48 protein-coding genes and 1 pseudogene (1 of these 49 only partly in view) are annotated in these 47655 nt (G+C 42.5%); 18 read left to right on the forward strand and 31 right to left on the reverse strand.

Annotated features, from left to right (window positions below):
* The 3 genes in view from NH399_RS17825 to NH399_RS17835 are tightly spaced (at most 10 nt apart) and all read right to left on the reverse strand, a layout consistent with a single transcriptional unit that may run on beyond the window.
* Positions 1 to 700, reverse strand: partial view of a class I SAM-dependent methyltransferase gene (locus NH399_RS17825; RefSeq protein WP_253042508.1) — the 5' portion only. 464 nt of this gene lie to the left of the window's left edge; 700 of the gene's 1164 nt are visible here — the first part of the coding sequence; it begins with the start codon at positions 698 to 700; its stop codon lies off the left edge, out of view.
* A gap of 10 nt (positions 701 to 710) precedes the next feature.
* Complete coding sequence (locus NH399_RS17830; protein ID WP_253042510.1) at positions 711 to 2591, reverse strand: hypothetical protein; 1881 nt, start codon at positions 2589 to 2591, stop codon at positions 711 to 713.
* On the reverse strand, positions 2584 to 3741 hold the full coding sequence (locus tag NH399_RS17835; RefSeq protein WP_253042512.1) for a DegT/DnrJ/EryC1/StrS aminotransferase family protein: 1158 nt from the start codon (positions 3739 to 3741) through the stop codon (positions 2584 to 2586). Before NH399_RS17835 ends, NH399_RS17830 begins: the two co-directional genes overlap by 8 nt.
* A gap of 752 nt (positions 3742 to 4493) precedes the next feature.
* Here NH399_RS17835 and NH399_RS25765 point away from each other — a divergent pair.
* The 8 genes from NH399_RS25765 (at position 4494) to NH399_RS17880 (ending at position 13835) form a co-directional block, all read left to right on the forward strand.
* Positions 4494 to 5990, forward strand: coding sequence for a flagellin (locus tag NH399_RS25765; RefSeq protein WP_305885100.1), 1497 nt, complete (start codon positions 4494 to 4496; stop codon positions 5988 to 5990).
* 811 nt (positions 5991 to 6801) lie between these two features.
* Complete coding sequence (locus tag NH399_RS17850) at positions 6802 to 8298, forward strand: flagellin (protein ID WP_253042514.1); 1497 nt, start codon at positions 6802 to 6804, stop codon at positions 8296 to 8298.
* 812 nt (positions 8299 to 9110) lie between these two features.
* A complete protein-coding gene (locus NH399_RS17855; RefSeq protein ID WP_253042516.1) occupies positions 9111 to 10607 on the forward strand; it encodes a flagellin in 1497 nt (498 codons plus the stop codon).
* Positions 10608 to 10681: 74 nt separating this feature from the next.
* The gene (locus NH399_RS17860) at positions 10682 to 11104 is read left to right on the forward strand and encodes a flagellar protein FlaG (protein WP_253042517.1); all 423 of its coding nucleotides are present in this window, start codon (positions 10682 to 10684) and stop codon (positions 11102 to 11104) included.
* A 124-nt stretch (positions 11105 to 11228) separates the two neighbouring features.
* Entirely contained in the window at positions 11229 to 12620 is a 1392-nt protein-coding gene (gene fliD / locus NH399_RS17865; RefSeq protein ID WP_253042519.1) for a flagellar filament capping protein FliD, read from the forward strand.
* A 20-nt stretch (positions 12621 to 12640) separates the two neighbouring features.
* The gene (gene fliS, locus NH399_RS17870; RefSeq protein ID WP_253042521.1) at positions 12641 to 13048 is read left to right on the forward strand and encodes a flagellar export chaperone FliS; all 408 of its coding nucleotides are present in this window, start codon (positions 12641 to 12643) and stop codon (positions 13046 to 13048) included.
* Complete coding sequence (locus tag NH399_RS17875; protein WP_253042523.1) at positions 13030 to 13368, forward strand: hypothetical protein; 339 nt, start codon at positions 13030 to 13032, stop codon at positions 13366 to 13368. Before fliS ends, NH399_RS17875 begins: the two co-directional genes overlap by 19 nt.
* Complete coding sequence (locus NH399_RS17880) at positions 13368 to 13835, forward strand: GNAT family N-acetyltransferase (RefSeq protein ID WP_253042525.1); 468 nt, start codon at positions 13368 to 13370, stop codon at positions 13833 to 13835. Before NH399_RS17875 ends, NH399_RS17880 begins: the two co-directional genes overlap by 1 nt.
* Positions 13836 to 13866: 31 nt before the next feature.
* Here the strand turns inward: NH399_RS17880 and flgL are convergent, their stop codons facing one another.
* The 13 genes from flgL to NH399_RS17945 all read right to left on the reverse strand — a co-directional run bounded on the left by flgL (position 13867) and on the right by NH399_RS17945 (position 26646).
* Positions 13867 to 15069 carry a flagellar hook-associated protein FlgL gene (gene flgL, locus NH399_RS17885; RefSeq protein ID WP_253042527.1) on the reverse strand — a complete coding sequence of 401 codons (1203 nt, stop codon included), beginning with the start codon at positions 15067 to 15069 and terminating at the stop codon, positions 13867 to 13869.
* A 28-nt stretch (positions 15070 to 15097) separates the two neighbouring features.
* Positions 15098 to 17080 carry a flagellar hook-associated protein FlgK gene (gene flgK / locus NH399_RS17890; RefSeq protein WP_253042529.1) on the reverse strand — a complete coding sequence of 661 codons (1983 nt, stop codon included), beginning with the start codon at positions 17078 to 17080 and terminating at the stop codon, positions 15098 to 15100.
* Positions 17081 to 17132: 52 nt separating this feature from the next.
* Positions 17133 to 18254: a flagellar assembly peptidoglycan hydrolase FlgJ gene (gene flgJ / locus NH399_RS17895; protein ID WP_253042531.1), complete on the reverse strand. Its 1122-nt coding sequence runs from the start codon at positions 18252 to 18254 to the stop codon at positions 17133 to 17135.
* A 12-nt stretch (positions 18255 to 18266) separates the two neighbouring features.
* Positions 18267 to 19367 (reverse strand): flagellar basal body P-ring protein FlgI, encoded by a 1101-nt coding sequence (locus tag NH399_RS17900; RefSeq protein WP_253042533.1) that lies wholly within the window; start codon positions 19365 to 19367, stop codon positions 18267 to 18269.
* 31 nt (positions 19368 to 19398) lie between these two features.
* Positions 19399 to 20076, reverse strand: coding sequence for a flagellar basal body L-ring protein FlgH (flgH, locus tag NH399_RS17905; protein WP_253042534.1), 678 nt, complete (start codon positions 20074 to 20076; stop codon positions 19399 to 19401).
* 11 nt (positions 20077 to 20087) lie between these two features.
* A complete protein-coding gene (flgG, locus tag NH399_RS17910; protein WP_253042536.1) occupies positions 20088 to 20876 on the reverse strand; it encodes a flagellar basal-body rod protein FlgG in 789 nt (262 codons plus the stop codon).
* 95 nt (positions 20877 to 20971) lie between these two features.
* Positions 20972 to 21712: a flagellar basal-body rod protein FlgF gene (flgF, locus tag NH399_RS17915; RefSeq protein ID WP_253042538.1), complete on the reverse strand. Its 741-nt coding sequence runs from the start codon at positions 21710 to 21712 to the stop codon at positions 20972 to 20974.
* Between the two features lie 39 nt (positions 21713 to 21751).
* Positions 21752 to 23032 (reverse strand): flagellar hook protein FlgE, encoded by a 1281-nt coding sequence (flgE, locus tag NH399_RS17920; protein ID WP_256489673.1) that lies wholly within the window; start codon positions 23030 to 23032, stop codon positions 21752 to 21754.
* A 66-nt stretch (positions 23033 to 23098) separates the two neighbouring features.
* Positions 23099 to 23776 carry a flagellar hook assembly protein FlgD gene (locus NH399_RS17925; protein ID WP_253042540.1) on the reverse strand — a complete coding sequence of 226 codons (678 nt, stop codon included), beginning with the start codon at positions 23774 to 23776 and terminating at the stop codon, positions 23099 to 23101.
* A 39-nt stretch (positions 23777 to 23815) separates the two neighbouring features.
* Complete coding sequence (gene flgC, locus NH399_RS17930) at positions 23816 to 24232, reverse strand: flagellar basal body rod protein FlgC (protein ID WP_253042542.1); 417 nt, start codon at positions 24230 to 24232, stop codon at positions 23816 to 23818.
* An 18-nt stretch (positions 24233 to 24250) separates the two neighbouring features.
* The gene (gene flgB / locus NH399_RS17935) at positions 24251 to 24652 is read right to left on the reverse strand and encodes a flagellar basal body rod protein FlgB (protein ID WP_253042544.1); all 402 of its coding nucleotides are present in this window, start codon (positions 24650 to 24652) and stop codon (positions 24251 to 24253) included.
* A gap of 216 nt (positions 24653 to 24868) precedes the next feature.
* Positions 24869 to 25696 carry a protein-glutamate O-methyltransferase CheR gene (locus NH399_RS17940; RefSeq protein WP_253042546.1) on the reverse strand — a complete coding sequence of 276 codons (828 nt, stop codon included), beginning with the start codon at positions 25694 to 25696 and terminating at the stop codon, positions 24869 to 24871.
* 32 nt (positions 25697 to 25728) lie between these two features.
* Positions 25729 to 26646, reverse strand: a complete 918-nt coding sequence (locus NH399_RS17945; RefSeq protein ID WP_253042548.1) for a chemotaxis protein CheV — start codon at positions 26644 to 26646, stop codon at positions 25729 to 25731.
* A 179-nt stretch (positions 26647 to 26825) separates the two neighbouring features.
* On the opposite strand from NH399_RS17945, the gene flgA reads away from it, so the two are divergent.
* The 3 genes from flgA to NH399_RS17960 are packed head-to-tail and all read left to right on the forward strand — an operon-like array spanning position 26826 to position 28355.
* Entirely contained in the window at positions 26826 to 27521 is a 696-nt protein-coding gene (flgA, locus tag NH399_RS17950; RefSeq protein WP_253042550.1) for a flagellar basal body P-ring formation chaperone FlgA, read from the forward strand.
* 42 nt (positions 27522 to 27563) lie between these two features.
* The gene (flgM, locus tag NH399_RS17955) at positions 27564 to 27872 is read left to right on the forward strand and encodes a flagellar biosynthesis anti-sigma factor FlgM (protein WP_253042552.1); all 309 of its coding nucleotides are present in this window, start codon (positions 27564 to 27566) and stop codon (positions 27870 to 27872) included.
* 6 nt (positions 27873 to 27878) lie between these two features.
* Entirely contained in the window at positions 27879 to 28355 is a 477-nt protein-coding gene (locus tag NH399_RS17960) for a flagella synthesis protein FlgN (RefSeq protein ID WP_253042554.1), read from the forward strand.
* 50 nt (positions 28356 to 28405) lie between these two features.
* Here the strand turns inward: NH399_RS17960 and NH399_RS17965 are convergent, their stop codons facing one another.
* The 7 genes from NH399_RS17965 to NH399_RS17990 all read right to left on the reverse strand — a co-directional run bounded on the left by NH399_RS17965 (position 28406) and on the right by NH399_RS17990 (position 34942).
* Positions 28406 to 29080: a hypothetical protein gene (locus NH399_RS17965; protein ID WP_253042556.1), complete on the reverse strand. Its 675-nt coding sequence runs from the start codon at positions 29078 to 29080 to the stop codon at positions 28406 to 28408.
* Positions 29081 to 29556: 476 nt separating this feature from the next.
* Positions 29557 to 29799 (reverse strand): hypothetical protein, encoded by a 243-nt coding sequence (locus NH399_RS17970; protein WP_253042558.1) that lies wholly within the window; start codon positions 29797 to 29799, stop codon positions 29557 to 29559.
* A gap of 125 nt (positions 29800 to 29924) precedes the next feature.
* Positions 29925 to 30233, reverse strand: coding sequence for a hypothetical protein (locus NH399_RS17975; RefSeq protein ID WP_253042560.1), 309 nt, complete (start codon positions 30231 to 30233; stop codon positions 29925 to 29927).
* 32 nt (positions 30234 to 30265) lie between these two features.
* The gene (locus NH399_RS25600) at positions 30266 to 30400 is read right to left on the reverse strand and encodes a hypothetical protein (protein ID WP_256489675.1); all 135 of its coding nucleotides are present in this window, start codon (positions 30398 to 30400) and stop codon (positions 30266 to 30268) included.
* A 77-nt stretch (positions 30401 to 30477) separates the two neighbouring features.
* Positions 30478 to 30885 (reverse strand): hypothetical protein, encoded by a 408-nt coding sequence (locus tag NH399_RS17980; protein WP_253042562.1) that lies wholly within the window; start codon positions 30883 to 30885, stop codon positions 30478 to 30480.
* A 114-nt stretch (positions 30886 to 30999) separates the two neighbouring features.
* Positions 31000 to 32187, reverse strand: a complete 1188-nt coding sequence (locus NH399_RS17985) for a LamG-like jellyroll fold domain-containing protein (protein WP_371876093.1) — start codon at positions 32185 to 32187, stop codon at positions 31000 to 31002.
* 358 nt (positions 32188 to 32545) lie between these two features.
* Positions 32546 to 34942, reverse strand: coding sequence for a fibronectin type III domain-containing protein (locus NH399_RS17990; protein WP_253042566.1), 2397 nt, complete (start codon positions 34940 to 34942; stop codon positions 32546 to 32548).
* 352 nt (positions 34943 to 35294) lie between these two features.
* Between NH399_RS17990 and NH399_RS17995 the strand changes: the two genes are divergently transcribed.
* From NH399_RS17995 to NH399_RS18005, 3 genes are all read left to right on the forward strand, one after another.
* On the forward strand, positions 35295 to 36266 hold the full coding sequence (locus tag NH399_RS17995) for a hypothetical protein (RefSeq protein WP_253042568.1): 972 nt from the start codon (positions 35295 to 35297) through the stop codon (positions 36264 to 36266).
* A gap of 11 nt (positions 36267 to 36277) precedes the next feature.
* A complete protein-coding gene (locus NH399_RS18000; RefSeq protein WP_253042570.1) occupies positions 36278 to 36826 on the forward strand; it encodes a DUF4303 domain-containing protein in 549 nt (182 codons plus the stop codon).
* Between the two features lie 432 nt (positions 36827 to 37258).
* Positions 37259 to 39502 (forward strand): Vps62-related protein, encoded by a 2244-nt coding sequence (locus NH399_RS18005; RefSeq protein WP_253042571.1) that lies wholly within the window; start codon positions 37259 to 37261, stop codon positions 39500 to 39502.
* A gap of 104 nt (positions 39503 to 39606) precedes the next feature.
* On the opposite strand, the gene NH399_RS18010 is transcribed toward NH399_RS18005, so the two are convergent.
* Positions 39607 to 39963 carry a helix-turn-helix domain-containing protein gene (locus NH399_RS18010; RefSeq protein WP_253042572.1) on the reverse strand — a complete coding sequence of 119 codons (357 nt, stop codon included), beginning with the start codon at positions 39961 to 39963 and terminating at the stop codon, positions 39607 to 39609.
* A gap of 122 nt (positions 39964 to 40085) precedes the next feature.
* Between NH399_RS18010 and NH399_RS18015 the strand changes: the two genes are divergently transcribed.
* Together NH399_RS18015 and NH399_RS18020 are read left to right on the forward strand one after the other, a co-directional pair.
* A complete protein-coding gene (locus NH399_RS18015) occupies positions 40086 to 40676 on the forward strand; it encodes an NAD(P)H-dependent oxidoreductase (RefSeq protein ID WP_253042573.1) in 591 nt (196 codons plus the stop codon).
* Between the two features lie 2 nt (positions 40677 to 40678).
* Positions 40679 to 41215, forward strand: coding sequence for a peroxiredoxin-like family protein (locus tag NH399_RS18020; protein ID WP_253042574.1), 537 nt, complete (start codon positions 40679 to 40681; stop codon positions 41213 to 41215).
* A 57-nt stretch (positions 41216 to 41272) separates the two neighbouring features.
* Here the strand turns inward: NH399_RS18020 and NH399_RS18025 are convergent, their stop codons facing one another.
* The 7 genes from NH399_RS18025 to NH399_RS18050 form a co-directional block, all read right to left on the reverse strand.
* Positions 41273 to 42781, reverse strand: coding sequence for a leucyl aminopeptidase (locus NH399_RS18025; RefSeq protein ID WP_253042575.1), 1509 nt, complete (start codon positions 42779 to 42781; stop codon positions 41273 to 41275).
* Positions 42782 to 43230: 449 nt separating this feature from the next.
* Positions 43231 to 43542, reverse strand: coding sequence for an ATP-grasp domain-containing protein (locus NH399_RS25995; protein ID WP_371876095.1), 312 nt, complete (start codon positions 43540 to 43542; stop codon positions 43231 to 43233).
* On the reverse strand, positions 43503 to 44012 hold the full coding sequence (locus tag NH399_RS18030) for an ATP-grasp domain-containing protein (protein ID WP_253042576.1): 510 nt from the start codon (positions 44010 to 44012) through the stop codon (positions 43503 to 43505). Before NH399_RS18030 ends, NH399_RS25995 begins: the two co-directional genes overlap by 40 nt.
* Positions 44013 to 44236: 224 nt before the next feature.
* On the reverse strand, positions 44237 to 45013 hold the full coding sequence (locus NH399_RS18035; protein WP_253042577.1) for a DUF2310 family Zn-ribbon-containing protein: 777 nt from the start codon (positions 45011 to 45013) through the stop codon (positions 44237 to 44239).
* 82 nt (positions 45014 to 45095) lie between these two features.
* The gene (locus tag NH399_RS18040) at positions 45096 to 45623 is read right to left on the reverse strand and encodes a hypothetical protein (RefSeq protein ID WP_253042578.1); all 528 of its coding nucleotides are present in this window, start codon (positions 45621 to 45623) and stop codon (positions 45096 to 45098) included.
* A 276-nt stretch (positions 45624 to 45899) separates the two neighbouring features.
* Complete coding sequence (locus NH399_RS18045; protein WP_253042579.1) at positions 45900 to 46364, reverse strand: hypothetical protein; 465 nt, start codon at positions 46362 to 46364, stop codon at positions 45900 to 45902.
* Positions 46365 to 46386: 22 nt separating this feature from the next.
* Positions 46387 to 46815 carry a hypothetical protein gene (locus tag NH399_RS18050; protein WP_253042580.1) on the reverse strand — a complete coding sequence of 143 codons (429 nt, stop codon included), beginning with the start codon at positions 46813 to 46815 and terminating at the stop codon, positions 46387 to 46389.
* Positions 46816 to 47063: 248 nt separating this feature from the next.
* Here NH399_RS18050 and NH399_RS18055 point away from each other — a divergent pair, with 248 nt between their 5' ends.
* Together NH399_RS18055 and NH399_RS18060 are read left to right on the forward strand one after the other, a co-directional pair.
* Entirely contained in the window at positions 47064 to 47261 is a 198-nt protein-coding gene (locus NH399_RS18055) for a hypothetical protein (protein ID WP_253042581.1), read from the forward strand.
* 50 nt (positions 47262 to 47311) lie between these two features.
* Positions 47312 to 47655: pseudogene (locus NH399_RS18060) on the forward strand (transposase); the annotation flags it as partial.

The following is a 47655-nucleotide window of genomic DNA, read 5'->3' on the forward strand; positions in this document are numbered from 1 at the left end:
TCTCCCAAGGATCAACACAAATCACGTTACCTATTTGATAACGTGCAGCCAGCCAGGCCATGGCATACGCAGAACGCCCATAAAAGGCACCGACTTCGACAATATCTCCTTGCGGTAATATGCGAGACATCTGCGTTAATACCGTCAATTTAGAAACATCACACTGGCCAGGTATATCAATAAATTGTTTATGAAGTGCGGCATACTGACCTTTTGATAAAGTAGGTTTTACAGCCGCCTCTTCGATATCGGGCAAAGCTTGGGCAAAAGATTCATTCACACATTGCTCAGCCCATTCATAACCGGGCACAAACAAAGACCATTCTGCATAATGAGGGTTGGGCCGACATAAATGAAAGTGAATAAAATCTGGATCTTGCTCTAGCTTTTTTAGGTGACTCCATATCCCACAATGAGGCGTATAAATATGGGTGATGTCATAGACTTTGATTTTTTCTTCCAACACTTCAATAAAATGATCTTCGGTAATAAATGGCAAGTGAAAGAAATCATCCAATGAATGTTGCCCAGCATTTTCCATTACAGAACTGGAACCCGCGACATAACATTGCATACTGCGAGCACACTTAACTATATTGGCCGCGATATCAATATCCAGAGGAAACACCAGTAATCGAACACCATCACCCACTGAAGCAGCGGTGCCTTGAAACGTGGGCTGGGTGCTTACTAAAGTCATAGCAGGTTCCTTAATCACAGGATTCGGTTACAAGAAGCGGAGCCTCAGCCACTTGCGGACGAATAATGGTTTCTCCACTGTCCATAATGGCATCATGGTGCTGCCACGCCCAATCAACTGCGTTCAAAAATCCATTGATAGATTTGTCTTCGGTCACCATGAGTCGTTCTTGTGGTTTCTGTTGGATCAACGATTGACTGATCTGATAACGCGCTTCATCATCTTCGGCCAGGCGAATCACCGACTGACACCAACTCTCAATATCCGAACAACACAGCCAGTCGGGTAACTCAAAGTGATCATAAATAATCATATCGGCACGGGAATGAATTTCATTGCCGAGAAAATACACTTTAGGAATTCCCAGACGTGTCAGATCGACATTGGTGTTACTACCAGCAAATGGAAAAGTTCCTACAGCCATATCCGTGAGGCTAAGCACATGGAGATACTGGTTGTACATTAAACGAGGCACTACCTGGGCATTGGGCAGCCACTGAGAAATATTCAAAGAGGCTTCGTAATAGCCAACTTCTTTTTCGTAGGTAAAAAACAACCACTCGATTGGACGTTTACACTGTTGATTGATCATTTGGCATGCGGCTAAAAACGGCACCCCTATCTTAAAGCTGATACTGTTAACGGCAATACGAACCACATCGGGACTTTTTCGTGGCTCTGGCAGTGGCAGTTTTTCGCCCGGCGGAGGCATCATGGTTTCGGTGCCGCCTTCTATCAGTAGTATTTTTTCGGTGTAGCACGCTGGGTCACCTACCAAAGATTCTTCTGACAACATATAATCAATGGCATCACTGACGGATGAAGCAGGATGTCCTGGTGCCATAATTTGGATGGGAGCAAAACGCACAGAAACCAAAGCGACGGTCCATGCCGCTAAGCCGATACTGGGATAAAAGACAACATCTGGCTGTTCTTTTGCAATCAACTGCACTACATCATTTAATGAGTTTTCTTCTAATGAAAAAGTTCGGGCGGCATCAAAGAGTTCTTTGCCTTTATCATCTACAGAGCTCTCCATTGCCACTAATACCACTTCGTATTTTTCTTTAATCTGTCGAATATAGTCGGCATAGCATCGATACACCGAGTGGCCAGAGCTAAAGGCTTCAGCTATCACGACCATTTTGGGTCGCTCTTTGTTCACGTCTACACGGTTCACTACGGGTACGACAACTTTCCCATCTTCCAGTCGGTTTTTCATCAACTGATTCATGTGAAATTTAAAGACATGCTTGTCTTCACGCTGCGCATAACTGCATAACATCCAGGCCGTGGCGAACTGAGATAAGAAAGGATCGGGTAACTTAGCGCCAGAACTCATTAGCGGCCCTAAGCTCAAAAGTTGTTCTCGGCCTACATAAGCCGCTTCGTTCATAACCACTCGAGTCGTCAGTAGAGCTAAAATGGCCACTATGGCTACATTTTTATCCATGGCCTCTAATTCATGAATAAAAGCTTCGTCGACATCTTCTAGACGAGTGAACAGCAAGCGTTTATGAAGATTGGAGGCGTCCTTCTTGGACTGATTCTCGAATAACTTTTTAGTGTGTTCTAAACCGACCTGAGTTCCGGCAAAGCCACTGATAGAAAACAACGAGGTAATGGTGCTTTTATGTATCGATAGCGCCACATAATTGTCATAAGACAAATGCATATTTCGACGGCAAATCAATGCCATAAACGCACTGCATATTCGGGTTGCATGCATCACGACTAAACTCTGCTCACCAAATAAAGCACTGGGATCGTTAAGACGCTCGTCATCTTCAATTTGACAAAGCAGAGCAATGAGCGTTTTTAATGCCGTTTTTTCATCTTTTTGATAGACAGCAAATTCTAGCTCATCAACACTAAGTTTTTGCTCAGGCATGTGAAGCTACTCCCTTTAATGGTGTTAACTCACCAATGGCTTGCATCACCCTATCAACCTCCTGCTCTGTTAAATAAAGATGATAAGGAAATCCTAATAAGTATTGTGACATTCGATCAACAACCGCCAATCCATCTTGCCCAGGTTCTGTTGCTAACTCAGATTTTGACAATATCGCAGGATGGCAATGAAGCGCAGGATAATACCAACGCCGAGTTTCGATGGATTGCCGCTGCAACTGTGACTGTACAAAGTCGGCTTCGCACTCAAGCAACAAGACCTCGACACCCGGGGTAAAGTGCTCGGCACCAGGTTGAGAGCTGATCCCAGACCAATGATTGATTCGTTCCATATACCAACGATGACACTCACGGTAGCCTTGATAAAGCTCAGGCCAGCGAGCAAGTTGTGCTAGCCCTACCGCTGCATGATATTCACTTAATTTGGCGTTAAAGCCAGTTTCTTGAGAAGCTCCCTGATGCAAACCAAAGTTGCTGCACTTGTGTATCGCTTCAATAAAGTCAGGTTGACGCGAAAACACCCCTCCTCCTTCACCAATCCCCAAGAGCTTAGTCGCATGAAAACTCACTACAAGGTTACTGCGCTGACCAACCTTTTGTTCCGCGAAAGCTGCCGCGGCATCAATGACCACAGGGATCTGAGTGTCTTCAACAAAATCATCCCAGGGCTTTGTCTCTACCGGAATACCAAAGGTAGCAACGGGCAGTACCGCAGCGATAGGTCGTTGGTTCGCCACCTTTTTTGCCATATCAGGCGTTAACTGCCAGCTGTCGGCATCAATATCACAAATAACGGGCACCAACCCTACTCGCAAAACCGCCAGTGCAGAAGCCACAAAAGTCAGCGCAGGAACCAACACATAAGAACCCGGTGCCAGTTTTAACGCCATCAAGGCCAACTCAAGCGCTGCCGTGCCAGAACTGACCACTTCACCATGTACAGGAGGAAGCTCTGGGTTTCGTGACGATAGCTGAGCAATCACGGCTTGTTTAAACTCGCTATACAAAGGCCCCTGATTACTGTACCAACGAGTCTCCGCCATCCGATTTAAATAAGGCAGTAGCTCATCAGGCGCCGGTAAACTCGGAACCAGACAGGCAATGGCTTGCTCTTGATCCAATGGTTTCATCGATTATCTCTTTATTAACCTTTCTATACCCGTCGCCTTTCAAGGTGCAGCGATGCTGTTCAAGTTGCAGCGCTACGCGCACCTTGAAATACTTTGGGTATGTATTGAGCGTTCATATCTACCGGACTAAAAATACCTCTAGTTATCGTAAAGTAGGCTATCGACCAACAAGTTATCTAGATACATTCGCAAATTTAATGCCAGAAGTAAGTATCGCGGCAATGGCACTCACTGCACTTGTTTATCCACTTAATAGCTAAAGTCTTTCAGAGTGCAGCCGACATCACTGCACTTTGAAAGGCGACGGGTGTAAGTTAATTCATAAATACCTAGCTTTATTATAGTCTGAACTAAAACATCTCTGTTATCGATTAGAGACTGTTGATCCTTGACTGACTTTTTCTCTTGTAAGCCGTTGCAAAGCTCTTACTTACCTTTTGTGAGCGGCATAAATTTACCTCCTCAATACAGAGTTTGCCGCTTTTAGAAAAAATAAGAAAAAAATCTGTGTTTTTTCTAAAGTCAAAAAATCCTGCGCCGATAGTGTGAGTAAGTCAGAAACAACTCAACTATCTGACCTCACTTCGGATGGATTGCTCAGGGTCCGCCGTAACTTGCAAATTGAAATAAAAACAATTCGATATTTGCAACTGTTCGAAAGAAATATTCTCAGTATTGCCTTTCGTATTACCAATATTTAGTGCTTGAACACCGCTGTAATTCAGCGATTGAACAGTATTAAGGAGTAACGAATGGGTAACGTCATAGCGACTAATGTGTCTTCGTTGAATGCACAAAGAAATTTATTTCGCTCCGGCGAAAACTTACAAACAACGTTCCAGAGACTGTCATCAGGTCTACGCATTAACAGTGCAAAAGACGATGCAGCCGGATTACAAATCAGTAATCGCTTAACATCACAGATAGGTGGTCTAAAGCAAGCAGTTCGAAATGCTAACGATGGTATCTCTCTCGCACAAACTGCGGAGGGTGCGCTTCAAGAAGCAACCAACATTTTGCAACGAATTCGAAGCTTATCCATCCAATCTGCAAACGGCTCTAACAGTCCTCAAGAACGCGCTGCACTTCAAGCAGAAGTCGGTCAGCTTCAAGCTGAGATTAATCGAATAGCAGACACCACTGCCTTTGGTGGAAAACGTTTGCTCGATGGAACTTTCGGCAGTCAAACTTTCCAGGTGGGATCACTTGCAAACGAAACGGTAACCGTAAGTATTGGTTCAGCTTCTGGTGATTTAATTGGCAGAAACAGTACAGAATTTGATGGCACCATATTTGGTAGTGTCTCGGCCGCGGCCAACACACCTCCAACTGCGAATGGACTTACTGCAGCAACGGTTTCGTTAACCGGTGGCCTAGGTAACGCCTCTATTGTTATTCCAAATGATGCAACGGCAAGAGAAGCTGCATTATTGGTGAACCAGGATAGTCCAGCCACAGGTGTATCTGCCGATGCACGAACCAATGTGCGCTTATCAGGTTTTGGCGTTGGTAGTATTTCTTTTGAAATTACAGGTTCCAGTGGTGCTCCAGTTAGCATTGCAGGTTCCATTGCCGATGTCACCGACTTGAGTTCTGTTGCCAACGCAATCAACCAAGTCACAGGACAAACCGGTGTGGTTGCGGTTGCTGACAACAAAGGAAACCTCAATCTTATTTCTGAAAACGGTGAAAACATTGGTATTGGAAACTTCACAACCAATAATACGACCAACACAACCGTTGATATGATTGCGCGCAACTTTGATAACACTGCCAATGCATCTGGTGCAGCCACTGTAACTCTAACATCAGGCGGTACAGACTCTGCCCTGGTAACTGGAGTTGTGCGTCTTAATGGTGGTGGCAATGGTTTTACTTTCTCCGGTTCAACCACTCAATTCGCTGCTGGTACACAAGGTGGTTCTAGTTTAACCGCTGTTTCCAGTATCAACGTGAGCACCCCCGAAGGTGCGCAATCATCTATTAGTATTATTGATGGAGCCATCAGCTCTATCGACGCTTTTCGAGCCAGTCTTGGTGCGGTTCAAAATCGATTGTCATCAACCATTGTAAACGTTGATAACATCGCAGAAAACGCAGCAGCAGCTCGTTCAAGAATTCGTGATACCGACTACGCACAAGAAACGTCGGAGCTAGCGAAAAATCAGGTGCTGCAATCTGCAGGTTTATCCGTGTTAACGCAAGCTAACGCATCAAGCCAGCAAGTATTGCAGTTAATCCAAGGTTAATTTCAAACTGAGAGAGGATTTGAATGAATGAACACTGATACAAGCGACGCCCCCCTTCCGTACGACAACTGAAACATGGCGTCTCACTTTACTGGCGAGTGGCAGCTCGCCAGTTTTTACGTAACTACAGTTGCAGTTATGTTATAGCATTGCCTGATGTCATAGGGCAAGTTGTCGTATAAAAAATAATGATAATAATAGTTCGGAGTAACGAATCATGCATTTGTGTGCTGTGAGTATTCTCAGTGCTCTAGTCAGCGAATATTTAAATAATGAACTCAGGCATTATTAATAAATAACACGAATAAGAGATTGCTGGTTCTCACCAGTCTTTAAGTTACTTTGATAAGTTTGCTCACAGCAAACATTCTATTTACTCAAAGTGAGTAAATAACACCTGTGGAAACTTTAAGAACAATAAAATTCAGATTGGTGGTCTGTTTTTTATCCTTTTAAAAAATCCGCATTAAAACTCAAAAAAGTGGTAACGATAAAGTAATTGGCGCCGATTAGTTTATTTTTACCACATTTTTTTAAAGTTGACTTAATGCATGCCGATATAAGGTGTAACACCCCACTCCACCCCTATTCTTTTTCTTGCTCTTCATAATCAAACTTTTTAGCTAAACTACGCTTTAAATCCACACGTAAAACGATCTTTTAAAATTATTTTTTTAATAAAATATTAAAGTCGCATATCCCACAGTCGATACCCATCCATGAGACGTTCTCAGCGGCTCACACAATAAACTTTTCAACACTTTGTAAATTTGCTTCTCAGGCAGATATCGAAGGTTAGGAGATCTACAAAATGGGTAATGTAATCCAGACGAATGTGTCGTCTTTAAATGCGCAGCGCGCGTTAACATCTTCAAATAATGACTTACGTACAAGTTTTCAGCGTTTATCTTCGGGTTTAAGAATCAACAGTGCAGCAGATGATGCTGCGGGTCTACAAATTTCAAATCGTCTAACTTCTCAGATTGGTGGTTTGGGTCAAGCCGTTCGTAACTCGAATGATGGAATTTCGTTAGCACAAACCGCAGAAGGAGCACTTCAAGAAGCAACCAATATTTTGCAGCGAATTCGAGATCTATCCATCCAATCATCCAATGGTTCTAACAGTGCTCAAGACAGAGCAGCACTGCAACAAGAAGTGGGTCAGTTGCAAACAGAGCTCAATCGAATTGCAGAAACCACGGCTTTTGGTGGTCGCAACTTGTTAAACGGAACCTTTGGCAGTCAGTTATTTCAGGTAGGTTCTGAAGCTAATGAAACCGTAGCAGTAAGTATTGGTTCGGCAAAAGCAACCTCTATCGGTCGCAACTCTCATGATCTCGACGGAAGTATTTTTGGAGATGCACTAGCAGCTGCCAACACCATCCCAGCAAGCAATGGATTAGCAGCAGCGGCTTCCTTTGCTGTTATTGGCAACCTGGGAGCCGCAACGCTTGCCGTCGCAGCTAATGATACGGCAGAAAATGTTGCTTTAACGGTTAACCAAAACTCTGCGACGACTGGCGTATCTGCCGATGCTCGAAATGTTATTAGATTGTCGGGATTCGGTACAGGTTCCGTATCCTTTAATTTAACGGGTGACAATACAGCAGCAGAAAGTTTTGCCGCCAGTATCACTGATACCAATGATCTAAGTGCAATGGCTGACGCTATCAACGAAAAAAGTGGTGTTACAGGAATTACGGCTTCTGCCGATGATTCAGGAAATTTGACACTGATTAGCGAAACTGGTGACGATATTGGTATTGGTGACTACACTACCAGCAATACAACCAATACCACAGTCACTGTTCGGTCAAGAAATTTTGCCAATACTGGTAACGCAGCGGGCTCCGCTGATGTCACTTTAACAAGCGGTGGTACAGACTCTACTTTGGCAACAGGAATAGTTCGTATTGATGGAGGCAGAAGTGGCTTTACGTTTAGTGGTGCCAGTACTGAGTTTTCAGCAACGGCTTTAGGTGGCTCAGCGGTATCTTCCGTTGCCAGCATTGATATTGCAACAGCGGAAGGAGCGCAAGATGCATTAGGCGTCATCGATGGCGCGATTGCTTCAATTGACAGCTTTAGATCCAGCTTAGGTGCAGTTCAAAATCGTCTTAGCGCGACCATCGCTAACCTGCAAAATATTTCAGAAAATGTTTCGGCTGCTCGTTCTGCTATTCGAGACGCCGACTTTGCCCATGAAACATCTGAGCTCGCCAAAAACCAGGTATTACAACAGGCAGGCACATCAATCTTGTCTCAGGCGAATGCTTCCAGCCAATCCATATTATCCTTGTTACAATAACGAACATTATCCATATTCACCGGTATACCTTCGGTATGCCGGTGTTTTTTCTTTTCTGTACGCCTATTTTGCTTTACTCACTTCTTCTCCCCTTCTTCCTATACCCAAAGTATTTCAAGGTGCAGGTAGGCGGCCAGCAAGCGAGCCCCCTGAGCTTAGCTTTACTAAGTGATTGGGGTGAGTGCGCGCAGCCAACACCGCTGCACCTTGAAAGGCGACGGGTATATATAGCTACTTTATGTACGTACACCGTTTGCTAAAAATAAATCACATAATATCTCAATTATTTTTAATAAAATCCTTATGTTGGGAATTCCCGTGCCGATAACTATCTTGTAACGGGAAAAACGCTTTCTCAGCAAGGCTAAGTATTGAGAGTACTGTCCACCAAACAGCTCCCTACTTGGCCAACCCGAGGTAAGGCATTTATCCCCAATATTTTCATATCAGCTGAAATAGTCGGCTGATATAGGTTAGATAGGTAACACCAACCTACTCTGATCACTTATACCACGTGTCTTTGCTGCCACAAGGACGTAAAAACCAGATATGGAGGCTTTTAGAGCGCAGCATAGAATTCAACTTAGAATAGAGGTCCATAAGGGCCTTATAACAAACTCATTTAAAAATACCATTTGTTAGATCGTAAACAGCTAAGCCGTAAAAAAAAACAAAGATCTTTGAAAATAATTTAAAGACGGTTTTTTTGAGGCCGATACTGTGATCGAGGCGTTCTCAGCGCTTCACTTTCTTTCAACACTTTGTAATGTCTGTTTCTCAGACGGGCTATCAAAGGTTCAGGAGATCTACAAATGGGTAACGTTATACAAACGAACGTCGCTTCGCTTAACGCGCAGCGATCACTAAATGAGTCCAACAATTCGTTGCGATCGAGCTTCCAGCGTCTGTCATCTGGTTTGCGCATTAACAGTGCGGCAGATGATGCGGCGGGTCTACAGATTTCAAATCGTCTGACTTCTCAGATAGGCGGTTTAGGCCAGGCAGTACGTAACGCGAATGATGGTATCTCACTAGCACAAACCGCTGAGGGTGCATTGCAGGAAGCCACCAACATTCTGCAACGTATTCGTGATCTGTCGGTGCAATCAGCCAATGGTTCAAACAGCGCGCAAGACCGAGCAGCACTACAGCAAGAGGTTGGTCAGTTGCAGACTGAGTTAAATCGTATCTCAGAAACAACTGCATTCGGTGGACGAAATCTATTGAATGGTACTTTTGGTAGCCAGCTATTCCAGGTGGGTTCAGAAGCCAACGAAACCGTTGCAGTAAGTATCGGTTCTTCACGAGCAACTGATATTGGCCGTAACTCTGTTGACTTAGACGGTAGTATTTTTGGTGATGCGCTTGCCGCTGCCAACAGTATCCCTGCAAGTAATGGTTTGGCTGCTGCGGCATCCTTTGCTGTTATTGGTAACTTGGGTACTGCGACTTTGGCTGTTGCAGCGAATGACACTGCAGAAAATGTAGCGTTAACCGTTAACCAAAACTCTGCTAGCACAGGTGTTACTGCGGATGCTCGAAATGTTGTGCGACTTTCTGCTTTTGGTACAGGTTCTGTGTCATTCACTTTAACGGGTGACAACACAACAGCAGAAAGCTTTGCAGCCAGTATTACCGATGCTAACGACTTAAGTGCGGTTGCTGATGCCATCAACGAGAAAAGTGGTGTAACAGGTATCAGTGCTTCTGCGGATGACTCTGGTAACCTAACTTTAATCAGTGAAACCGGTGATGATATTGGTATTGGTGATTACACTACCAGTAACGGTACTAACACTACAGTAACTGTTCGTTCTCGTAACTTTGCTAACACGGCAGCTGCGGCTGGCTCTGCTGATGTCACTCTAACCAGTGGCGGCACAGACTCAACCTTAGCAACCGGTGTTGTACGTATTGACGGTGGCCGTAGTGGTTTCACATTCAGTGGTGCAGCAACCGAGTTTGCAGCAGCGACAAGTGGTGGTTCAACAGTATCATCCGTTGCCAGCATTGACATTGCAACTGCAGAAGGTGCTCAAGATGCTTTGGGTATCGTTGATGGTGCGATTGCTTCAATCGATAGTTTCCGTTCTAGTTTAGGTTCGGTGCAAAATCGCTTGAGTTCCACAATCAGCAACCTGCAAAACGTATCTGAAAATGTATCTTCTGCACGTTCTCGTGTAAGAGATGCAGATTTCGCTCTGGAAACTTCAGAGTTAGCGAAAAATCAGGTACTGCAACAAGCTGGTTTATCGATTCTTTCGCAGGCTAATTCGTCTTCTCAGTCGGTATTGGCGCTTCTACAGTAAGCTCGATAAATTAACGTTACACCCGAATAAGCGCTCTTTGGCGTTTATTCGGTCCAACGAGGTAAGGTGATACTATGGCGATTAGCAACGTTACAAATGATACATCTTTGCCACTCAACAAACCGAGTGGCAACAATGTGCCGTTTACCGCTGCTGAAACGTCGGCATCTCAGAAGCCAGTAGGCGATAACCCGTCTACTGATGCTCAATCTGGACAAAGAGTTAACCAGGCTGAGCAAACGGAAGAGACCATCGTTAACATCGAACAACAGGTGTCTGATCTGAGTGACAATGCTCAACGCATTGAACGCCGCTTGCAGTTTAAAGTGGATGAAGACTCAGGAAGCACCGTGGTTTCGGTCTTTGATCGTCAAACTGACGAGCTTATTCGGCAAATTCCGCCGGATGAGTTACTGACGTTAACTAAGCGATTAAAGCAAATTAACGAAGGCTTAACCGAAGAAACTTCTGGTTTGCTGCTACAAAGACAAGTGTAAATACGGCTGACTTTGTATACAGCATAAAGTGGCGTGTATTTTGCTGAATTAGTTTCTGAGTAGGTAAAACTACTCGGAAGCTATGCCAGCAGGCACACATTCGAGTGAACAAAAGGTAACGACTATGGGACTTCTCAGTTTTGGCGGTATAGGTTCAGGCATTGATACCAATAGCATTATTGATGCTTTGGTCACTGCTGAAGCAACTCCCAAAAAACTTAGCCTGGATCGACGAGAAGCGAACCTTCAGTTAACTCTGTCTGGAGTAGGTTCCCTAAAGTCGGCGTTATCCGATCTGCAAACAGCTGCAAAAGCACTAAACGAAAGTACCCTGTTTGATAAACGAACGGTTAGTACCAGTACAACAACAAACTTAACGGCATCAACTAGCAACACCGCTGTTCCAGGTAGCTACGATATTGAAGTAACCGCTCTTGCTCAAGGTTCCAAGCACCAAACATCTATTTTCGCATCCGGAAGCAGCACAACTTTTGGCGCAGGTACATTAACCTTCACCGTTGGCTCTAAGTCTTTTAATGTGACAGTGGGAGCCACCGATACGCTGGCCGATATACGCACTGCAATCAACGATGCCAGTGACAATATAGGTGTCAACGTAAGCTTACTGAATAATGTCACTGATGGCATGACTACAGGCTCAATCTTAACCATTGATTCTACAACAACGGGAGCAGGTAATGATTTGGCAGTTACCTTTACGGGTGACGCATCGCTTGCAGATTTATCGACCAATCTTACTAGTACTCAAACGGCGGGCGACGCAGCGGTCAAGTTTGGTGCCTTGACATCATCTAGTGCTACTAACACCTTTTCCAGTTTGATTGATGGATTGGACATTACGGTCAAAAAAGTGAATACCAGTGGCGAAACAACCACAATTACTGTCGCAAAAGATAGCTCAGGCGTCGCAACTAAAGTGAGCGAGTTTGTTGATGCTTTCAATAACTACTCTTCGATTATTAATGGACTTAGTTCTGCCGACTCAAACGCACCAGGACTACTGTTAGGAGATGCCGTATTGCGTCAAGCTAACAATCAAATCAGAGGGTTACTAGGTACCGAAGTTACAGGGATCAACAGCGATTTTAACTCACTGGTTTCTTTGGGCGTAACAACCAACAAAGACGGAACGCTAACACTCGACTCAACCAAATTAAACAATGCTATCAGTAGTAATATTGATGATGTTAAAACTTTATTTACCAGTAATGATGGTTTTGCAAAACAACTAGAAACTACCATTGATCGATACGTAGGAACCAATGGTACGCTAGTTCAAAGAGAAACCTCTATCAACGAACAATTAACCGAAGTTTCTGAAGAACGAGTAGTTCTGACTGCCCGATTGGAGCAGCTTGAAGTACGACTAAGAAGCCAGTATGCAGCGATGGATGCACTAGTCGCACAGTCCAATAGTACACAACAGTTTTTAACACAACAGCTGGCTTCCCTACCCGGATTCTCCAGCGGCAATAAATCTTCCAGCAATAGTTAATCAGATAAGGTGAAGTATCTATGGGTTTAACAGGCGCACTCGCTTACAGCAAAATGAGTACCGTGACATCGGTAGAGTCGGCGGATCCCCACCGACTCATTCAACTGCTGATTGAAGGAGCTATAGAAAAAATCAATAAAGCCAAGTACTTTATGATGAAAGATAATATAGCGAAAAAAGGTGAGCACATCAGCTGGTCGATATCGATTATCGATGGCTTACGCTCCAGCCTTGACTTATCGCAAGGTGGAAGTGTTGCCCAGAACCTGGACTCGCTTTATGACTTTTGTACCTATCACTTGTGTCAAGCTAACCTGGAAAACGATATTGATAAGTTAGATGAAGTACTTGCCGTTATGAATAACATTCGGGAAGGTTGGGAAGGTATCAGAGAACAGGCACTTGAAGAATGGAAGAACAATGGTTAAAAAATTTGCCCGATGAGCTGGTTGATATTTGGGAACTCAACAACACAATATCACAGCTAATCGATGCTGAGGAGTGGGATCAGGTCACTCACTTAACAGCGCAACGACAATCGCTTCTTGAAAGCTTCTTTTTAAGTTGGGATAGGCAGGGAGACATTGAAGTAATGATTGATTATATCAAGAGACTCCATGCATGTATTGATAAGCAAACACACCAAATTCAATCCTGCCGCAACCAATCCATGAAGAATGTTCTAGATTTTAAAAAGTCATTTAATGCGACTCGTGCCTACGAAGACATTTCAAGACGAAAAGCATAATGGATACTCAACTACGATTAGCGAACGAAGGTGACATAACGATATTTTGTCACTGGATACAACAGCTCCACTCTCACGAGCAACATGACACTCAACCCCTGCATACCAATATAGAAAGCAACCTAATCGAATGGTTTGAGCAACTTTTAGAAGATCGCAACAGTTTGATTGTCATGGCCGAAGTTAATAACAGCCCAATAGGTGGGTTAATAGGCAGTATTACGTTAAGCGGTTCAGGTTTAGTGCAAAATCCATTGATGGCGAAAGTCGATATTCTATGGGTTGAAAAGGCTTTTCGTGGTCATCAAGTGGCCAACAAACTCGTTGATGTCTTCGAAAACAGTGCGAAAGAAATGGGTGTACCTTATGTAGAATGCTCTCATACTATCACTAACAAAGATGCCGAGGGATTTTGGCTTAATCAAGGTTATCAGTCGACTTCTGTAACCCGTCGTAAAACCTTCTAAAAATTTGCACTAAGAGTTATTACTCAAATCTTTATAAGAAACGGAAAACGGTTAAATTTTGAATTCGAACATAACTGGATTGTGCCGCATCCAATACCGCTGTTTGTTGAGACAAACGGCTGGCCGCTTCAATCACATCAAGATCTTCTAACTCCGATAGAGTCGTCTTATTCGCTAGCACCAGACCAGAATTAAAGTCAAACTCTTGTTGTGTGGCATTTAATCGGCTACCAATTCGACCTCGAGTCACATCAATGCGTTCAGTCGCATTAACAAAAGCACCGTCGAGATTGTTTCTTAAAGTTCTAAATTGAGCCCTTCCTTGTGGTGTGTCTTGATAGTTATTAATGCCATCGATAAGCTGATCAAAAGTCTGAAAAATACTTTGCTTCTGGGCAGGGTCAACTCTAAAGACATCTCCCGTTGCGGGATCACCTTCTAAACGCACCGTCAGGTTCGCAAAAGTAATGTCATCAGGATCAGAGAATGTGCCGCTTTGTATGACGGCGCTGTCCGAAATACGAACAACATCATAGGCCGTTGCGGAGGTAAAGCGGATCTCATAAGAGTCCGTCACAAAATTTCCTCCCGCTCCCGAAAAAGATTGAGGAGAAATCCATCCTTCACCGGTATTCGCCGCGTTAGCACTCACGGTAAACTTGCCATTACCATTAAAAATGTCTTCAAACACTTCAAAACCAGAATCCGAAATCGGTACTTGCACTCCGGTACTGACTCTTAGCAAACGTTGTCCTTGATCACCGTTATAAACCACATTGCCCGCACCGTCTCTGGTAAAAGGAATCGTGCTACTTGAAAATCCAGAAAACAAATAGTCTCCAGCAGAGTCACGAGTATTAGCTAAACCGAGTAACTCATCAAACTGTTGCTCCATTTCAACTTTGATAGAATTGAGATCGGTCGGAGTAAATGCACCATTACCTAACTGAACCATTAACTCATTCATACGAAACATGATTTGGTTAACACCAATCAAAACACTTTCTTCCAGGGTATTATTCGACTCCGCAAAACTGGCATTGCGATTAAACTGCTCCAGCTGAGCAATATCCGAACGCAAATCTAAAACACTGGTCGCAGCAACAGGATCATCCGCAGGTGTCAAAAATCGTTTTTGCGTAGATAGCTGCAATTGAGTTTGCCGCAGCTCATTTTGCCGATCCAGAATTTGGTTTAATCCAGAAGTGTTTATTAAGTTCGTCGATATTCTCATGATAACACCTTAGGGCCTGCTGCTCTGACTACCGGAACGAGTCAATCACGGTTTGAAACAGTGTTTGCGCAGTAGAAATCACGCGAGCAGAAGCCTGATAAGTCTGTTCCAGTTTAATTAGCTTGGCGGCTTCTTCATCGAGATTAACACCAGAAACCGACTCTCTTCTCTCCTTCACTTGATTTAGTAAGCTTTCGGAAGAAGCCAGGCTAATTTTTGAAGCCTGAGTTTCGGTACCCACCTGACTTACCAGACGAGAAAAACCAGACTGAAAAGTAGACCGCCCATTATCCAGTACAGTCGACTGTTGTAGATCTGATAACATCAGCATATTACGGTTGTCACCAAAACCATCGGTATTGTAATCAACAGAAAAGGTGTCGTTTGTTTGAGGCTCGCCATTTACAGTAATGTCATAACCAAAGTTTAACCCTGCTAATGCCAACATATCATTATCTTGATTGGGGACAAACCCGGCCACAGGCCCAGTGATAACGGCATTGGTTGTAGCGTTAACTACGTTAAAGCTTGTTGGCGACGTAAACTCAAAACGTACTGGCGGCGTTAGTGCTCGAGCTGTCGTGGTAAAGGCCGCATTCGTCGTATCGGTTACCGTTACATTCTCAATGGAACCGCTGCCAATATTATTACCAACCACGGCATTAACAGGAAACGCTGCCGCTATTTTGTTAGGATCAGTCACCAACACTTCCATATTTGATGCGCCATCACGAGTGGGAAAAATCGTAAATTGATCACCCGCATTCGCTGCACCCGAATTTAACGTCAAACTAAAACCTTCAGTTGGAAACGCGATGGTACTCGGCACAACACCAGGAGCAGGAAAGGTACCTACAATCGTATTGGTACCAAGATTAGTTACTTGATAGTTCGCTCCATCAAATCGTAAATCATAGTTGTGATCTTGCATCACACTCAAGTCATCGATGCTCACGCTAAAGCTGGCGGTCCCAGTGTTTAAACTACTCACCGAAACACGACGTGCAGTGACAGCAGGATCATTAATGTCGCGAAAAAAATCGCCACCTAAGTCGTTGTTCAGGTCCATGCCCAAACGGTGTTGGTTATTAAACTCTTCCGATACCGCCATGGCCACACGACCAATCAAGTTCAAGCCAGGCTCAACAATTTCATCACGATACTTAAGATAACCGCCAATTTTTCCGCCCGTGATACCGTCTGTGACGGTAATTTGTCCGGCCCCCGTCTGGAGTACCAGCTCAAGATTTCTTGGATCAGAGGGACTACGAGCAGTCACTAATCCATTAGAAACGGCTCCCACAACTAATGACTGTCCAGTTCCGACAAAAACACTGATGGTACCATCATCTAATCGCAGCGTTTGAGTCTCAACCAATTCACTTAAATCATTAACTAAAGCTTCACGTTCATCCAATAAATCATTTGGAGCACCTTGCCCGCCACCGGTAGCAGCGGCAATTTTCACATTAAGCTCGGCAATTGTTTGCCCCAAAGCTGTAATTTCTTCCGCAGTTGTTCTTAATCCTGCATTGATAACTTCGGTTTGACTATCCAACTCCTGAAAAAGACTGTTAAACCGGGTAGCTAACAAATCTGCCTGACCAACAAAAACCTGACGAGCAGCAATCGATGAAGGATCATTCGCAACACCCTGAGACGCAGCAAAAAAGTCTTGAATAGATTTGCTTAATCCATTGGAAGAATCAGCAACGATACTATCGATACGAGAAACCTGAGAAAAGAAGATATTCTCTTGATTAAACGCCGATAAATTGGCATGCAGCTCTTGTGCGACCGTAATATCAAACACGCGCGTGATTGCGGTTAGCTCTGCCCCGGTGCCCACAAAATTACCACCGATAAACAGCGGATTTCGTGTATCGATATCAGTCCTTTGCCGAGTGTAATTCTCATTACTGGCATTAGCGATATTATGAGAGACAGTATTAATGGCTGCCTGACTGGTTATCAATCCAGAGACGGCAATATCAAGAAAGTTTCCTGCCATAACAGTGACTCTTATATAGTTTTACATACTAAATTGTTTGCAATAGCCGTGCCTACGGCTTCACAAAAGGTATTGAAGGCTGTTCTTGAGGTGCTTCTTGAAGGTCGAAGAGTTTCTCACGAGAGAAAATGGAGAATATCTTATTAGAGTAGTCGGGATCAGTGGCGTAACCCGCGTTCTGAATTTCATCAAGGTAGGATTTAGGGCTGTCCGTATTCTTCAAAGCTTCATGATAGCGGGAGTTATTCTGAATAAACTCAACGTAGTCATTGAAGCTTTGCTCAAAGTTAAAGTACGAACGGAAGTTCTGCATCTTCCGCTTAGGTATGCCTTGCTCAAACTCCAAGGTTGACACCGATACTTCATCGCCTTGCCAACGCGAGTCTGATTTAATGCCAAATAAATTAAACGAAGAGCGACCTTCTTGGTCTTGACTGATGAATTTTCCCCAGCCTGTCTCTAACGCAGCTTGAGCCACAAGAACACCCGGTGGAAGCCCTAACTTTTTAGCCGCTTCGATGGCAAAAGGTTTCATCTGGCTGATAAAATCAAACTTATCAGAGAAGCTTGGATTCTGTTGTTTTTCTATTGCAGTGGCCTGTCCCTGTGCAATAACATTTGTTGTTGGGTTTGCTGACTCTATTTCAGAAACAGCCCGCTCACCTTTGCGCACATCACTACTAGCAATGTCTCTTGGCTGGCTATTTATTTGGCTAAACTGAAATTGTTCGAGAATGTCTTTAATATCCTGCCCAGCGAGTTCCATAACACGATTAAAAGAAGCTTCCAAATCCGGCTTTTCTTTCTCACCAGGTGAGCGTTCGAGTTTTTCTTGTGTACTGGAGTCAGGAACAGATGCAGACTCATCTGGCAAACTACGTGCTAACTGCTCATATAAAATATCGCCGATTCCAAGGTTGCTGTTTTTCGATAGATGCAACGCCAATTGTTTGTCATACATCTCGTTATAAAAGGAAACATCCTTGCTGGTTAACGGACTGTCTGCGCCAATCACTTCGTTTGCTGAACGCATATTTTTTAACATCAAGTTTAAAAAATATGCTTCAAATTCTTTAACCGCCGACTTTAACGCCGCTCGTTGGTCATCTTTGGCTGTTCTTCTCAAGCCATTTAATGAATTAAGGTCGTGGTAGTTAGAAAATTGGTCAGTCACTTTGCAATCACTCTATATAACGACCAACTCGCCTTGGATCGCACCGGCTTGCTTGAGCGCTTCTAATATCGCCATCAAATCACCAGGAGCAGCCCCTACCGCGTTAACGGCTTGAACTAATTCATTCAAAGACACGCCAGGTTTAAAATGAAACATACGAGAGTCAGGCAACTCGACATCTACATCGGCTTGTTGTTGCACTGCTGTCTCGCCATCCGCCAGAGGGTTTGGCTGAATCACCTGATTGTTTTCGGTAATGGTTACCACCAGATTACCATGAGATATGGCCGCTTCTTGAACTCTGACATGTTTGCCAACCACAATGGTTCCTGTGCGCGAGTTAATAATAATTTTTGATTGAGTATCCGCGGGCTCTACATTGATATTTTCTAATACCGATAAAAAAGCCACACGCTGAGAAGGATCTCGTGGCGCACTCACTTTGACAGATGTTGCATCAAGGGGCTTTGCAATGTTAGGCCCAAACATCTTGTTAATGGCTTTGGATAAACGGCGAGCGGTTGTAAAATCTGATTGATTAAGATTGAACACCAGATGACTGCCCTCTGCGAAAGGATTCGGTACGCTACGCTCAACCATAGCACCATTGGGAATACGTCCCGCAGTAGGAATATTAATGGTGATTTTCGATCCGTCGCTACCTTGTGCTCCAAATCCACCAACCACTAAGTTGCCCTGAGCAATAGCATAAATTTGTCCATCAATGGCTTTTAGTGGCGTTAACAACAAGGAACCGCCATGCAAACTTTTTGCGTCGCCTAAACTGCTCACAGTGACATCAATTTTTTGTCCTGGCTTTGCAAATGCAGGTAACTCACCGTGCACCGCCACAGCTGCAATGTTTTTTAACTTAGGATTTAATCCTGGTGGCAAGGTAATGCCAAAACGCGACAACATGGTTTTAAAAGTTTGTGCAGTGTAGACCGTTTGCTCGCCTGTACCATTGAGCCCAACGACCAAACCATAACCAATCAAAGCATTGCTACGCACTCCCTGAATAGAAGCCAGATCCTTAATGCGTTCTGCATAAGAGAATTGACCGAAAAACAGAGATAAGAGAAATAACCATCGAAGGTTTCGCCACTTGCTCATAACATCACCTGATTAGTTGTAAAAACTAAAATTAAAATGGCCACCAGCCGCTATTAAAGAAACGTGTCAGCCAACCAACATCGTTGGTTTCTGCCAAAGGTCCAGTACCACTGTATTCAATACGCGCATTGGCCAGTCTGGTTGAGGCGACCGTATTGGACGAATCAATATCATTGGGTCGGATAATGCCCGATACTCGAATAAACTCATCTCCCTTATTCAAAGTGATCCATTTTTCACCTCGAACAAACAAATTACCGTTAGGCATAATCTCTTGCACGGTAACCGTAATGGTTCCGTTCAATTGATTACTCTGGCTACTATCGGCCTCACCTTTAAACTGGTTCTGGCTATCAAGCCCTAACTGAAACGACTTAGAACCGTGATCAAAAGTAACTTGAGTACCTGCAATCGTTGGATTGGCCATGGTTAGGTCGGTATCTTTTTTCAGCTCGGTATCAGCTTGCTTCGATGCATTGGTCGACTCGGTTAACGTAATAGTAATAATGTCTCCAACTTGCGATGCTTTTTTATCTTCGTACAGAAACATGGTGCCGTTAGTTTGATAGAGAGATCCATTATTAACTTTCTTTGGCGCTTCATAACTCTGGTATCTTGGCGCATACAAGGGGTCGTTAGGCTTTGGCGGAACAAATGTTTTGCAGCCAGACAAAATTAGTAATACAGGAACCCATCGCAACAAAAACATAGCTAACTCGCTTAAATAGTCTGGTTAACGAACTGCAAAATTTGGTCAACACTCGAAATCACTTTGGCATTCACTTCATAAGCGCGTTGCGCCTCGATCAAGCCAATCATTTCTTCTACTACCGAAACATTAGAAGACTCCAACTGGCCACCACGAATTTGCCCTAAGCCATTTAATCCAGGCTCTCCGACTACCGGAGCGCCACTGGCACCCGTCTCGGCAAATAAGTTTTGCCCAAGAGGCTGAAGACCCGCAGGATTAATAAAGTTAGCAAGCTGAAGGTTTCCTAATATGGTCGGTGCTGGTTGCCCTGCAATTCTGACAGAAACGGTGCCATCTAATCCAACATCAAACGTGATCGCATTGGCTGGAACGGTAATTACCGGTTGAACTGGATATCCAGTCCCAGAAGTCACCAGTTGACCAGTAGAATCCAACGAGAAGGCTCCATCTCGACTGTATCCAGTTGTTCCATCTGGCAGCAAAACCTGAAAAAAACCACGACCTTCGATAGCCATGTCTGTTTGGTTTTGTGTTAACTGAAACGAACCTTGACGAAACTCTTTAACTGTCGCAACGGTTTTAACCCCAGTCCCCAACATCAGACCCGATGGCAGTTCCGTGTTCTGCGTCGACTGGCTACCAGGTTGACGAATGGTTTGATAAAAAAGATCTTCAAAGACAGCACGGTCTTTTTTGAAACCGATAGTACTGGAGTTTGCCAGGTTATTAGAAATCACTTGCAGGTCGGTTTGTTGTGCGTCAAGACCAGTTTTACTGATCCACAATGCGGGATGCATACTCTACTCCTCAATAAACCGCGGCAAACTGTTTGGAATTTATTTGCCGCTCAGTGACAATGTTTCGTCACTTTTCAGGCGGTTTTGATAACTACTTAACTAAGTTGCAATAAGCGTTCCAATGACTTGTCATTTTCTTCGGCTGTTTGCATCAGCTTTACTTGCAACTCAAACTGCCGTGACAAAGAAATCATATCCGTGAGTTCTTCAATAGCATTAACGTTACTGGCTTCTAGTGATCCAGACACTACCGTTACGGCACCATTAGCCACTTCTAATGCTCCATCCTTGCGAACAAACAGTCCTTCTCTGTTTTTCATTAAATCCCCGTTATCGGGCAATACTAATTTAATACGATCAATCACAGCGACTTCGTTAGGAGCCGCTCCTTCGGGCACAATACTGATACTGCCATCATTGGCAATATCAATTTTATCAAAAGGTGGCAAAGCAATAGGCCCATCATTACCCAGTATCAAATGACCAGCACCATTCTCTAGCAAACCGTTGGCATTGATTTTTAAATCACCGCGACGAGTATAGGCTTCATTGCCGTCATCACCTTGTACAGCAATCCAGCCATGCCCGTTAATAGCAAAGTCAAAGTCGTTGCCTGTCGAAATATTGGTTCCAGGATCAAACCGATAACCGGGTCGTTCAGACAGTGCAAAAACGCGAGTGGGGTGTCCTTCTCCAAACGCTGGCATCGCGCGTAACTGATCCAGGTCGGCGCGAAATCCAGTGGTTTTAACATTGGCTAAGTTGTTAGCGGATGAAGCTTGGCTCTGCATGGTTTGTTTTGCACCAGACATTGCAACATAAAGAACTTTATCCATAATCCCCTCTCAAAGATTCCTATGACTCAATCCAAAAAACTATCGAATCTGAATCACTGTTTCGGTAATAGTGTTATTAGTTTCGATGGTTCGGGCATTGGCCTGGAAGTTACGTTGAGAGGTGATTAAGTTAACCAGCTCCCCCGTTAGATCAACGTTCGAAGATTCAATGGCTCCCGAACGTACCTGACCAAAACTTCCGGTTAACGCCTCCCCTGCTAATGGCTCACCAGAATCAATGGTGTCAGACCAGGAGTTATTACCTAACTGAGCTAACCCCTGAACGTTAGCAAATCTTGCCAAAGCTATTTTACCTATGGCATCGGACTGTCCATTGGTAAAGTTTGCTCGAATAACTCCGGTCTCACTGATCTCAATACCCGCTAATCGACCGATAGAAAAACCGTCTTGATCCAAACTGTTTACGGTAAATGCAGAAGCAAATTGAGTCGGCTCATTGTTCGCGTAGTCAATATTAACCGTTTGTGTTGGATCAGAGCCGTTGGTAAAACCTAAAGGAGCAGTGGATGGCGACGCAGGAACCGTATTAACAAAAGCACCCGAGTCGTTAAAGTTGATTCGATTGAAAAGCTGACCACCCGCACCTGCGGTACCGCCCGTAATGTCAACAGGATTGCCATCAACATAGTAGTAAGCAGCCCAACTATTACTCACTGCCGCATCTTTTACATAATAAATCGTCATGATATGGCTTTCGCCGAGAGAATCAAAAATGCTTGCGGATGTAGAACGAGTAAACGAAGTGGCAACCGTTGGATCAAAGTTATTAACATTCAATCCTGGCGCTGTGGCGGGTAAGTTAATACCTAAATCCAGTTCGGTTGTTGGGCTGGGGGCACCCGCTGTTTGTGGTAACTGCAAATCAATAGTGCCTGATAAACTGGTAGTGGTTACTGTACCGTCAGTATTAACAGGAAAAACCTGCAATCGTGCGCCGGAATTGTTAACCACAAAACCAGTGCTATCAACACCAAACTCACCCGCTCTGGAAAATATTTGATTAGCATTATCAACCGATGCATTCAAAACAAAAAAACCATCGCCCGAAATCGCCATGTCCAAAGTATTCGCGGTAAACTCTAAATTACCTTGGGAAAACTGCTGGGAAACATTGGCCAATAACACCCCACTACCGATGGCAGTTCTCGAACTGCCTAATGAAGAAGTCGCAAAAATATCACCAAACTCGGCACGGGAAAATTTAAACCCCGCAGTGTTCACATTCGCAATATTATTACTGGTAACGTTTAGATCCGATTGAGCGGCATTCATACCACTGAGTGCGGTGTTAAAAGACATTTCGATACTCCCAACTGACTATTGCATTACGATAAAACTGATTGTGACTGGCTAAAGCTATTAAGATCAGCCAATCTCTTGAACATCATCCAGATAAACCTGACCTAACCCGTTCAGGTTTAATAAAATACGTTGATCGGCACCACCAATATTGACGCTGCCTACTTGCGCGCGCATCGAGGTTCCCAACTGCTCAGTCTGGTTTCCAACCCGTCCAAACACGCTGATGTTATACACCCCTTCAGCAGCACGCTCACCATGCTCATTTAAGCCATCCCAATCGAAATCAAGATCGCCCGCACTGTAGCTGCCTAGTTCAAAGCGTTTAACCACCAGACCTTGTGCGTCTTTTACTTCAACCCACATATCTTGAGCTGATTGCGTTAAACTGACACGTCCACTAATCCCCCCCTCTTCACTTAAATATCCTTGAGAGGTTGGGATAATGACTTCTCTACCAACGAGTGAAGATGCTTGCAGTGCATGATTAGAGGTCATCGATGAAGCAAAAGATTCGAAACTTTTGTTTAACTCCTGCATGCTACTCAAGCTAGAAAATTCTGCCATTTGCGCAATAAACTGTTGATTATCGACCGGCTGAAACGGATCTTGGTTGGCTAACTGTGTGGTTAACAGAGCAAGAAAGTCAGCCTGACCCAGCTGGTCTTTATTACCTGTCTGCAGTTCGCTTTCGCGATTTAATCCTAAATCGTTGTATGGGTTGGTGTTGTTGACCGAGTTCATAACCGTCTCCGGGCTTCAATCAAAATAAAAAATTACAGCCTACTGGCCTAAACTTAACGTGCGTTGTAATAGCGTTTTGGTGGTATTCGCTATTTGCACATTCACCTGATAATTACGTGAAGAAGAAATCATATTTGCCATTTCTTCAACGACATTCACATTAGGTAGATACACATTACCTTCGGCATCGGCCATCGGATTTTCGGGCTCATATTTCACTCTGGGTGTAGCCTGACTTTCGACCACGCCCAATACCTCTACCCCAGCCCCTTCTAACTGACGACCACGTGAGGCGTCAAACACCGCAGAAAACACCGGATGTCGAGCGCGATAGGTCTCGTTAATGCTGCTTGATACACTTTCGGCATTGGCGATGTTACTGGCGGTTGTATTAAGGCGCGTACTTTGCGCACTCATCGCCGAACCAGAAATTTCAAAGATATTAAATAAACTCATGACATAAACTCCAAACCACTACTCACCGCGTATGGCTTTGGTTAAGCCCTTAAAACGCGAACCTAAAAATGTCAGGGTCGCTTGATACTGCAATGCGTTTTCTGCAAAGCGTGCTTGTTCTTTTTGACTATCCACCGAATTGCCATTACCCGTGTCGGGTTGCTCTGGTGTTCGGTACTGTAATGCGCCAGGTCCAAAACTTGATGCACCTGAGTCAAAATGTTTCTCGTGGGTGCGCAGCAAGCCGCCTTTGTTGCCATTAAGGGCATTATCCATGGCTTTGCGAAAATCGATGTCTTGAGCTCTGAACCCTGGCGTTTCGGCATTGGCCAAATTGTTTGCTAGCACTTCCGCGCGTTTAGCTCGCACTGTCAATGCTGACTCATGAACACCTAATGCTTTTTCAAAGTTGATAGCCATGTCTGCTCCTAATCATTACCGTTTATTAATTAGCAAAACTTGTACCATAAAAAGTTTTTCTTACTAATCATAAAGTTACGTTAGTGAGGAATGCTCAATGGGCGAAACGACGGCAAAGGGATACCGCCAAGCGGCAACCACTATTAAAGAATAAAGAGAATGATTGAATGAATAGAAATATAAAGAAGGATGACAATCTCGAAGCCAGTAACGGACTTACTTAAGCCGATAAACCAGCCCCGGATTGCAACGGACCATTTCGAATAGATCACCTGTTAATGGCATAGACTCAGAAGCACCTAAAAACAAATACCCTCTCGGTTTAAGACATTTTGCCATGTTTTCAATGACCTGAGTTTTTAGTTCTGCCGAAAAATAGATCAAAACATTGCGACAAAAAATCACGTCAAACTTACCGATGCTATAAGGCATCTGCAACAGATTTAAGCAGGAGAAACGTACACGGGACCGCAAATGAGATTTCACTTGATAGCCATCATCAGTCATACGGTCAAAATGCAACTTCTGTCGATCAACCGAGAGACCTCGAGAAATTTCCAACTGCTGGTACTTACCCATTTTAGCCTGATCCAATACTCGAGAAGAAATGTCTGTTGCCACCATATCGACCTGCGCAGGTAGCTGGTTGGTTGGATTTTTCTTTTCTTCTTCTATTGCCATGCTGATTGAATAAGGCTCTTGCCCAGTAGAACAAGCCGCACACCAAATTTTGGCACCGCCAAAACCAGATTGTGCCTTCACTTCGGGTAAGATAGTTTTGACCAGGTATTCAAAAGGAAAACTGTCACGAAACCAAAGCGTTTCGTTGGTTGTCATTTTGTCGATGATGGTTTGTAGCAATTGGTTGCTGCCCGGTCGCTTAAGTTGGGTTAACAAACCATCCAATGAGTCAATTGAGTTTTCTTTTAAGTAGTTACTTAACCGGCTCGCCACCAGGTATTGTTTATTATCACCTAGCAATATACCCGTTTTGTTTTCTAAAAACTGACGAAAGCCAGCGTACTCTTCCGGTGATATCAGCATCGAGAAAAATACTCCAATCTCTTGGGTTTAAGTTAATCCAACATCTTCTGTACGGCACCTGCCAACTCATCAGGATTAAACTTAGGAATAAAGTCATTCGCTCCAACTTTATCAACCATGGCACGGTTAAATACGCCGCTGAGTGAAGTATGCAGCAACACCCAGAGTCCTTTTAGACTTTCTTCTGAGCGAATTTCTGCGGTCAGGGTATAACCATCCATCTCAGGCATCTCAATGTCAGAAATCAGCATTAGAATTTCTTCGGATATGTCTTTTCCATCGGCCACCAGGCCTTTTAAGTATTCAAGGGCTTCACGTCCATCTTTTACCGCTTTCACCTTCATACCCAGCTGTTCGACGGTTCGTTTGATTTGATTACGAGCAACGGCAGAATCATCAGCCACCAGAACAATTTTATCTTCCGGTTCTCGACCTTTAGTGGCCTCAATAACCTGAGCGCTCACCACCTCATTCGACGGTGTGATTTCTGAAAGAATTTTTTCAACGTCAATAATCTCAACCAATTGATTTTCGATTTCTGTGACTGCTGTTAAATAGTGATTACGTCCACTGCCCTGGGGAGGTGGATGGATATCACCCCAGTTCATGTTAACGATACGCTCCACCGAGCTGACTAAAAATCCTTGCACCGCTCGATTATATTCAGCGATGATGACAAAGCAGTTAGTAATGTTATCGAGTGGAGGAGCCCCAGTCGCCGCACTTAGATCCATCACGGATATGGTTGCTCCACGTATATGAGCAACGCCACGAATAACGGTATTACGCTGAGGTATCTCGGTTAGCTCAGGACACTGCAACACTTCTCTTACTTTAAAAACGTTGATGCCATAAACCTGCTTACCCCTGAGCTTAAATAGCAAAAGTTCCAGACGGTTTTGCCCCACCATCTGGGTGCGCTGGTTAACACTGTCAAGTATTCCAGACATGAGTCTCTCCACTTTCTGCCTGTGTAATGCAGGCATGTTATTTGCTTTAGATAAAATGAGGTCACTATTAATCATCCATTTGTGTGCTGCGACCGCCAAGTCTGTTGGCCAGCACTGACAGGGCTTTTTACTCACTTGCCCTTATCTGTGACACTACATGTAAAGATTAGGCCAAATATATGAATATAGGTAATATTTTTAAGCTAATTTGCGTATCAGTAATTGCTACTAAAAGTTTTGCGGCAAATTTGCAGTCCGATACCCGAAAAGCTATCCAGAACACGGCAAACAATTTCCTGTTAAGTCAGTTTGATCACACTCAATCGGATGTCAAAGTCACACTAGGCAAGCTAGATCCTCGCTTGCGTCTGCCTACCTGTGAGCAGCCACTAGAAGCTTTTATGCCTAAGGGGAGTCAGCTCAGTGGCAATTCAACCGTTGGTATTCGCTGCAATGGTGTCAAAAGCTGGCACATTTACCTACAGGCAAGAATCGATGTTTTTCAGCCTGTTGTCATTTTTAAGCGTTCTCTCAATAAAGGCGATACGATTTCGTCACAAGATCTGGCTTTTGAGAAACGAAACATTAAACAATTCCGAAAAGTGCCGATAACTAATATGAAGCAGTTAGTAGGTGCTCAGCTGAAGCGACGAGTTATTGCAGGAGAAATCGCCGAACAGAAAGTGGCATGTGCTATTTGCAAGGGCAGCCATTTGACCATTGAGGCTCAATCTCCCAGCATGACCGTCGCCATGAAAGGGGTCGCACTCGAAGACGGCTATCTAGGCAAAATCATAGCCGTTCGTAATCTAAGCTCCAAAAAAGAGCTTACTGGTACAGTAGTTGCAGGAAAAAAGGTGATCGTCAAAATTTAGTGTCATGATATCCAACGAAAACATAACATCAGGTACGCGGATATGCCTATTGATTTTAATACGATTGGTGCAGGTAAGGTAGGAACCTCAGCCACTCGACGCAAAAAGAGCAGCAGCGGAGCAAGCGATACAGCAGCCAGCGATGCCAGCTCAGATGAATCGCTTGCCCTCACCGGCAAAGCCGCTCAAATACAATCATTGATTAGCCAGATGATGGAAGCACCGGCTGTTGATATGAGTATTGTCGACCCTATTAAAGAAAAAATTGAAAACGACCGCTATCAAATAGAACCTCGAGAAGTTGCTAATAAGATGCTCGACTTTGAGTCTTCGTATAGCCGTCTAAGGTAAACTGCTATGAATGACAATGTAAAAACTTTTTTAAAAACCGCCATTCGACACGAGCTAAACCTGGCTCAAACGCTTTATGATCTCCTTGCTCAAGAACAAAAGTATCTTGAGAAGCGCCATGTTGAAGGTTTGAATCAATGCAATGAAGAAAAAGTCAAAATATTGTCAGAGATCGATCAATCCAGCCAGCGCCGACTCAAAGTGTTAGGGTTGCGTAGTATCACTCCTAATCATATTCAACTATTTGAATCTCAACTCACTGACCATGAACTACAAAGAGAATGGGATAGTCTCAAAGATTGCTTTTCTCAATGTAAGGTTCAGAACGAAATCAATGGCAAAATCATTGAGCTGTCACAAAACAGCGTAACTCGAGCTATGAATCTATTGCGTCAATCTCGCAGCCAAAATAATGCCACCACTTACTCAGCCAAAGGTTACGTCAGTAAGTCTGGAAATCACCTGAATAGTACCAAAGCCTGACGTTTAGCGGCTCCCTGAGAAGCCGCTAATCAGACGAAAATCCTAGCTTCCTAATAGTCGACAGAAACATACAGCGTTTCTTCCTCCGAGCAACTCCGCAACAACTCATAGATATTCATCAATAACTCCTTAAAGTAGTCCAGCTGGTAATGCGAAGTATCATAATCGGTGATCCAGCCAAACCAGAAACTGATGACTTTCTCTGGCTCCTCGACTTCATAACGAGCCAATACCGCTTGCTGCCAAAGCTCTGCGATAGGCTCTAACTGCTCGGTACTCAGGTTCAATATTTCTTGTTGCAAATCATCAGAAAAAGAAAAAATTAATTCAGGGCAAATCCTTACATAACTGTGATTATTCAAGCCATCATGTAACTTGAGAATATTTGGCAGCTCTACCAATGCGTTGGCACTTAACCCGTAAGTAGAATGGATTAATGGAGATCTAGACTTTACCTCTTCATATGTTTGGTTATGAAACTGATGCTCTTTTTCCGCTGTAATAATCACATTTCGACAATGTGTTTCTTCATACTCTTCATTTGAGCACGCAGAGATTAAGGAACCACAAGAGACATCAAAAAAGTTCGCGTTAATAAGATCATGAAGAGTAATATCAGCTGAGGTTTTTCGTATAAAGTAACGCTCATCTGCAATGTCGAATCTTTCTTTAACATCAACAAGCTCGTTAAAAGCTTTTGTCTGCGGCCAATAGTAATAATTCATTAACACCTCGAAGATACAAAATTTAGTGGTTGACTTACTTTAAAAACGCTTTATCATAGTGACTGAATTATCTAGTAAAACTCTTCTCCCTCCTTTATTTTCCTCACAAAAAAAAAGTCGCAGATAATAGTATTTTAATAGCCAGCCCTCAAGAGCTTTCTTCATTTAATAATGTATTTTTTTAACTCGTCAAAAACTGATTGCTTTAAGTAAAGGTGTGAGTAACACTATCCAACCGATAGGAAATCAAATGTCGTTACAAACCTGTGTTAATTTCAACAAGAAAAAGCAAGATACAATACGGACATAAAAGCGTTATAAAAACTAGCACAGCACTAGCTTCCAGATAGTTAGAGAAAAATCAGAGAGTTATTCCTTACCGCTCTTAAACCATTCCAACTTGGATGTTTGAAAATTTAACTAAAATAGAGAATATCAGTGAGAGCTGATTTATGTGCTTAAGTTGCCGTAATTAGCTAGGTGCAAATAGTGATTTGATTTTCGGAAAACCCTATTTCTTTAGCGACTCCAACCGCATAGTCCTGGCTAGGAAAAGAGTTTATTTTGTGGTTATCATCCGTTAAAACATATCGAGCCAGCTTTGGGTTATCATGAGCATAGGTTACTAACATAAACTCTCCCCCGCTCAATGCCCTTACCTCACAATTATCAAGGTATCCAACAGCAAGCAAGTTTTGCGCCATTTTTAGGGTATGCATAGGGAGAAACCAAAGCTAATAGTTCATCCAAGATACGCCTAATAGAGGCCGAAGTAAATATCATTCAGTGGGTAGAGAGTTGCAGCCTCTTCGCATAATACGTACATCAAAGGCCACAATTCAACTTAATCGAGCAACGAACTGATACCCTGATCAATCCCAGCATCACCAACAGCAGACGTGATATCCTCTACATCTTTTTGCTTGCCATACAACGCGAGATAAAGAAAATAGGAACTAATGAGCAAAGAAGTTACCCCTCCAACAATCCAGGCTACCGATATACCTTCTGACACTCCATTAAAACCACAATAGAGAGTTAAGCCATAAAACAAAGCAGCCAACAACAACACAAAATATCGACTGAATGTCCAACGTAATACTTTAACTTTCTTAGTCCTCTTATTCCGTGATCGATTCTTACGCTTTCCCATAACTTTCTCCTTACTTACAAGTTGCGACAATCCTATTGCCTCAATACAACTAATGCTTTTGCCGCATCAACCAATCCCAGGAACGATTGATAAACTTCCTTCTCAATATCTTCGTTAAAATCAATAGAAGGCTTGTGTTTAATGCTTTTACAGCTGGTTAAAAACACAGCCAATAATCCAACGACAATACTTCTTAAAATAATATTTATATGACTTTCCAAATTTTAAACAAATAGCAGAGCCACTAGCTCTCTAACAATATCATTTCGTGGGCCTGTTTAACCAACTTAGATTGCTTAAGCATTTTTATCCCAAAGAATGTAAAGACAATCCCAACTAATACAGGAATTGTTGCAATACCAACCAGTGTAAACAGCCACCCAAAAGCTTTTAATACTTTTGCTTCACTATGGCTAACAATATTTTTTGTTTTGTTCTTAAATGATAAGGCTTTAAACAGTCCATTCTCAGTGATACCCGCGATAACGCAAGTGTCTCCATCTTCTAGAATAATACTATCTTTAGAACGAAACTCTATCGAGCGTCCATCCAGTTCAAAGACGGCGATTTGAGCTGTTGATGTACCATTCTCACTGCCAGAAACGTCCGTCGAAAATCGAATTTTAGAAACCTGTCCTTCCAGTTTTTCCACTCTTTTTATCCTTATCATCAAAGAGCAATCACTTCATTACGATAGCTCTGAAACTTCGATAAGTGCTCAAATATCAATCAAAAAGCCCGCTTATCTACCGAATCAGTAATACTTTCATAATCGGCAACTACGAGCAACCCCTTTCACAAAATCACCGAGCAAAGCTTCTGCTGATCGCACATAGTTAAATATTTTTACCTCTCCAATAACACCAGGAAACAAAGCAGAGGCTGATGAAGAGCGACTGCCTATGCGTAGTTGCTGTTCGGTTGTTAACGAACCAGCTCGAGTGGTCGGGTCGAATACTTTAACCAGTGTGCCATCTACATAAAACTTTAAACCCTGTTTATCATCGCGGTCGACTGTGATGGCGACATGGTGCCATTGATTATCAGCAACAAAACTTTTTGAATAAAAATTAGTACATGAAGATAGTTCAGGTTCTGGTAGACAGCGCCATTGGCCTTTACCATCAGCCAACTGCATTCCCAAGACGCCATCCTTTATATGAACATTAAAGCCTCTGACATTGCCCTCAATTCTTTCGTTTCGCTTGTCGACAATAACGGCAGTACCCTTTGCATCTGTCTTAATCCATGCGCTAATGGAAAAATCATGAACACCGATCTCAGCGATGGGATGATTATCGACTTCAATATAATCATCAACACCATCAAGACAGAATGCTCGGTGTTTATCCCTTGGTGCCAAGGTTACATTCTGATTAACAACATAATCCTGCTTAATTTTAAATGAAGGATCTTGATCTTCATGAGTATCATATTGATATTCATTAAAAGCTAAGCCACCAATGGCAGATATTAAGGCACCACCTAATACAAAAAAGCCTACTTTTTTGCCACTAGGCTGCTCGGTATTTAACAGGTCTTCTTTAATATCCCCCTCTTTAATATCATCCTCTTTATTTTCGAAAGCATCCCGAGCACTCTTCGGCAAAGGTTCAATCACATCACTTTCACTCATTAACTCGACTTGCGCTTCTAAAACATAGCCTCTCTTAGGTATCGTTTTAATACAACTTTCACCCGAGGAGTCTACATCCAAAATTTTTCTTAACAACGCAATGTTTCGATTAAGAGAACTATTACTGACGATTCTATCTTGCCAAACTTTTTCAATTATCTCCTCTCGTAATACCAATTCCCCTTTCTTTTCTATTAGTATTAAAAGTACTGCCATGACTCTTGGCTCTAAAGAGTGATTGATTCCTTCACGACTTATCCTGTTTAGTCGAAAATTGATTAACCACTTATTCATTAAATATGTTTGTTTATTATTCATACTTTGTAGGTAGTATAAGTTTATGCGACGCGAGTATATATACGGAGGTTGGCTACTTTCAACAACAGGCTAAAAATAATCCGTAGCGCCATTCAAATGATAAAACTAAACGCAACGTGATAATGACAATATAAAACGCTAAAAGGTTACATCCAAGATAATTTTAAAAGAGAGGCTTCTTCTAGGTACTTTTAACAAATTTGACGGAAAAAATATCAAAATGAGAACAACAATTTCCTTTGAAAGCCCAAACGGTAATTTTGAGCCAAAAGCATATATTCTCTAAGTCCATTTAGATCAAATAATCATCAAAAAGGGCTGACTTTTGTCAGCCCGTATAACTTTTAATTATGGCAACTTATTGGAATAATGGTGTGTATGAAGGACAACGTCCCATCATTTCGACCGCCAGCTCAATCCATGCTTTGCTGCCTCCAATACGCTTGGTACACGCCTGAATATCACTTCGCAAACACTTCTTCCCGTTGCTGGTGACAACATTAAAGCTATCTTGGTGAGCTCCACTTCCTGGGCTGTGCTTTTTCAAAACTTCACCAAAGCCTAACCCTACTCCAAGGTTGTATCCTCGCAAGTTATCTTCCACACATGCATTTTCAGGCAAGCAAACCAGCTCGTCCAAATCAACACATTTTTTGTTCCACACGCCACCCGTCACTTCTCTCTTGCCGAAGTTTTCGTAAACCGTTTCTTCTTTCCATTTAGGAACCAGTTCGGTCAACTTATCGTTCAACAAGATATTATTAGGTAGTGGACTGGGGTTCGTTGGATCGTTGGGTCCACGAGTATAATAATCATAAGGATGCTTACAACTGTCCCACAGAGTATGGTCGAAGCAAGCTTTTTTCGCCGACTCTAACTCTTTGGCCGCCTGTGTACATCCCTGTGTGTCAATACGATCAGAATCCGCATTATAAAGTTCAGCAGTTTGACAACGTTTCTCACGCTCAATATCCATACTCATCCAGCGCCCCATGTTTTGATAGTGGGGGAACCAATCCGCATAAATAGCATCTCTAGGATGGCCTGCGAATTCGAATGGAATTGGATAAGGTCGAGTTTTCAGATCAAGTGCTTGCAAGTTATCATCATTTAGCAGAGACACCCACTCCCGATATTTCTCTGGGAAGTTGCTTATGTTAATAGTCGGTGCGAACCCTTCTGGCCCACCCCATGCGTAAGCTTTAACAGAAAGTTTCGAAGCTGTTAAAACATTAATCTGAGCTTGAGTTAGATCTCTGGCATGGCCAGCACTTAACACCGAGTTCAAAATTAAATCGATTTGACTGCTATAATATTCTCTTTCAGATTTTGCAAACGTTTTTGCATCATATGAAAATACCAGATAAATATGTGCTCCTAACTCTACTTCTGATACATATTCATCACCACAAAGACCACGGAATTCATGTTTCGCAGTTTCGTCGTTAGGCTTCAATACCTTCGAAACGTATTCAGGTTTGATGACTTCGTTACCACCAATAGAGGTTGACCAGTTTTCGAGATAGTTCTTCCATCGCATAACAAAGTATTCTTTTTGGTCGTCAGCAACGGATTCTAAAAATCGCTGCTTATCTTCTACAAAGCCAGCCAAAAAGCTATCCTTGATAAAAGTAAGTCCAGTTGACTCTCTCACTGCAAACAATTGGTATAAAAGTTTAGTCGACGTAATATGCTTATATTCGTAATCGTCACTGAGTCTTGTAGGTTGTTTAATGACTTCGAAACCATTTTGCTCTGTATCGATACAGACATCATGGAAAGCATCGCCAATCACGTTGTAGCCCTGTCCAAGATTGTAGGTTCTATCATCGCCCGTCACTCTTAACGTACCATTTGAGCCAACAATAGGGTATGAGCCTTTGCGAGAGGCAAACGAAGGTGTGCTTTGTGCGTAATTGTCCACTTGCTGTTCATAATCTTTTAAAAAAGCATACTTATTGTGGAGATCGACTTTGGCAAGTTTATTAATGATTCCATAATGCCCACTCTGATAGGGGCTACAACCATCACTGTTGCACGCACGGACTCTGAAACGGTAGGAGCCATTACTGAGATCCAACTCTATCTCTGTTGACGCCCCCTGATATATTGATGTCCAGGACTGACCATGATTCATTTGCTCAAGCTGATAGGAGATTCCAGCCGCTAACACAGGTGACCAACTGACCTTTAGCTTTTCTTTACCACTGTAATCAGAATAAAGAATCGCCGATGGAGCAGTTGGAACCGCAGTGACTTGAATGGTTCCACTATATCGGTAACCACTACATCCATTATCATTACACGCTTTTACACGATACAGATAAGAACCTGAGCTTTGACCTGTTACCTGATAATTAAAACGATACCCAGAGAAAACAGGACTCCATAAGGCACCGTTTTTACGTTCCAGTCGATATTGGTTAGCACCAGCCGACGCTCCCCAGGTGACCTGATAGTTACCCGTAGAACTCGTTGATGGAACGCTAATATTCGACGGTGTGGTTGGTGGATTGTCCCCTCCACATCGTGTTGTTGACAGTCTTTCTGTAGCAGATGACGCTTGATCGGCTGTCTCTGCCATTTGCGGTAAGCAAATATCATCGATAATGCCACGAGATAATGAAGTTGCCTTGTCAGACGAAGCTAATTCGGTGGCCAATGCTACTTGCGAGCAAGATGCTGCTAATAGTATAGAACCCAACCCTTTAGCTAAGGCTGCTGGTGTGCCTTTGGATGGACTAAAGTTAAACATAATGTTCCCCATAATTTTCTTAAATTTACCTATTATTAATAAAAGCTGCTCTTCCCATGTCAGCGATTGTCATCCTGCTTAAAAATGTTGAACAATGAAATAGAGTAAAACTTAGGTCTTCATTAAGTTATTAGTAAGCGTCTTAGCAGAAGCTTAGTTAGATATTAAGTTTTGCTTAAGGAAGTAGCTTAAGGCCCCGTGGTTAAAGGCGTCGGACAAAATGAACCTTGCTACTCAAATTAACAATTCAAGCAACTTTTTTTAGGCAATAAAGTTTAAATAACAGCCAACATATTGAAATGAGTTCAACTGTCTATTGTTAACGGTGTAAGATAAGGTTCAAAAAAAGGAAATGATGATGAAACTCTTCCACCATAAACGAAAAATTCTTGGGTTAATACTTACTGTCACTAGCCTCTCGGCATTCGCCGAACAATTGCCAGCTTTGTTTATTAACCAACAAGTTTATCTGGAACCTCAACTCACCAACGGTACAAAAGTTCGTTTTTTCACCGATACGGGAGGTGGTTGGAACGTCATTAGCAAGGAGCTGTTAGAAAAGTACAACTGGCCTATTCACAAGAAAAAGTCGGGCGACGGTTTCACCGAGCTAACGCCCATGCCGAGCTTTAAAAAAGGTCATTCGATTCCTGCGGGTGATCAGCATAATTTTATGGAAGGCAAACTCTTTATTGCAACACAAGCCAAGATTGCTCGAGGTGCTAATTACCAGGGCTTTTTAGGTGGACGCTGGCACGCCGGAAAAATCTTAAAATACGACTATCCCAAACAAACTTTGTCGCAAATATCTAAAAACGAAGTAGCTCAAATCAAAGCCATTCACACACAGCCTTTAGGGTTTCAAAAAAATGATCAAGGAGCCTACACCACGGCCTTCCCAAGCATTGACTTAATCATTGATGGGCAAACTCACCCTATGCTGTTTGATACAGGTGCAACCGTTCATTTATCTAAAGAAGCTCAGCATCAACTAAAAGTGCAAGGGGAACGAGCTGGTACTTCTTATATGGCTGCATCGGTTTTTGATCAATGGGCAAAAAAACACCCAGATTGGCTTGTGATTGATAAAGCCGATATCTTGCTGGACGAGCCGATGATACAAGTTCCTAAAGTGACATTAGGAAACATTACATTGGGCCCCGTTTGGTTTACTCGTCGGCAAGATAAAAACTTCCATGAATACATGTCGAAATTTATGGATCGAAAAATTGACGGTGCTATCGGAGGCTCTTTGTTGCAGTACTTGTCTTTTGTCATTGATTACCCCAAAGAACAACTGCATATTCTTGAAGTAAGGCAATAGAAACAAACATTATGAGTTACGATATAAAAGAAATCACCGCTTTAATAAAAGAAGCCGCTCGTTCGGCATTTACTCAAATCAAAGAACAACATCCGTCGGAGCATTTTTTTGCTTATGCTCTGACAACTCTGGATGATGTATGCTACGTCAGCGCCAGCGTTAACTCCGAACAAAATGTTCAGGCACTCATGCAAGAACAGAATTTACCCAAGGAAAACTCTGAAACGGTTTATTATCGGTGGAGTCCCTGCGAATGGGGTAAGTTTGAATATATTAAACCAGAATGCTTCGGACCCGTTGACGATATTTTACAACAAGCCTACGACGGACTAGACGATGAAAACGATGAGTTCGATAGCTATCGCAGCGACATACTCGACGCCATGATGGCCGCTCTGGAAGAACTCGACAAAGAAGGTTTTTGGGGGTCAGGCAAAGCGCGAGAAGAAGTTACAGTGTTTACTACAATCTATGACTCTTTTGATGCCGAAGCCATTGAACAAACTTCTATTAAGCGCCTCAACCCAAAACTCAGCTATCAAAAATTTAATCAAGCCTGATAATTTTCATTGGCGACAAACGCTATCGAAAAACAACGATTTCAGGCTGGTTAATAGCCTAAAATAAAAGCCAGACACGCAAGTCTATTTGTTCAAAGCAGGCAGAACGGATTCGTCGTAAGGCTTAATGTAAAAATTCACCTTTTTGATCTTCTATTGATTTTTCCGCAACTTCAAAAACCACCATGTTACCAAGCAAGCATCTCTAATTTAGCAGTAACCCATTGAAAAAGAAGGGGTATTTCTTCGGGGAACAAACCTGACTGAAGTCCTTTTAAATTTTGTGGTTTACAAACATCCTAAGAGTATAAAACTTAAACTAAACAGGTCACTCATTACAACTATTTGCATTTTATTATTTAAACTGTAATATACCGCACCTCAAAATCTACCCACTTTATTCAATCATCGCCACATAACGGGAGTTATTAGATGTTCAAAAACGGCTTAGTGGCTGCGTTGGTTTCTTTAACCACAGTCCTACCTAACGACTCAGAAGCGTCGACACCATCCGACATATTGGATCAGGCCCCAAAAGGCCAGTGCTGGTATCAAGGTGATACCCTACTCCATTCAAATAAAGCCAAACTCGAATTTGGCACATCAGGTTTTCTGGAGTACTCATTAAACAACAATGGTCGCTGGAATCCAGTGTGGCGATCAGGACGAGCTGGCACCAAAGTCTGTTTCTGGCACTCAGGTAAAATGTCGCTGTATAACGCTGACGATAAATTACGCTGGGCAGCAAACTCAGGTAGTGACAAAAGCAAATCACTACAAACCTTATCAAATTGTCGACTGGTATTAACTGGTGAAAACGAAAGAGTTTTGTACGACAAAGGATGTGCAGACGAATTTAATGGCAGCAAACCAGAAACCAATTGGTTTCGTCAATATGCCAACGGTGGTCAGTGTTGGACTCAAGGCGATACTTTATTAGAAACCCAACAAGGTCGTATGGAGTTAACAAATCACGGCTACCTGGAGTACTGGATTAAAAACAAAAACATCTGGGATCGTGTCTGGCGTTCGAATAAAAAAGGGGCCAAAGCCTGTTTATGGAGCGTCGGAAAGTTATCACTTTATGACGCTGATGATAAGCTGCGCTGGCAAGCTAACTCAGGAGAAGACAAGCATAAGTTTCTCCAAATCACACCTCAATGTGAGCTTAATTTTGGTGGTGTTGGTAGTCGTTCTAAAGCTCTGTATAACGGCGGTTGTGCAGACAATTACAATGGCTCAGTTGCTTCGATTCTAAACAATAAAATTTATACCAACCATGGTCAATGCTGGGACAGAAGCAAAACTATTTTAAAAACCAAGCTGGCCCGATTAGAGTTTTTTAGCGGTGATCACTTAATTTACTATGTTAAAAACAATGATGAATGGGATGAAGTCTGGCGTTCCAGTAAAAAAGGTGAGCGCTTGTGTTTACGCAGCCATGGCAAATTTAACATGTATGACGACAAAGGGAACGTCAGCTGGGTAGGTAATGAAGCCAGCAACAACAGCTCTTTCTTAGAAATTGATAAAAACTGTCGCCTGGGCTTCAATGGCAATAATCAAAACAACTTCTATAACGATGGCTGTAGAGATAAATTTGTCTCTGTAGACATACGTAAAGATCGCACTGAGCTGGCAAAAGAACTGGCTCCGGTCTTCTATTTCCACCCACACGAAAAATACTTCCCAGTCACTATAACAAACTTTATCAAGCACTCGAGAGTGCGTGACGAAAAAGACGAAACCATTAACCGCAAAGCCAATAACGTTGCAGAGTTTGTTGAACACATAGAAGATCTCGAAGTTCCTTATCTCGAAGAAAATGCTGAGTGGGCGCAAAATGGCAACACATTAAGTGACGCCAAAGTGTATGTTAAATACATTGATAGCAATGCAGGTTACCTGGACATTCACTATGCAGTGCTGTTTCCATTTAATGGCTGTCAAACCTTTCGCATAAAAACACGCAACTTCGATAAAACACGCACTCGTCGTTTCCCATGGTGTAATATGGCTCGTCACTATGGTGACTGGGAACATGCTACCGTTCGAGTATCTAAAAGCGATGGTGAAGTAGTGGGCGTTTATACTGCAGGCCATGGCCATGCCAGGTTTACCTACTATGATGATATGGAATGGGTCGATGGTACACATCCAAAAGTGTATTTCGCCCTGAATACGCATGCAACCTATACAAAGTCTAGCATGTTTTATACAGGCACTATTATAGGCGGCAACTGGTCATTCTTATCTGACCTGGCTCTGAACATACTGTCGTTTAAAACCATTGATGTTACCGCCTACTACGGAAGTGATGGAGATGCTCTAATTTCCGATAGAAATGCACCGGATAGAACAGAGCATCATGTATGGCATTCAAAAAATCGCTTGTTAGTGCTGCCAAAGGACGATCCTATCTTTAAATTTAATGGCCGCTGGGGTCAACGCCTCAATAACACAGGAATCAAGCAGCCTCCACTCAACATTCCTTATACCGATGATGATATTTTGCGCAAGCTGGTTAAAGACAATTTACCCTCTAAGTTTAAATACGGAAACGGTCCTAAAAGCCCTTTCGAAAAAGACTGGTGGATTGAAGGTCATGCCCCTTGCAAAAAAGTGAATGTTGGAAACAAAAATATTCATGTTTGTGAGAACGAACCTAAGCAATGATGCGACAAGTTGATAGTTGCTTTTGTTAGCAACACAACCATAAAAAAGGCTAATCCTGCTCTATGGGTTAGCCTTTTCTCACACTGATCCAGCAACCATTTAAACTATAAGTGGTTCTCTTCTGTCCAATCTTTTAACTCTTCAAGAATACCTAACGCTGTCTTTCCAAAATCAGTAATTTGATAGGTAACGGCAATTGGCCTTGTGCTGATCACTTCACGCTTCACCAATCCATTGGCTTCCATCTCTTTAAGCCGTTGATCCACCATCTTCTTACTAGCACCACCTAGTTGACGTACTAGATCATTAAATCTCACAGGCTCATCTTTAAGGTGCCACAGGATGGAACCTTTCCATTTTCCACCGATGATGCGCATGCCTCTTTCAATCGAACATGGCTCAAGGCACGCATTTTCAACGATTTTTTTGCCATTGGGGGCTACTTTAACTTTAGCGTCCATAAAAACACACCCTAGGTTACTAAAAGTATACTAGTTGACATTGGTTACCTATGATACCACCATAAGCCCACAATGTTGAGTAACGGTCATATTGATACCGAATCTACCCAGGAGAACCTAGAGTGAATGTTTATATTATCAATGCCCATCATCACTATCCTTTTTCTGAAGGCAAATTGAATAGAACTTTTGTCGACAAAGCTATAAGCCTGTTTGAAGGCAAAGGCCATAGAGTCAAAGTCTTAAATGTTGATGATGGATATGATGTTCAACAGGAACTGAGCAATCACCAGTGGGCGGATTTTATATTGTTACAGTCTCCTGTTAACTGGATGGGAATGCCCTGGCCATTTAAGAAATACATGGATGAAGTATATACCGCGGGTATGTCTGGCGAGTTGTGCAATGGCGATGGTCGCAGCCGAGAAGACGCCAGCAAACATTATGGCGCTGGCGGCACACTCACAAACAAAAGCTATATGTTGTCGTTAACATTTAATGCCCCTAAAGAAGCCTTCGATGATCCCGAACAGTTTTTGTTTCAGGGCAAAGGAGTTGAAGATTTAATGTTTCCTATGCACATGAACTTTCGCTTCTTTGGCATGACAGCACACCCCACTTTTATGAGTAATGATGTCATGAAGAACCCCGATATAGAAAATGACCTCAACCAATTTATCCAACATATTAATCAACACATTTTAGGTGAATAACTATGACCGCAACAAAAATTGCAGCAGGCTCGGAGTTTCCATCGCTCAAGGTTAAAACACTGGACGGAAGTGATGTTACTTTAGGTCATCCCGCATCCGGTTGTGACTGGCAACTCGTGATTGTATACCGTGGCAGACACTGCCCTATGTGTACACGCTACCTCAACAAAATCGAAAACATTAAACAGAGCCTGGCAGATATCAAGATTGATATGATTGCCGTATCAGGTGATAGTAAAGAGCAATTAGAAAGTCATCTTGAACATCTAGAAGTTTCTTTTCCTGTGTACTACGGACTGTCTCAAGAGCAAATGCAGGCATTGGGATTATATATTTCGGTCCCGCGCTCAGAAAAAGAAACCGATCATAACTTCGCAGAACCCGGTATGTTTGTTGTCAATCAAGATGGCCAGGTTCAGGTCGTAGATATTTCTAACAATCCTTTTGCTCGTCCCGAAATTGAAACCTTCTTATCGGGGCTCACTTGGATAAGAGATCCCAAAAACAATTATCCTATCCGTGGCACTTACCAATATTGAAGAACAAAAAATAATAGAGCTATTCAATGTGATTGAATAGCTCTTAACTTACAATACTTACTTAGCTTGGTGCTGATTGAGAATCCACTCAGTTAACAACCTTACGCCAAATCCTGTGCCACCCACGGGTACTTCACCACTTGGCGACGCTGCTAATGCGTTACCCGCAATATCAATGTGCAACCAAGGCGTATCACCAGCAAACTGCTGTAAGAAGGTAGCCGCTGTTGTTGCACTAGGGCCTCCTTTACCGGTATTTCGCAGATCGGCAATAGGGCTTTTTAGCATTTCTTTATAACCCAATGGCAAACGCCATACCGGTTCGTTGACCACTTTACCAGCATAAGTAAATTCTTTAACCAACTGCTCATCTTCGCTGAAGATGCCACCTAACTTGGTACCAAGTGCACGATACTTACCACCAGTTAATGTTGCGATATCCACTAATACACTGGGTTTATAGTGTTTGCGCGCATACCACATACTGTCGGCCAGCACGAGTCGACCTTCGGCATCGGTGTGAGTAATTTCTACGGTCAGGCCTTCTGCTGTGGTGAGTACATCACCTGGAATATAAGACTTCTCTGACACCATGTTTTCAGCCAGTCCCATTACCGCAACCACGTTTACTTTTGCATCCATGGCAGCTAACGCTTTAACAGTACCCAGTGCCGCAGCAGCACCCGCTAAATCAGACTTCATACGAACGATATGTTCTGATGTTTTGATCTGAATACCCCCAGAGTCAAAAGTGATTCCCTTACCAACAATGGCAATAGGCGCATCATCACTACCTTTATAATGAGCAACAACCAAACGAGAGCCATCGACACTGCCACGACCAACCGCTTCAAGAATATTCATACCAAGTTTTTTGATCTGTTTTGGCTTTAATATTTTTACTTTAACCCCTAGCTTTTTAAGCTTTTTTGCTTCTTCGCCAAAATCAGCAGGTGTTAACTCGGTGGGTACTTCGTTCGTTAAATCACGCGCTAAAAAGATGCCGGACTGGATGTGCTCTAGTTTAGAGTATGCAGACTGAGTAGCGGAGGCGTCTTTAACATCAAAGGTATAGTTTTTTTCTTGGTGTTTTTCTTTTTTGTACTTGTCGAAATTGTATGAACGCAGATTGATACCATGGGCTAACTGTGACGCTTGTTCAGCATTAAAATCTTCTGCCGCAACGGAGACATCACTAATATGCTTGCCTTTAAGCTGTGCTGCGATGTTGCCACCAAGTTTTGTTAACTCTGATTCTGTTAGCGCTTTGTCGCCTGTTCCAACGATCAATACGCGGTTATAACTCAATTTGTTGGGTGCAAGTACTTCAACAAACGTATTGTAACTGCCCTTAAATTGATTTGCGTTTAACGCTCGAGTCAACTGGCCTTCTGATTGCTTATCAAACTTTGCAAAGTCTGTAGACTTAGTGTCATTTTTAAAAACAACAAGAGTGTCTGACTTGTCATTGACATCAGTATTGAACTTAAAAGTTTCTGCCATCGTGGATTGCGACATGGCAAGCGCCATAAAAACTGACGACAGTTTAGCTAGCTTTGCTTTCATAAAAGGTTTCCTAAGGGCTATTGGTGTATTTAAGCGCCGTAAGATAGAGCGAGTAACCACCAAGTCTATTCACTCAAATACGTAGAGCTCGGATTAAAAGCGACATTCAAGCCCACTTCCCCAAAAAAATCAATAAGCGACAATGCTCTTCTTGTAAATACTTATGTAGATAGGCCACTCCCATGGATTCCCCTCATTTAGCGAATCAGGATTTTCTCTTTTGTATCAACAAGTTAGTCACTTTCCGACAGGTTCAGTCCCAAAGCGAAGCTGCGCTGAACCACTCGACAAATAGTTTTAAGACTCTACTCAGCCAATAAGTTTCCTATGGTAATGAAGGCTTAGAAACTTAGAGATATCCACTTCTATATTAAGAGGTCGACTAAATAGCTATCATGTTTCACATTAAAGTATGTCGGCTTGAGTATGATTTGATGTAGTCAAATTGATTAGCAGTTGCCTTGATCTAAAAGCTCCTCCCACCTAGCAATAACCATGTCGGTGTAGTCCTTAGCGCCAATTTCATATGCTCCAACGGCAAACCCATCATTCATTTCAACGAGAGCTGTTTCTCCAGTTGACAGCACTCCAAAATCAATTGCATAACCAGCATATGACTCTTTTGCTTTATCTAATTCCTTTATTGCGCTCAGAATTACACTTCTACTTACCTCAACATTCGGCTCACCGTCATAATGGTCGATACAGCGTATTTCTGAATCTACAAGTCGATACAGCGTATTTCTGAATCTACAATATATACTCTAAATTCGCTGATAAAATTAACTGGCTTCGTACAGTAGACTTTCTGTCTCCTTGAAATCCCCTGTATATAGTACAAATCCTGTTCTGTCTCAAATACTCTACCAGTAAATACTTTTTGCTTATTAGCAGGTTTTGCAAATAATGGCCCAGTACCATTTCTTAGATGGTACTCTAAATCTCCGATCGTGCTCTCAAACACATCCCTATATAAATATTTTCTCAATGATTTCGGGTATGTGTTGGCTTCAGGAATTTCAATATTCAGTTGCTTAAGTGCGCCGTATATACAATTCATGTCACCAACAACCAAAGTGTTAATATCTAAAGGCAAATTTCGCCTATTTATCCTTTTTTCGGTGAAGACATCGAATGATATCCCCCTAACACCTAACTCCGAAACGACTAGTTGTTCCTCGTGCCGAAATTTATTATTTCCTTTAGTTTGTATATACGCTTTATTTATCATACCGACTCTACTACGGCTGGCATTGTAGTAAACGGACAACAGAGTCCGCTAATTACTAAAAATTTCGAATAATATATATGATATAACTATAGCTCAAAGACTCAACTAATAACTAATGTTCAGTTTGATGCATCTATGGAATATGTAGAGCCCGGGCATATTAGAAACTTTAAGTTAACGATGGAAGATGGCATTCATACTAACCCACACTAACTTTCTCAACCCTAGGGTCTTTCAACATCCCAAGCGATGTTTGAGAGCAACAAACACTCCTTACACTCAAAATCAAATCGGCCATGCCACTGCTCTTCTCGCAACCAGTCTCCATCACACTTAGGACATTTACGTTTTATCTCGGATGCATAGCTTCTACCATTGTACCGATAGAGATAATAATAGACGGGCAGCCCTGTGCTTTTTTTAAGAGACTCACAGATATCGAACCCCACTTTGGTTAACGCACTGTCAAAGCGTGATATTTCACGTATTCCAAAGCGCTCTCCCACCTGGCATCGCATCTGCAACGAATCACAACATTGATAATCTTTTTCCCAACATAAAATATCATGGGGTTCCAGTTCATCCTCTGGCAACTTAACTTTGTACAAGGGCACGTAATGAAAACAATCACCACAGAGCAGCGGGAGACCAGCGACACAAGAATAGCTCGAATATAATATATAGGAAGTCCGAGACTCACACTGACATGAGCTAAGCGACTCGGCTTCTCGCCCTAAAGATTTAACATCAATATGACTGATGCCTATTTCTGCTAAAGACTTTTGCGCTTTGGTGATGTACTGGTTGTTGTATTGTTCCTGTAGCGAGTCTTCTTCTGGAACCATTAAATAGGTAGAGTAACCTTCGGCTGATGCGACGATAGGAAACTCATCACCTATCACTTGCCCGTTCCGCCGAAGATCATCCAGATAGCTGCTGATTTGTTCTACGACGTCTTCGCTTTTAACTTTTGTATAAAAATCCACCTGATTAACAAACATATTGAAATCCTATTATCCTTTTGGAGCCATTATGTCGTCTTCTCTGAGGCTGTCAATTTATTTGGTTGCTTATCCTTGTTGGCTACTGCGCCCTCTTTAACCGTGACTTTGTTTGGGGTTGTTTAAAACCCGAGCGAATATCCGTTTTTCTTAATGACCAGAAGATCTCTTTATAGCCACCATGCTCCACGACTTGGTTATTAGTACGATTTTGAATGGTATCCACCATCATTAAGGTGGGAGACGTACTGATACCTCGGTATCGTTGATAGATCTGCAAGCAAATCAAACCGTTTAGCATGAGCTCTTCGTTGGAGTTTGCAAGCTGAGCGAGGTTAAAGGGAGGCGTTATGGCTTTGCTCATAATAAAAAACTGAGACACACCTTGTTGTATATAGTTTTCTAAGTCCCATACTTTGATGGTTCGCCGAATATTTTTGTAGCTGCTATTGCCCATGTTCTTTTTAAAAGCACTGGCAATGATGACATAAGGTTCGTAGTCAACCAAGAGACCATTCGTTAACAGGTGGCTTAATGTGCTGGGATAGTTCAGGCTGATTTGCTTTGCGACACCATAGCGCTGCCAGGATGATTCTTTAAAGTAGTTCATCGTTTTTCCTTTTATTTATTGTAGGTAGGCAGCCTGTGCTTTATGAAAGATACATTAGTTATCAATAGAGCCTGAGTAGAGTCCCTTCTAAACAGACCGTTAAGAACCTATCGACATTAACAGGCTACGTAAGCAATTTTTGCAGGAATCACGACTGAGATAAATCTTTAGGGTGGAGAAATGCCGAGACTTTCTCATAAATTTTCATTTCATCTTTCGGCATGCATTGCGGTGATATTTTGCGGCAAACTGCGGCAGGAGTGACGCGCATAAGATCTACTGATTTCTGAGTTTTCTTACAGCTAAATATTTAAGACAGGATAAGTATAAGAAAAAGTCAATATCGTCATAATCAACAATGACCTCTTCTCCTCCGACAAACAAGCCTAAGACACCCTCTCTTATTTCTTTAATATCCGCTCTTTCGATACAACCACAAAGGCGACTTAAGCACTCTTCTATTTCTTTATTGGAATATTTTTTCAGCAAATCAGGGCCAACATGAATTAATTTGCATTTTATCCCTACATTTTCAAAATATATGACTTCTTCCTTGGCTTGCTCCAGACTCATTTCATCTCTGAGTTTAGATGGCTCTCTGATAATCTTCTTTGCTGTTTGTTTTGATATCACCTCTAAATCACACAGTTTCTTTTGAACTTCAATAACACTTCCTGAAGCTCCATCAGACCAAACCTCATAAAAGTCCTCTAATATTTCAATCAATAATGGAATATTCATCAAGCACTCCTAACTCACAGGTTCACTTTGACTTCTCTGGTGGTTCATCAATTAATTTATAGTCAATGATCTTCCCTAGTAGATACTTACCCAGTATTGACTTTTTAGTTGTTACTGTCAGCAAAATAGTTTTTTCTTTCTCTGTGGATCTATCGGAGTGTTTAAAGTGCAAGTGTTCTTTTGGTAACTTAGCTATGTCTTTTTTGGGTAGATAGAGATAATAAGGTTCGTCATCATTTTCTACTGAGAAAAACAGTGCATCATTACCCATTAGGTTTTCGCCAAATATTCGAAAGAAGTCAGGTATGCAAATGGCTTTCTGCTTCACTTTAAGCTGAAAGGTCACGGGCTCCCCTCGCGTTATTCTTGTTATCGGAAGGAGCAGTATTGACAATGGGTAAGCAATAACTAACCAGATAGCTCCCAGTAGCGATCCCAATAAGTTTCTCAAGTTTGTCCCTCATCACTTCTATGATCTATAAAATAGATATGGGCATCTTAGTTTAATTCAAGCTAGCCAGGTTTTCAGACACATTTTCTATAACCAAAGTAACATATTTGGTAGCCCGTAATACCCACTTCGGTTTCACTTTATGTTTTCAACAATTAATGACATCTCTCTGACACAAACAAGAATTAGTTTATAAAAGGCAGGCAAGAAGCCCGCAAAACTATGGACATTTAAATTGAGGAAATAACATGTTAAAACCTACGTTAGCTATTGGTGGATTATTATTACTCTCAGCTCAAGCCAATGCATCTTACTGCTCAGGTTATATTTCTGAGATATTTACATCGAGTGATAGAGTGAATTATCGAGTGCGCTTATCAAACATACCTTATACCAGTTACGAGGTATCGCCAGAGAATACAATTTGTCAGCTTCCCCGTAAATGAGACAAAGCTAATTGGAGTTTTCTGAACTATGATAGTTTCAGGAGACAATCATGAAGAAATCAAAATTCTCAGAATCACAAATCGTTTCAATACTCAAAGAAGCAGACTCAGGTATGAAAGTTGATGATGTTTGCCGCCAGCATGGCATCAGTAATGCCACTTATTACAACTGGAAAAGTAAGTATGGTGGAATGGAAGCATCTGATATCAAAAAGCTCAAAGAGCTTCAAGAAGAAAATGACCGGTTGAAGAAGATGTATGCAGAGCTGAGTTTAGAAAACCGAGCGTTTAAGGAGTTGTTCGAAAAAAAGGGTTGGTGACCGCTGAGAAACGAGAAGCGGCCTTAGACTTTGTAACAATGGGACTGAGTATTTCAAAGGCTTGCCAGTCCTTG

Origin of the sequence: Pleionea sp. CnH1-48 (genome assembly GCF_024124665.1) — a bacterium.
Taxonomy (GTDB): domain Bacteria; phylum Pseudomonadota; class Gammaproteobacteria; order Enterobacterales; family Kangiellaceae; genus JAMXSB01.

Excerpts from the sequence above, each read along its gene's own strand:
- NH399_RS17880 (WP_253042525.1), top strand. The coding sequence starts at position 13,368 with ATGGATACTCAACTACGATTAGCGAACGAAGGTGACATAACGATATTT.
- flgB (WP_253042544.1), bottom strand. The coding sequence starts at position 24,652 with ATGGCTATCAACTTTGAAAAAGCATTAGGTGTTCATGAGTCAGCATTG.
- NH399_RS17830 (WP_253042510.1), bottom strand. The coding sequence starts at position 2,591 with ATGCCTGAGCAAAAACTTAGTGTTGATGAGCTAGAATTTGCTGTCTAT.
- NH399_RS18035 (WP_253042577.1), bottom strand. The coding sequence starts at position 45,013 with ATGTTTGTTAATCAGGTGGATTTTTATACAAAAGTTAAAAGCGAAGAC.
- flgH (WP_253042534.1), bottom strand. The coding sequence starts at position 20,076 with ATGTTTTTGTTGCGATGGGTTCCTGTATTACTAATTTTGTCTGGCTGC.
- NH399_RS18005 (WP_253042571.1), top strand. The coding sequence starts at position 37,259 with ATGTTCAAAAACGGCTTAGTGGCTGCGTTGGTTTCTTTAACCACAGTC.
- flgE (WP_256489673.1), bottom strand. The coding sequence starts at position 23,032 with ATGTCTTTTAACACCGCACTCAGTGGTATGAATGCCGCTCAATCGGAT.
- flgG (WP_253042536.1), bottom strand. The coding sequence starts at position 20,876 with ATGCATCCCGCATTGTGGATCAGTAAAACTGGTCTTGACGCACAACAA.
- NH399_RS17960 (WP_253042554.1), top strand. The coding sequence starts at position 27,879 with ATGAATGACAATGTAAAAACTTTTTTAAAAACCGCCATTCGACACGAG.
- NH399_RS17875 (WP_253042523.1), top strand. The coding sequence starts at position 13,030 with ATGGAAGAACAATGGTTAAAAAATTTGCCCGATGAGCTGGTTGATATT.
- NH399_RS18055 (WP_253042581.1), top strand. The coding sequence starts at position 47,064 with ATGTTAAAACCTACGTTAGCTATTGGTGGATTATTATTACTCTCAGCT.
- NH399_RS17970 (WP_253042558.1), bottom strand. The coding sequence starts at position 29,799 with ATGCATACCCTAAAAATGGCGCAAAACTTGCTTGCTGTTGGATACCTT.
- NH399_RS17860 (WP_253042517.1), top strand. The coding sequence starts at position 10,682 with ATGGCGATTAGCAACGTTACAAATGATACATCTTTGCCACTCAACAAA.
- NH399_RS18010 (WP_253042572.1), bottom strand. The coding sequence starts at position 39,963 with ATGGACGCTAAAGTTAAAGTAGCCCCCAATGGCAAAAAAATCGTTGAA.
- NH399_RS17855 (WP_253042516.1), top strand. The coding sequence starts at position 9,111 with ATGGGTAACGTTATACAAACGAACGTCGCTTCGCTTAACGCGCAGCGA.
- NH399_RS17850 (WP_253042514.1), top strand. The coding sequence starts at position 6,802 with ATGGGTAATGTAATCCAGACGAATGTGTCGTCTTTAAATGCGCAGCGC.
- NH399_RS17965 (WP_253042556.1), bottom strand. The coding sequence starts at position 29,080 with ATGAATTATTACTATTGGCCGCAGACAAAAGCTTTTAACGAGCTTGTT.
- NH399_RS18025 (WP_253042575.1), bottom strand. The coding sequence starts at position 42,781 with ATGAAAGCAAAGCTAGCTAAACTGTCGTCAGTTTTTATGGCGCTTGCC.
- NH399_RS17940 (WP_253042546.1), bottom strand. The coding sequence starts at position 25,696 with ATGCTGATATCACCGGAAGAGTACGCTGGCTTTCGTCAGTTTTTAGAA.
- NH399_RS18040 (WP_253042578.1), bottom strand. The coding sequence starts at position 45,623 with ATGAACTACTTTAAAGAATCATCCTGGCAGCGCTATGGTGTCGCAAAG.
- flgL (WP_253042527.1), bottom strand. The coding sequence starts at position 15,069 with ATGAGAATATCGACGAACTTAATAAACACTTCTGGATTAAACCAAATT.
- NH399_RS17835 (WP_253042512.1), bottom strand. The coding sequence starts at position 3,741 with ATGAAACCATTGGATCAAGAGCAAGCCATTGCCTGTCTGGTTCCGAGT.
- NH399_RS17925 (WP_253042540.1), bottom strand. The coding sequence starts at position 23,776 with ATGAACTCGGTCAACAACACCAACCCATACAACGATTTAGGATTAAAT.
- NH399_RS17975 (WP_253042560.1), bottom strand. The coding sequence starts at position 30,233 with ATGGGAAAGCGTAAGAATCGATCACGGAATAAGAGGACTAAGAAAGTT.
- NH399_RS17985 (WP_371876093.1), bottom strand. The coding sequence starts at position 32,187 with ATGAATAATAAACAAACATATTTAATGAATAAGTGGTTAATCAATTTT.
- NH399_RS18045 (WP_253042579.1), bottom strand. The coding sequence starts at position 46,364 with ATGAATATTCCATTATTGATTGAAATATTAGAGGACTTTTATGAGGTT.
- flgM (WP_253042552.1), top strand. The coding sequence starts at position 27,564 with ATGCCTATTGATTTTAATACGATTGGTGCAGGTAAGGTAGGAACCTCA.
- flgC (WP_253042542.1), bottom strand. The coding sequence starts at position 24,232 with ATGAGTTTATTTAATATCTTTGAAATTTCTGGTTCGGCGATGAGTGCG.
- NH399_RS17995 (WP_253042568.1), top strand. The coding sequence starts at position 35,295 with ATGATGATGAAACTCTTCCACCATAAACGAAAAATTCTTGGGTTAATA.
- flgF (WP_253042538.1), bottom strand. The coding sequence starts at position 21,712 with ATGGATAAAGTTCTTTATGTTGCAATGTCTGGTGCAAAACAAACCATG.
- NH399_RS17990 (WP_253042566.1), bottom strand. The coding sequence starts at position 34,942 with ATGTTTAACTTTAGTCCATCCAAAGGCACACCAGCAGCCTTAGCTAAA.
- flgA (WP_253042550.1), top strand. The coding sequence starts at position 26,826 with ATGAATATAGGTAATATTTTTAAGCTAATTTGCGTATCAGTAATTGCT.
- fliD (WP_253042519.1), top strand. The coding sequence starts at position 11,229 with ATGGGACTTCTCAGTTTTGGCGGTATAGGTTCAGGCATTGATACCAAT.
- NH399_RS18030 (WP_253042576.1), bottom strand. The coding sequence starts at position 44,012 with ATGATAAATAAAGCGTATATACAAACTAAAGGAAATAATAAATTTCGG.
- fliS (WP_253042521.1), top strand. The coding sequence starts at position 12,641 with ATGGGTTTAACAGGCGCACTCGCTTACAGCAAAATGAGTACCGTGACA.
- NH399_RS17900 (WP_253042533.1), bottom strand. The coding sequence starts at position 19,367 with ATGAGCAAGTGGCGAAACCTTCGATGGTTATTTCTCTTATCTCTGTTT.
- flgK (WP_253042529.1), bottom strand. The coding sequence starts at position 17,080 with ATGGCAGGAAACTTTCTTGATATTGCCGTCTCTGGATTGATAACCAGT.
- NH399_RS25765 (WP_305885100.1), top strand. The coding sequence starts at position 4,494 with ATGGGTAACGTCATAGCGACTAATGTGTCTTCGTTGAATGCACAAAGA.
- NH399_RS18000 (WP_253042570.1), top strand. The coding sequence starts at position 36,278 with ATGAGTTACGATATAAAAGAAATCACCGCTTTAATAAAAGAAGCCGCT.
- NH399_RS17945 (WP_253042548.1), bottom strand. The coding sequence starts at position 26,646 with ATGTCTGGAATACTTGACAGTGTTAACCAGCGCACCCAGATGGTGGGG.
- NH399_RS18020 (WP_253042574.1), top strand. The coding sequence starts at position 40,679 with ATGACCGCAACAAAAATTGCAGCAGGCTCGGAGTTTCCATCGCTCAAG.